52 protein-coding genes and 2 rRNA genes (1 of these 54 running past the window's edge) are annotated in these 57,671 nt (G+C 53.1%); 20 read left to right on the top strand and 34 right to left on the bottom strand.

Annotation, left to right across the window (positions count from 1 at the left end):
* Nucleotides 1-256 carry the beginning of a DUF1007 family protein gene (locus HV477_RS08185; RefSeq protein ID WP_079899154.1) on the bottom strand. It extends 383 nt beyond the left edge of the window, so the window shows 256 of its 639 coding nt (coding positions 1-256); the start codon lies at nt 254-256; the stop codon falls past the left edge of the window.
* A gap of 125 nt (nt 257-381) precedes the next feature.
* On the opposite strand from HV477_RS08185, the gene csiE reads away from it, so the two are divergent.
* Entirely contained in the window at nt 382-1,659 is a 1,278-nt protein-coding gene (gene csiE / locus HV477_RS08180; protein WP_000982966.1) for a stationary phase inducible protein CsiE, read from the top strand.
* Here csiE and HV477_RS08175 read toward each other — a convergent pair.
* Nucleotides 1,654-2,793 carry a 3-phenylpropionate MFS transporter gene (locus HV477_RS08175; protein ID WP_001173729.1) on the bottom strand — a complete coding sequence of 380 codons (1,140 nt, stop codon included), beginning with the start codon at nt 2,791-2,793 and terminating at the stop codon, nt 1,654-1,656. The two genes, csiE and HV477_RS08175, sit on opposite strands and share 6 nt — an antisense overlap.
* Before the next feature lie 195 nt (nt 2,794-2,988).
* On the bottom strand, nt 2,989-4,242 hold the full coding sequence (gene glyA, locus HV477_RS08170) for a serine hydroxymethyltransferase (RefSeq protein ID WP_000919178.1): 1,254 nt from the start codon (nt 4,240-4,242) through the stop codon (nt 2,989-2,991).
* Between the two features lie 324 nt (nt 4,243-4,566).
* Here glyA and hmpA point away from each other — a divergent pair, with 324 nt between their 5' ends.
* From hmpA to HV477_RS08145, 5 genes are all read left to right on the top strand, one after another.
* Nucleotides 4,567-5,757, top strand: coding sequence for an NO-inducible flavohemoprotein (hmpA, locus tag HV477_RS08165; protein WP_000883146.1), 1,191 nt, complete (start codon nt 4,567-4,569; stop codon nt 5,755-5,757).
* A gap of 181 nt (nt 5,758-5,938) precedes the next feature.
* A complete protein-coding gene (cadC, locus tag HV477_RS08160) occupies nt 5,939-7,483 on the top strand; it encodes a lysine decarboxylation/transport transcriptional activator CadC (protein WP_001187144.1) in 1,545 nt (514 codons plus the stop codon).
* A 360-nt stretch (nt 7,484-7,843) separates the two neighbouring features.
* Entirely contained in the window at nt 7,844-9,175 is a 1,332-nt protein-coding gene (gene cadB / locus HV477_RS08155) for a cadaverine/lysine antiporter (protein ID WP_000100008.1), read from the top strand.
* A gap of 82 nt (nt 9,176-9,257) precedes the next feature.
* A complete protein-coding gene (gene cadA / locus HV477_RS08150) occupies nt 9,258-11,402 on the top strand; it encodes a lysine decarboxylase CadA (protein WP_001100652.1) in 2,145 nt (714 codons plus the stop codon).
* Between the two features lie 55 nt (nt 11,403-11,457).
* Complete coding sequence (locus HV477_RS08145; protein ID WP_079899150.1) at nt 11,458-12,918, top strand: oligopeptide:H+ symporter; 1,461 nt, start codon at nt 11,458-11,460, stop codon at nt 12,916-12,918.
* Nucleotides 12,919-12,966: 48 nt separating this feature from the next.
* Here the strand turns inward: HV477_RS08145 and glnB are convergent, their stop codons facing one another.
* From glnB to purL, 5 genes are all read right to left on the bottom strand, one after another.
* Entirely contained in the window at nt 12,967-13,305 is a 339-nt protein-coding gene (gene glnB / locus HV477_RS08140) for a nitrogen regulatory protein P-II (RefSeq protein ID WP_000717694.1), read from the bottom strand.
* Nucleotides 13,306-13,381: 76 nt separating this feature from the next.
* Nucleotides 13,382-14,716: a two-component system response regulator GlrR gene (gene glrR, locus HV477_RS08135; protein ID WP_024131115.1), complete on the bottom strand. Its 1,335-nt coding sequence runs from the start codon at nt 14,714-14,716 to the stop codon at nt 13,382-13,384.
* Nucleotides 14,716-15,480 (bottom strand): two-component system QseEF-associated lipoprotein QseG, encoded by a 765-nt coding sequence (gene qseG, locus HV477_RS08130; protein ID WP_175064948.1) that lies wholly within the window; start codon nt 15,478-15,480, stop codon nt 14,716-14,718. The genes glrR and qseG overlap by 1 nt, the downstream gene beginning before the upstream one ends.
* Before the next feature lies 1 nt (nt 15,481).
* Nucleotides 15,482-16,912, bottom strand: a complete 1,431-nt coding sequence (gene qseE / locus HV477_RS08125; RefSeq protein ID WP_001670672.1) for a two component system sensor histidine kinase QseE/GlrK — start codon at nt 16,910-16,912, stop codon at nt 15,482-15,484.
* A 649-nt stretch (nt 16,913-17,561) separates the two neighbouring features.
* A complete protein-coding gene (gene purL / locus HV477_RS08120) occupies nt 17,562-21,449 on the bottom strand; it encodes a phosphoribosylformylglycinamidine synthase (RefSeq protein WP_079899151.1) in 3,888 nt (1,295 codons plus the stop codon).
* A 21-nt stretch (nt 21,450-21,470) separates the two neighbouring features.
* Between purL and HV477_RS08115 the strand changes: the two genes are divergently transcribed.
* The gene (locus HV477_RS08115) at nt 21,471-21,704 is read left to right on the top strand and encodes a hypothetical protein (RefSeq protein ID WP_078060672.1); all 234 of its coding nucleotides are present in this window, start codon (nt 21,471-21,473) and stop codon (nt 21,702-21,704) included.
* Complete coding sequence (mltF, locus tag HV477_RS08110) at nt 21,705-23,249, top strand: membrane-bound lytic murein transglycosylase MltF (protein ID WP_001650370.1); 1,545 nt, start codon at nt 21,705-21,707, stop codon at nt 23,247-23,249.
* Nucleotides 23,250-23,299: 50 nt separating this feature from the next.
* Here the strand turns inward: mltF and tadA are convergent, their stop codons facing one another.
* Genes tadA through murQ form a run of 4 tightly spaced genes read right to left on the bottom strand, consistent with a single transcriptional unit; the run spans nt 23,300 to nt 26,780 of the window.
* Complete coding sequence (gene tadA / locus HV477_RS08105) at nt 23,300-23,851, bottom strand: tRNA adenosine(34) deaminase TadA (RefSeq protein ID WP_001134563.1); 552 nt, start codon at nt 23,849-23,851, stop codon at nt 23,300-23,302.
* 24 nt (nt 23,852-23,875) lie between these two features.
* Nucleotides 23,876-24,511 (bottom strand): phosphatidylglycerophosphatase C, encoded by a 636-nt coding sequence (gene yfhb / locus HV477_RS08100; RefSeq protein WP_000253558.1) that lies wholly within the window; start codon nt 24,509-24,511, stop codon nt 23,876-23,878.
* A 3-nt stretch (nt 24,512-24,514) separates the two neighbouring features.
* Nucleotides 24,515-25,876, bottom strand: a complete 1,362-nt coding sequence (locus HV477_RS08095; protein WP_000361660.1) for a PTS transporter subunit EIIC — start codon at nt 25,874-25,876, stop codon at nt 24,515-24,517.
* Between the two features lie 10 nt (nt 25,877-25,886).
* Nucleotides 25,887-26,780 carry an N-acetylmuramic acid 6-phosphate etherase gene (gene murQ, locus HV477_RS08090; RefSeq protein WP_001048535.1) on the bottom strand — a complete coding sequence of 298 codons (894 nt, stop codon included), beginning with the start codon at nt 26,778-26,780 and terminating at the stop codon, nt 25,887-25,889.
* 115 nt (nt 26,781-26,895) lie between these two features.
* On the opposite strand from murQ, the gene HV477_RS08085 reads away from it, so the two are divergent.
* Nucleotides 26,896-27,744: a MurR/RpiR family transcriptional regulator gene (locus tag HV477_RS08085; protein ID WP_000995694.1), complete on the top strand. Its 849-nt coding sequence runs from the start codon at nt 26,896-26,898 to the stop codon at nt 27,742-27,744.
* Nucleotides 27,745-27,782: 38 nt separating this feature from the next.
* Here the strand turns inward: HV477_RS08085 and HV477_RS08080 are convergent, their stop codons facing one another.
* Complete coding sequence (locus HV477_RS08080) at nt 27,783-28,700, bottom strand: oxidoreductase (protein ID WP_000684036.1); 918 nt, start codon at nt 28,698-28,700, stop codon at nt 27,783-27,785.
* Nucleotides 28,701-28,721: 21 nt separating this feature from the next.
* Nucleotides 28,722-29,918 carry an OFA family MFS transporter gene (locus HV477_RS08075; RefSeq protein WP_001276364.1) on the bottom strand — a complete coding sequence of 399 codons (1,197 nt, stop codon included), beginning with the start codon at nt 29,916-29,918 and terminating at the stop codon, nt 28,722-28,724.
* Nucleotides 29,919-30,033: 115 nt separating this feature from the next.
* On the opposite strand from HV477_RS08075, the gene HV477_RS08070 reads away from it, so the two are divergent.
* Entirely contained in the window at nt 30,034-30,960 is a 927-nt protein-coding gene (locus HV477_RS08070; RefSeq protein ID WP_023233486.1) for a LysR family transcriptional regulator, read from the top strand.
* A 37-nt stretch (nt 30,961-30,997) separates the two neighbouring features.
* On the top strand, nt 30,998-31,258 hold the full coding sequence (locus HV477_RS08065; protein ID WP_001196290.1) for a YfhL family 4Fe-4S dicluster ferredoxin: 261 nt from the start codon (nt 30,998-31,000) through the stop codon (nt 31,256-31,258).
* A gap of 111 nt (nt 31,259-31,369) precedes the next feature.
* On the opposite strand, the gene acpS is transcribed toward HV477_RS08065, so the two are convergent.
* The 12 genes from acpS to rseD form a co-directional block, all read right to left on the bottom strand.
* Nucleotides 31,370-31,750 carry a holo-ACP synthase gene (gene acpS / locus HV477_RS08060; RefSeq protein ID WP_000986041.1) on the bottom strand — a complete coding sequence of 127 codons (381 nt, stop codon included), beginning with the start codon at nt 31,748-31,750 and terminating at the stop codon, nt 31,370-31,372.
* Nucleotides 31,750-32,481 (bottom strand): pyridoxine 5'-phosphate synthase, encoded by a 732-nt coding sequence (pdxJ, locus tag HV477_RS08055; protein ID WP_000818964.1) that lies wholly within the window; start codon nt 32,479-32,481, stop codon nt 31,750-31,752. Before pdxJ ends, acpS begins: the two co-directional genes overlap by 1 nt.
* 11 nt (nt 32,482-32,492) lie before the next feature.
* Entirely contained in the window at nt 32,493-33,221 is a 729-nt protein-coding gene (gene recO, locus HV477_RS08050) for a DNA repair protein RecO (protein WP_000399380.1), read from the bottom strand.
* An 11-nt stretch (nt 33,222-33,232) separates the two neighbouring features.
* On the bottom strand, nt 33,233-34,138 hold the full coding sequence (era, locus tag HV477_RS08045) for a GTPase Era (RefSeq protein WP_000102231.1): 906 nt from the start codon (nt 34,136-34,138) through the stop codon (nt 33,233-33,235).
* Nucleotides 34,135-34,815, bottom strand: coding sequence for a ribonuclease III (gene rnc, locus HV477_RS08040; RefSeq protein WP_001068341.1), 681 nt, complete (start codon nt 34,813-34,815; stop codon nt 34,135-34,137). The genes era and rnc overlap by 4 nt, the downstream gene beginning before the upstream one ends.
* 273 nt (nt 34,816-35,088) lie before the next feature.
* Complete coding sequence (gene lepB / locus HV477_RS08035) at nt 35,089-36,063, bottom strand: signal peptidase I (protein WP_000002559.1); 975 nt, start codon at nt 36,061-36,063, stop codon at nt 35,089-35,091.
* A 16-nt stretch (nt 36,064-36,079) separates the two neighbouring features.
* Nucleotides 36,080-37,879 carry a translation elongation factor 4 gene (gene lepA, locus HV477_RS08030; RefSeq protein ID WP_000790154.1) on the bottom strand — a complete coding sequence of 600 codons (1,800 nt, stop codon included), beginning with the start codon at nt 37,877-37,879 and terminating at the stop codon, nt 36,080-36,082.
* 251 nt (nt 37,880-38,130) lie between these two features.
* A complete protein-coding gene (gene rseC, locus HV477_RS08025) occupies nt 38,131-38,610 on the bottom strand; it encodes a SoxR-reducing system protein RseC (protein WP_000589088.1) in 480 nt (159 codons plus the stop codon).
* Nucleotides 38,607-39,563: a sigma-E factor regulatory protein RseB gene (rseB, locus tag HV477_RS08020; protein WP_000812017.1), complete on the bottom strand. Its 957-nt coding sequence runs from the start codon at nt 39,561-39,563 to the stop codon at nt 38,607-38,609. Before rseB ends, rseC begins: the two co-directional genes overlap by 4 nt.
* Entirely contained in the window at nt 39,563-40,213 is a 651-nt protein-coding gene (rseA, locus tag HV477_RS08015; protein ID WP_001168374.1) for an anti-sigma-E factor RseA, read from the bottom strand. The genes rseB and rseA overlap by 1 nt, the downstream gene beginning before the upstream one ends.
* Before the next feature lie 31 nt (nt 40,214-40,244).
* Complete coding sequence (rpoE, locus tag HV477_RS08010) at nt 40,245-40,820, bottom strand: RNA polymerase sigma factor RpoE (protein ID WP_000003307.1); 576 nt, start codon at nt 40,818-40,820, stop codon at nt 40,245-40,247.
* Nucleotides 40,817-40,981, bottom strand: coding sequence for a rpoE leader peptide RseD (gene rseD / locus HV477_RS08005; protein WP_014344135.1), 165 nt, complete (start codon nt 40,979-40,981; stop codon nt 40,817-40,819). The genes rpoE and rseD overlap by 4 nt, the downstream gene beginning before the upstream one ends.
* Before the next feature lie 263 nt (nt 40,982-41,244).
* Between rseD and nadB the strand changes: the two genes are divergently transcribed.
* On the top strand, nt 41,245-42,867 hold the full coding sequence (nadB, locus tag HV477_RS08000; protein ID WP_000989181.1) for an L-aspartate oxidase: 1,623 nt from the start codon (nt 41,245-41,247) through the stop codon (nt 42,865-42,867).
* Here nadB and trmN read toward each other — a convergent pair.
* A complete protein-coding gene (gene trmN / locus HV477_RS07995) occupies nt 42,852-43,589 on the bottom strand; it encodes a tRNA(1)(Val) (adenine(37)-N(6))-methyltransferase TrmN (RefSeq protein WP_000083343.1) in 738 nt (245 codons plus the stop codon). The two genes, nadB and trmN, sit on opposite strands and share 16 nt — an antisense overlap.
* A gap of 129 nt (nt 43,590-43,718) precedes the next feature.
* On the opposite strand from trmN, the gene srmB reads away from it, so the two are divergent.
* Nucleotides 43,719-45,053, top strand: a complete 1,335-nt coding sequence (srmB, locus tag HV477_RS07990) for an ATP-dependent RNA helicase SrmB (RefSeq protein ID WP_000219174.1) — start codon at nt 43,719-43,721, stop codon at nt 45,051-45,053.
* Between the two features lie 17 nt (nt 45,054-45,070).
* Here srmB and HV477_RS07985 read toward each other — a convergent pair whose 3' ends face one another.
* Nucleotides 45,071-45,970, bottom strand: a complete 900-nt coding sequence (locus tag HV477_RS07985) for a LysR family transcriptional regulator (protein WP_023245307.1) — start codon at nt 45,968-45,970, stop codon at nt 45,071-45,073.
* A gap of 102 nt (nt 45,971-46,072) precedes the next feature.
* On the opposite strand from HV477_RS07985, the gene eamB reads away from it, so the two are divergent.
* Nucleotides 46,073-46,660: a cysteine/O-acetylserine transporter gene (gene eamB, locus HV477_RS07980; protein ID WP_000188414.1), complete on the top strand. Its 588-nt coding sequence runs from the start codon at nt 46,073-46,075 to the stop codon at nt 46,658-46,660.
* Between the two features lie 61 nt (nt 46,661-46,721).
* Here the strand turns inward: eamB and grcA are convergent, their stop codons facing one another.
* A complete protein-coding gene (gene grcA, locus HV477_RS07975) occupies nt 46,722-47,105 on the bottom strand; it encodes an autonomous glycyl radical cofactor GrcA (protein WP_000627811.1) in 384 nt (127 codons plus the stop codon).
* A gap of 318 nt (nt 47,106-47,423) precedes the next feature.
* On the opposite strand from grcA, the gene ung reads away from it, so the two are divergent.
* Nucleotides 47,424-48,113 carry a uracil-DNA glycosylase gene (gene ung / locus HV477_RS07970; protein ID WP_000179978.1) on the top strand — a complete coding sequence of 230 codons (690 nt, stop codon included), beginning with the start codon at nt 47,424-47,426 and terminating at the stop codon, nt 48,111-48,113.
* A 115-nt stretch (nt 48,114-48,228) separates the two neighbouring features.
* Here the strand turns inward: ung and HV477_RS07965 are convergent, their stop codons facing one another.
* Nucleotides 48,229-49,266: a tRNA/rRNA methyltransferase gene (locus tag HV477_RS07965; RefSeq protein WP_023237211.1), complete on the bottom strand. Its 1,038-nt coding sequence runs from the start codon at nt 49,264-49,266 to the stop codon at nt 48,229-48,231.
* A 203-nt stretch (nt 49,267-49,469) separates the two neighbouring features.
* On the opposite strand from HV477_RS07965, the gene trxC reads away from it, so the two are divergent.
* The 5 genes from trxC to HV477_RS07940 all read left to right on the top strand — a co-directional run bounded on the left by trxC (nt 49,470) and on the right by HV477_RS07940 (nt 55,194).
* Complete coding sequence (gene trxC, locus HV477_RS07960; protein WP_001098732.1) at nt 49,470-49,889, top strand: thioredoxin TrxC; 420 nt, start codon at nt 49,470-49,472, stop codon at nt 49,887-49,889.
* Nucleotides 49,890-49,961: 72 nt separating this feature from the next.
* Nucleotides 49,962-50,642 carry a tRNA-uridine aminocarboxypropyltransferase gene (gene tapT / locus HV477_RS07955; RefSeq protein WP_000183649.1) on the top strand — a complete coding sequence of 227 codons (681 nt, stop codon included), beginning with the start codon at nt 49,962-49,964 and terminating at the stop codon, nt 50,640-50,642.
* A gap of 53 nt (nt 50,643-50,695) precedes the next feature.
* Complete coding sequence (gene pat / locus HV477_RS07950; RefSeq protein WP_079899152.1) at nt 50,696-53,356, top strand: protein lysine acetyltransferase; 2,661 nt, start codon at nt 50,696-50,698, stop codon at nt 53,354-53,356.
* A gap of 114 nt (nt 53,357-53,470) precedes the next feature.
* Nucleotides 53,471-54,826 carry a CDP-diacylglycerol--serine O-phosphatidyltransferase gene (gene pssA, locus HV477_RS07945; RefSeq protein ID WP_000949286.1) on the top strand — a complete coding sequence of 452 codons (1,356 nt, stop codon included), beginning with the start codon at nt 53,471-53,473 and terminating at the stop codon, nt 54,824-54,826.
* A 44-nt stretch (nt 54,827-54,870) separates the two neighbouring features.
* The gene (locus tag HV477_RS07940) at nt 54,871-55,194 is read left to right on the top strand and encodes a YfiM family lipoprotein (RefSeq protein WP_001264473.1); all 324 of its coding nucleotides are present in this window, start codon (nt 54,871-54,873) and stop codon (nt 55,192-55,194) included.
* Here HV477_RS07940 and HV477_RS07935 read toward each other — a convergent pair.
* The 4 genes from HV477_RS07935 to HV477_RS07920 all read right to left on the bottom strand — a co-directional run.
* Nucleotides 55,191-56,492 (bottom strand): MFS transporter, encoded by a 1,302-nt coding sequence (locus HV477_RS07935; RefSeq protein ID WP_079899153.1) that lies wholly within the window; start codon nt 56,490-56,492, stop codon nt 55,191-55,193. The two genes, HV477_RS07940 and HV477_RS07935, sit on opposite strands and share 4 nt — an antisense overlap.
* Nucleotides 56,493-56,595: 103 nt before the next feature.
* Nucleotides 56,596-57,051 carry a DUF4385 domain-containing protein gene (locus tag HV477_RS07930; RefSeq protein WP_023233482.1) on the bottom strand — a complete coding sequence of 152 codons (456 nt, stop codon included), beginning with the start codon at nt 57,049-57,051 and terminating at the stop codon, nt 56,596-56,598.
* 208 nt (nt 57,052-57,259) lie between these two features.
* A 5S ribosomal RNA gene (rrf, locus tag HV477_RS07925) occupies nt 57,260-57,375 on the bottom strand.
* Between the two features lie 197 nt (nt 57,376-57,572).
* Nucleotides 57,573-57,671: ribosomal RNA gene (locus HV477_RS07920) — 23S ribosomal RNA — on the bottom strand; the annotation flags it as partial.

Below are 57,671 nucleotides of genomic sequence, written 5' to 3'. Positions count from 1 at the left end.
GCCCAAGTACGTTAGCCATCACTTCCGCCGCCAACTTTTTCCATATTTCTGACCCCGGCGCCGCGTTTCCGGCGTCATACAGCAGATCTGCGGACGTCAGCGCGTCCATTGTCCAGCGCATTTTTAACGCCACAAATTGCTCATTTTCACTGACCACCTGCGTTTGCAGACGGATGAAGCTGTGCGGATGCGCCGCCGCCACGAAAGATAAAACGGCAAGAAATAGTGTTAAGGCGCTGCGTTTCACTGGCTTCATCTGTTCCTCGCGATAAAAATTCTGTGACACTCCTCAGCATTCCTGGCCTAAAAGCACGCTTATCACATTTTTCACACGCAAACTTTAGCTATCCTTACCAGACAAACTAACGGGAGACCTGACAGATGATGCCGACAATTGCCCCACCATCTGTACTTTCCGCTCCCCAGCGCCGCTGTCAGGTATTGCTGACGCTTTTCCAGCCGGAGCCAATTGCCACGGTGGAAATCTTCAGCGCGCTTAATGGCGTTGATGATGATACTGCCCGTGAGGATATCACTGAGACAAGTCTGGAGATCCAGCGCTATCATCGCCTTGCCATCACAACATGCCAGAACGGTTGCTATCGGATCGAAGGTACAGCACTCGATCAGCGCCTTTGCCTTTTACACTGGCTCAGGCGCGGCCTGCGTTTATGCCCGACCTTCGTCACGCAACAGTTTACCCCGGCCTTAAAAAACGCGCTAAAACAGCGCGGTATCGCGCGTCCGCTGTATGACGATATTAATCTGCACGCGCTCATCAATCTGTGCGCCCGCCGGTTGCAAAAACCATTTGAACATCGCGACGTGCAGTTCCTGCGTCTCTTTTTACAGTATTGTCTGCTACAACACCATGCCGGCATCACCCCGGAGTTCAACCCTGTGCAGCAGATTTGGGCGCAGTCGTGCGCGGAATATCCACTCGCCCAGGAAATTGGTCGTCACTGGCAGCGCCACGTGATGCAGGCCGCACCGCTCAATGAAGCGCTGTTTATGGCGTTACTGTTTTCAATGATTCGCCTCCCCGACCCGATTCGCGACACGCATCAACGGGCGCAGCAACTGCGACTGGAGGTGGCGAGGCTGGTGCTGCGCTTTCGAGAAAAAGGGAACGTACGCTTCAGCGACGAACAAGGGCTTAACGATCAGCTGTATGTCCATCTCGCCCAGGCGCTGAACCGAAGTTTATTCACGATTGGCATCGATAATACGCTTCCGGAAGAGTTTAACCGTCTTTATCCGCGTCTGGTTCGCACCACACGTGAGGCGCTCGCCGGATTTGAAGCCGAATATGGTGTCCACTTTTCCGAGGAAGAGACGGGGCTGGTGGCAGTGATTTTCGGCGCCTGGCTGATGCAGGATAACGATTTGCATGAGAGACAGATCGTATTGTTAGCGGATAAAAATGATGCGCTGGAGACGCATATTGAGCAGCAACTGCGTGAACTGACCCTATTGCCGCTGAATATCAGACGGATATCGCTCCAGGCGTTTCAAAAAGAGGGATGCCCGCGCGGCGTAGCGCTGATTGTTACCCCTTACGCCACGCCGCTACCGCTCTTCTCACCGCCATTAATTCATGCGGATCGCGCCCTCACAGAGCACCAACAGCAGCAGATCCGCAAGATCCTGGAATCATGACGCGGCAACCACTTTGGGCCGAAGGAAGATAGCGGGCAATGCCACCAGCGCCATAATCCAGAATACGCCGCCGCCCAGATGTTGATACAGAAAACCGGCAAATACCGTCATAATCGCGATGCTGCCGCCCATCGCCACAGCGGAATAGACGGCCTGCAAACGAATTACCTCGCTTCCCTGACGCGCAGCGATATAGCGCATGGCGGCCAGATGGCAAACGGTAAACGTGCCACAGTGCAGGATTTGTATCACAATCAGCCACGGCAACGCCGTACTCCAGCCCATCAGTCCCCAGCGTACCACGCCGCACACAGCGGAAAGCAACAGCAAGTCGCGGGCGCTAAACCGGCGGAATAGCTTTTTACTCAGGGCAAAAATGATCACTTCCGCCACCACGCCCAACGACCATAAATAGCCGACCGCCGATGCTGAATAGCCAGCCCCCTGCCAGTAGATGGCGCTAAAACCGTAGTAGGCGGCGTGCGCCCCTTGCAGCAAACAGACGCAGGCGAGAAAACGCCAACTTTGTGCCACCAGCGTACGCCAGGCGGGCCAGCCTGCGCTCTCCTGCTGACGGCTTTCCCCTTGCGGCGGCACGCTGGGACGTAACAACATACCCAGCAACATCGAGGCGACGCCGAGCGTCAGTAGCGCCAGAATCGCCTGGTAATCGTATAAACTCACCAGCTTACCGGTCAGCGCCGACCCTATCACGAAGGCGATGGACCCCCACAGCCGCACCCGACCATAGTCCAGGGTAATTTGCTTTTGCCAGGTATTGGCCAGCGCATCGGTCAGCGGCACCAGTGGTGAAAAGAAGAGGTTAAACCCAACCATCACCACCATTAGCCACGCGACATGCGTTCCTGCCCAAAATGCCAGCGCAAATACCAGCGTCAGCAATGCCAGTACGCGCAGCGCGGAGATCAACCGCGAAGGATCGCTTACGCGAGGCGCAATGAGCAGACTACCGAGAAAACGCGCGACCAGACCCACGCCCAGCAGAAGACCGATGGTTTCCGGCGTTAGCCCAAGACCTTTGAGCCAGACGCTCCAGAAGGGCAGAAAAATACCGTAACTAAAGAAGTAGGTGAAATAACTGAGCGCCAGCCAGCGCGTGGAATGCAATGCCATGATTCCCTCCCGTTTGGAGGCGATAGTCTGGCGGTAAACGGTTGCGCTGGCAAGGGTAACATAAGGTTAACAGGCGGAGGGAGAAGTTCAAACGGCAACGCCGCCGGATAATGACTTCCGGCGGCGTCACGTTATGGCGCATAAGTAATGCCCGACAGACGCAGCGCCATCGGGCCATTTTCACAACACAAGCGCTTATGCGTAAACCGGGAAGCGTGCGCAGATATCCAGCACTTTCGCTTTCACGCGTTCAATGGTGGCTTCATCATTGATGTTGTCCAGCACGTCACACATCCAGCCAGCCAGCTCTTTCACTTCCGCTTCTTTGAAGCCGCGACGAGTAACCGCCGGAGAACCAATACGGATACCGGAGGTCACGAACGGGCTCTTAGGATCGTTCGGCACGCTGTTTTTGTTCACGGTGATGTTAGCACGGCCCAGCGCGGCGTCAGCTTCTTTACCGGTCAGGTTTTTATCCACCAGGTCCAGCAGGAACAGGTGGTTCTCAGTGCCGCCAGACACCACTTTGTAGCCGCGGTTCAGGAACACTTCCACCATCGCTTTGGCGTTTTTCGCCACCTGCTGCTGGTAAACTTTGAACTCCGGCTCCATCGCTTCTTTCAGTGCTACCGCTTTACCCGCGATCACGTGCATCAGCGGGCCGCCCTGCGCGCTTGGGAACACGGCGGAGTTCAGTTTTTTGTACAGCTCTTCATCGCCGCCCTTCGCCAGGATCAGGCCGCCGCGCGGACCCGCCAGGGTTTTGTGGGTGGTGGTGGTGACAACGTGAGCATGGGGAACCGGGTTCGGGTAAACGCCTGCGGCAATCAGGCCCGCCACGTGCGCCATGTCGACAAACAGGTATGCGCCGATGCTGTCAGCGATTTCACGCATTTTTGCCCAGTCAACCACGCCGGAGTAGGCAGAGAAGCCACCGATAATCATCTTCGGCTTGTGCTCTTTGGCCAGCTTCGCCATCTCGTCATAGTCAATTTTACCGGACTCATCGATACCGTAAGGTACGATGTTGTACAGTTTACCGGAGAAGTTAACCGGGGAGCCGTGAGTCAGGTGGCCGCCCTGCGCCAGGTTCATACCCAGAACGGTGTCGCCCGGCTGCAGCAGCGCGGTGTAAACAGCGAAGTTAGCCTGAGAACCGGAGTGCGGCTGCACGTTAGCGTAGTCGGCGCCGAACAGTTCTTTCGCGCGGTCGATAGCCAGTTGCTCAACGACATCAACGTATTCGCAACCGCCGTAGTAGCGCTTGCCCGGATATCCTTCAGCGTATTTGTTGGTCAGCTGAGACCCCTGCGCCTGCATCACGCGCGGGCTGGTGTAGTTTTCGGAGGCGATCAGTTCGATGTGCTCTTCCTGACGTACTTTTTCCTGCTCCATAGCCTGCCACAACTCGGCATCATAATCGGCAATGTTCATTTCACGCTTTAACATCCGCATCTCCTGACTCAGCTAACAATAAAATTTGTGCCTGAAAAGGCAGTCCGTGGGACTTCGGCCAACAGTATAACCGAATCATTCTTCGATAACAGGTCTTGACAAAGGTTTTTACGCAAACGATTACCTATACGTCAGATAAGGGTTTCCTGAACGAGAGCCTGACGAATTTCAACGGATTTCTTTTCAGCTTTGTGATGCAGATTTTTCACGTTGTTACCTCCATAACGTAAAGCAGAGAAGATCCATTTACAATGCAAGGGTATTTTTATAAGATGCATTTTATATACATCATTAGATTTTCACATAAAGGAAGCACGTATGCTTGACGCACAAACCATCGCTACAGTAAAGGCCACCATTCCCCTGCTGGTTGAAACAGGACCGAAACTGACCGCCCACTTCTACGACCGTATGTTTACGCATAACCCGGAGCTCAAAGAAATCTTCAATATGAGCAACCAGCGTAACGGCGATCAGCGTGAAGCCCTGTTTAATGCTATCGCGGCCTACGCCAGCAATATCGAAAATTTACCGGCGTTGCTGCCGGCGGTAGAAAAAATCGCGCAGAAGCACACCAGCTTCCAGATTAAGCCGGAGCAGTACAACATCGTCGGGACGCATTTGCTGGCGACGCTGGACGAAATGTTCAACCCGGGCCAGGAAGTGCTGGACGCGTGGGGCAAAGCCTATGGCGTACTGGCTAACGTCTTTATTCATCGGGAAGCCGAGATTTATCACGAGAACGCCAGCAAAGACGGCGGCTGGGAAGGCACGCGCCCCTTCCGCATCGTTGCAAAAACCCCGCGTAGCGCACTGATCACCAGCTTTGAGTTTGAACCAGTCGACGGCGGTACGGTGGCGGAATACCGTCCCGGGCAGTATCTAGGGGTCTGGCTGAAGCCGGAAGGTTTTGCGCATCAGGAGATCCGCCAATATTCACTGACCCGTAAACCCGATGGCAAAGGGTACCGTATTGCCGTGAAGCGTGAAGACGGCGGCCAGGTATCAAACTGGTTACACCATCACGCCAGCGTAGGCGATGTGGTACATCTGGCTGCGCCGGCAGGTGACTTCTTTATGAATGTCGCCGCTGATACCCCCGTTTCGCTGATTTCCGCTGGCGTCGGCCAGACGCCGATGTTAGCGATGCTCGATACGCTGGCGAAAGAACAGCATACCGCGCAGGTGAACTGGTTCCACGCGGCGGAGAACGGCGACGTCCATGCGTTTGCCGACGAAGTGAGCGAGCTGGGCCGTACACTGCCGCGTTTCACTGCCCATACCTGGTACCGCGAGCCGACTGAGGCCGATCGCGCCCAACGCCTCTTCGACAGCGAAGGGCTGATGGATTTAAGCAAACTGGAAGCCGCGATCAGCGATCCGGCAATGCAGTTCTATCTTTGCGGCCCGGTAGGCTTTATGCAGTTTGCCGCAAAACAACTGGTTTCACTTGGCGTGAATAACGAAAACATTCATTACGAATGCTTCGGCCCGCATAAGGTGCTGTAATTGCAAGAAATCCTCTGAAAAAACGGGCGTTATCGTTAAGGCGAACGCCCGTTTTCCTCCCCGTTCCCCTGCTTATTGCGCTGCTTTTTATGCCTTTCTTTTACAAAAAAGGGGAATAAAAAAAGTCTGTGCAAATCGTGTTATTATTAACGTTTGACTTAGCTCGTTAGGGCATCTTTTTATGCAGCAACCTGTTGTACGCATTGGAGAGTGGCTGGTTACACCTTCTGTTAATCAGATCAGTCGTCAGGGACGCCAGATTACTCTTGAACCACGGCTGATCGATCTTCTGATGTATTTTGCGCATCATCCGGATGAAGTGTTAAGCCGGGATAACATTATTGATCATGTCTGGATGCGCACCATCGTGACCAACCATGTTGTCACCCAAAGCATTTCTGAACTACGCAAATCATTAAGAGATGGCGGAGACAGCAATGCTGAATACATCGTTACCGTACCTAAACGCGGCTATAAGCTGACGGCGCCGGTTATCTGGTGCGAAGAAAATAGCGATGAGATCGATAATTCATCAACGTCGCCGCCGCCGCCGATCGCAGCAACGAATGCAGAACCGACAGAGGGGGCTACTGCCGCTACGCCTGTGCCGCCCGCTTCTTTGCAAACGCCGACTAAAAAGGCGAAAAAGCCGCGTATCGCCGCTTTCTGGACGTGGGTGATGTTCCTGCTCTCGCTGGCGACGCTGGTGGTGTTTATCGTGATGTCGGTGGTAGATCATAATGCCGCGGTAACAAAAACGCGGTTATTACTTAACCCACGAGATATAGATGTTCGTTTTGAAGGCGGCAATTCCTGTAATAACTGGGTCTCGCAGGAGTCCTACGCCATCGGTCTGGGCGGCTTAATCACCGACCTGCTGAACACCTACTCGACTTTTATGGTGCACGATAAAACCAATTACCGGGTCAATGAGCCAAGCAGCTCCGGTAAGACGTTAACCATTCAGTTTGTCAATCAGCGCCACTATCGGGCGCAGCAGTGCTTTATGTCTGTAGTGCTCATTGATAACGCCGATGGTTCAACCATGCTGGATAAGCGTTATTTCGTCACCAATACTAACCAGTTGTCCATCCAGGATGATCTGTTTAATAGCCTGTCTTTCGTTTTAACACAGCCCTGGCCTAATCGTATGCGAGAACAACTGGCCCTGTTCAGAACGCCGCAAAATACCGCGCTGATGCGTTTTTATGAGGCGCGCCAGCTTATTCTGAGCGGCGATGCGCAGGCGCTAGGTAAAGCCAGCGATATTCTGAATGGCATTATTAAGGAAACGCCTGATTTCAACTATGCCTATGAATATAAAGTGCTGGTAGATGTATTACGGCAATCACAACAGCCGTTTGATAAAGAACAAGTGGCTGCGCTGAACGAAGAGTTTAAAAAAATAGATCAAATTCCGGGCGTTGAGAAAACGTCTGTTTATTATAAAATCAAGACCGTTGATCTTTTGGGCAAAGGTGATATCGATGCAGCGTATGAGGAAATCAATAAAAGCATCGAGCTTGAAATGTCGTGGTTTAACTATGTCCTGTTGGGGAAAGTTTACGAAATGAAAGGTGAGAATCGTCTGGCCGCTGATGCCTATCTGACCGCCTTTAATTTACGTCCAGGTGAAAACACGCTGTACTGGATCGAAAATGGCGTATTTCAGACATCCGTTCAGAAAATTGTCCCTTATCTGAATAGTTTTCTGGCAGAAGATTAAATTTAACGCTGAACCATGACAAATAAAAGCGAAAAGATATTAAATTTTTCGCTTTTATTTTGTGAAAAACATGTTGCCAAAAATAGCTTATGTTAATTTTGGCAACATATTCATTGCAAAGATATGTAAATATAACTCTTTGTAATTAAACGATGTTTATCCTTTCATGATATTTTCCATGATATTTATATGTTAATTCAAAAAAATCAATCTATCAGTTTTTTCATGTTTGTGTTTATTTCACTTTTTCTTTAGGACTTATCTCAACCCATTCGTTAATCTTGTCGACAGTTGAACGGGCACGCAGCATATATGAAGCATAAGCCCGGTTCTTAAAAATACAGCTCAGGAGAAATGAACATGAGTTCTGTCAAAAAGATCGGGCTATTTGCCTGTACTGGCGTCGTTGCCGGTAATATGATGGGGAGCGGGATTGCATTATTACCCGCCAACCTTGCCAGTATTGGTGGCATTGCCATCTGGGGCTGGGTAATTTCTATTATTGGGGCAATGTCGCTGGCTTATGTTTATGCGAGGCTGGCAACCAAAAACCCTCAACAGGGTGGCCCTATCGCTTATGCTGGGGAAATATCTCCGGCGTTTGGTTTCCAGACCGGCGTTCTTTATTATCACGCAAACTGGATTGGTAACTTAGCCATCGGCATTACCGCTGTTTCTTATCTTTCTACGTTCTTCCCGGCATTAAATAATCCAATACCGGCAGGTATTGCCTGTATTGCTATCGTCTGGCTGTTCACCTTTATTAATATGCTGGGCGGGGCTTGGGTCAGCCGCTTGACAACGATTGGCCTATTCCTGGTGCTGATCCCGGTAGTCTTGACCGCAGTCGCCGGCTGGCATTGGTTCGATATCGCGACCTATCACGCGAACTGGAACACGTCTACGACGACCGACTCTCACGCCATTGTTAAAAGTATTCTGCTCTGCCTGTGGGCGTTCGTTGGCGTTGAGTCTGCCGCCGTCAGCACCGGCATGGTGAAAAACCCGAAACGCACCGTACCGCTGGCAACCATGCTGGGTACCGCGCTGGCAGGCATCATCTATATCGCCGCGACTCAGGTTATCGCCGGGATGTTCCCAGCTTCCGTTATGGCCTCTTCCGGCGCGCCGTTCGCTATCAGTACCTCCACGATTCTGGGTGGCTGGGCTGCGCCGCTGGTTTCCGCCTTTACCGCTTTCGCCTGCCTGACGTCTCTGGGCTCCTGGATGATGCTGGTCGGCCAGGCTGGGGTTCGCGCCGCCAACGACGGCAACTTCCCGAAAATTTACGGTGAAATGGATAAAAACGGTATTCCGAAAAAAGGTCTGCTGTTGGCTGCGGTGAAAATGACGGCGCTGATGATTCTGATCACCATCATGAACTCCAGCGGCGGTAAAGCGTCCGACCTGTTCGGCGAACTGACCGGGATTGCCGTACTGCTTACCATGCTGCCGTACTTCTACTCCTGTGTTGACCTGATTCGCTTCGAAGGGTTCAACATCCGTAACTCGGTAAGCCTGATTTGTTCTGTACTGGGCTGCGCATTTTGCTTCATCGCACTGATGGGCGCCAGCTCCTTCGAACTCTCCGGCACCTTTATCGTCAGTCTGATCATCCTGATGTTCTACGGTCGCAAAATGCACCAGCGCCAGAACAACGACAGCGACAACAATACGGCTGAAGCGCTTTAACCGCTAACTCCTTTTTCTCAAAGCCCCTTTCGTCACCTGCTATAGCGTAGCGGGAGGGGCCCACTTTACCAGGAACAAGACTATGAACGTTATTGCTATCATGAACCACATGGGCGTCTACTTTAAAGAAGAGCCTATTCGTGAACTGCATCGTGCACTGGAAGGTTTAAATTTCCGTATCGTCTATCCAAACGACCGAGAAGACCTGCTGAAGCTGATTGAAAATAACTCCCGCCTTTGCGGCGTCATTTTCGACTGGGATAAATATAACCTTGAGCTTTGCGAAGAGATTAGCAAGCTGAACGAGTATATGCCGCTGTACGCCTTCGCCAACAGCTACTCTACGCTGGACGTCAGCCTCAACGATCTGAGAATGCAGGTTCGCTTCTTTGAATATGCTTTAGGCGCCGCAGCCGATATCGCGGCGAAAATTCGCCAGAATACCGATGAATACATCGACAATATTCTGCCGCCGCTGACAAAAGCGTTGTTCAAATATGTGCGCGAAGGGAAATATACTTTCTGTACGCCTGGCCACATGGGCGGGACCGCTTTCCAGAAAAGCCCCGTCGGCAGCATCTTTTATGATTTCTTCGGCCCGAACACGATGAAATCCGATATTTCGATTTCCGTTTCTGAACTGGGTTCGCTGCTGGACCACTCCGGCCCGCATAAAGAAGCGGAAGAGTATATCGCCCGCGTCTTTAACGCCGAACGTAGCTACATGGTGACGAACGGCACCTCTACGGCGAACAAAATCGTCGGTATGTACTCCGCGCCGGCAGGCAGCACGGTACTGATTGACCGTAACTGCCATAAATCGCTGACCCATCTGATGATGATGAGCGACATTACGCCGATTTATTTCCGCCCAACCCGTAACGCCTACGGTATTCTTGGCGGTATTCCGCAAAGCGAGTTCCAGCACGCCACTATCGCTAAACGGGTAAAAGAGACGCCTAACGCAACCTGGCCGGTCCATGCTGTTATTACTAACTCAACCTATGACGGTCTGTTGTATAACACTGACTACATCAAGAAAACTCTGGATGTGAAGTCCATTCATTTTGACTCCGCCTGGGTGCCTTATACCAATTTCTCCCCTATTTATCAGGGTAAATGCGGTATGAGCGGCGACCGTGTAGAAGGCAAAATCATTTATGAAACCCAGTCCACGCATAAACTGCTGGCGGCGTTTTCACAGGCATCCATGATTCATGTTAAAGGCGACATTAACGAAGAAACCTTTAACGAAGCCTACATGATGCATACCACCACTTCTCCGCACTACGGTATCGTAGCATCTACTGAAACCGCAGCGGCGATGATGAAAGGTAATGCGGGTAAACGCCTGATTAACGGCTCTATTGAACGTGCGATTAAATTCCGTAAAGAAATTAAACGCCTGAAAAGCGAATCTGACGGCTGGTTCTTTGACGTATGGCAGCCGGAACATATCGATGGAGCTGAGTGCTGGCCGCTGCGTTCAGATAGCGCATGGCATGGCTTCAAAAATATCGATAACGAACACATGTACCTCGACCCGATCAAAGTCACTATCCTGACGCCGGGGATGAAGAAAGACGGTACGATGGATGAGTTCGGTATTCCGGCAAGTCTGGTCGCCAAATATCTCGATGAACGTGGCATCATCGTAGAAAAAACCGGTCCATACAACCTGCTGTTCCTGTTCAGCATTGGTATCGACAAAACCAAAGCACTGAGCCTGCTGCGCGCGCTCACTGAATTTAAACGCGCCTTTGACCTGAACCTGCGCGTCAAAAACATTCTGCCGGCACTGTACCGCGAAGCGCCTGAGTTTTATGAAAATATGCGCATCCAGGAACTGGCGCAGAATATTCATAAACTGGTCGAACATCATAATCTGCCGGACTTAATGTACCGTGCGTTTGAAGTGCTGCCGAAAATGGTGATGACGCCGTATACTGCGTTCCAGAAAGAGCTGCATGGCGAAACGGAAGAGGTGTATCTTGAAGAGATGGTTGGACGCGTCAACGCCAACATGATCCTTCCTTACCCTCCGGGAGTGCCGCTGGTGATGCCTGGTGAAATGATCACCGAGGAAAGCCGTCCGGTACTGGAATTCCTGCAAATGCTGTGCGAAATCGGCGCCCACTATCCGGGCTTCGAAACCGATATCCACGGCGCCTATCGTCAGGCAGACGGACGTTACACCGTTAAAGTGCTGAAAGAAAATACGAAATAAGTACCAAAGGGAAGTGGCTTGCCACTTCCCTTTTTTCACGCAGCAAGGAGACTTTATGAAAACACCCTCACAACCGCGCGCGATTTTTTACATCGTGGCGATTCAAATTTGGGAATACTTCAGCTTTTACGGCATGCGTGCCTTACTCATCCTTTATCTTACCCACCAGCTTGGTTTTAATGACAGCCACGCGATCAACCTCTTCAGCGCCTACGCCTCTTTAGTTTACGTTACCCCTATTCTTGGCGGCTGGCTTGCCGACCGCCTGCTTGGCAACCGCGTGGCGGTTATCACCGGCGCCTTATTGATGACGCTGGGTCATGTGGTATTGGGCTTAGAATCTGATTCAACGCTGAGTTTATATGCGGCGCTGGCCATTATTATCTGCGGCTACGGCTTGTTTAAATCCAATATTAGCTGTCTGCTGGGCGAACTTTACGCCCCTGATGACAACCGCCGCGACGGAGGATTCTCGCTGCTCTACGCCGCCGGAAATATTGGATCGATAGCCGCGCCGATCGCCTGTGGTCTGGCGGCGCAGTGGTATGGCTGGCATGTCGGCTTTGCGCTGGCGGGCGTGGGAATGTTCATCGGCCTGCTCATCTTTTTAAGCGGTCATCGCCACTTTCAGCAAACACGCGGTGTTAATCGCCCCGCGCTGCGGGCGGTTAAATTTGCCCTTCCAACCTGGGGTTGGCTGGTATTAATGCTGTGTATCGCACCGGTATTCTTCACCCTCCTGCTGGAAAATAACTGGTCTGGCTATGTGCTGGCCATTGTCTGCGTCTTCGCGGCGCAACTTATCGCCCGTATTATGGTTAAATTTCCCGAACACCGTCGCGCCTTGTGGCAAATCGTTCTGTTAATGATCACCGGCACTCTCTTTTGGGTTCTGGCGCAGCAGGGCGGAAGTTCGATCAGTTTATTCATCGACCGTTTTGTCAACCGCCACTGGCTGAACATGACCGTCCCCACCGCATTGTTCCAGTCGGTCAATGCGATTGCGGTGATGGCGGCGGGCGTGGTGCTGGCGTGGCTGAGCAGCCCGAAAGAGAGCGCCCGCTCGGTGCTGCGCGTCTGGCTTAAATTTGCCGTGGGGCTGGTATTAATGGGCGGCGGTTTTATGCTGCTGGCGCTAAACGCGCATCAGGCCCGGTTAGACGGGCAGGCATCAATGGGAATGATGATCGCAGGGCTGGCGCTGATGGGCTTTGCAGAGCTGTTTATTGATCCGGTCGCGATGGCGCAAATTACCCGCCTCAATCTGTCTGGCGTCACGGGCGTACTGACCGGTATTTATATGCTGGCGACCGGCGCGGTCGCTAACTGGCTGGCTGGCGTCGTCGCGCAACAAACCACGGAATCGCAAATTAGTGATACGGCGGTAGCCGCCTACGGACACTTTTTCTCGCAAATGGGCGAGTGGACGCTAAGTTGCGTGGCGCTGATCGTCGCCATTGTCGGCCTGAGATGGGTTTGCACCCGGACTACATCGGCGCTACCGCAGGGCGATTAAACGGTGGTTCGCTGCCCACAAGGAGGAGACGGGCAGCGAATCGGCACATCAGATAGCCGCGTCGTCTTCTTCGCCAGTACGGATACGAATAACGCGGGCGACATCAAAGACAAAGATCTTACCGTCGCCGATTTTCCCCGTCTGCGCGGTACGAATGATGGTGTCAACACAGGTATCCACGATGTCGTCAGGCACAACGATTTCAATTTTTACCTTCGGCAGAAAATCCACCATATATTCCGCGCCGCGATACAGCTCGGTGTGGCCTTTTTGACGGCCAAAGCCTTTGACTTCAGTGACCGTCATGCCGGTAATACCTACCTCGGCCAGCGCTTCACGGACATCGTCCAGCTTGAAGGGTTTAATAATCGCATCAATCTTTTTCATGCTATTCCTTGAAAAGGTCGCCTGTGTTTTGATCGGTTAAACGTAACATATTTCGCACTACTTTACGGCATGAAAACTACTCTTTGAAATCATTCGCATCCAGTTCGTGACGGGAGAGTAGCTTATAGAATTCCGTGCGGTTGCGCCCCGCCATCCTTGCCGCGTGCGTCACGTTACCTTTGGTAATTTGCAGTAACTTGCGCAGATAGTTCAGTTCAAATTGGTTTCGCGCTTCGGCAAAAGTTGGCAGCGCGGTGTTTTCGCCTTCCAGCGCCTGCTCGACCAACGCATCGCTGATCACCGGCGAAGAAGTTAACGCCACGCATTGTTCAATGACGTTGACCAGTTGGCGCACGTTGCCCGGCCAGCTTGCCGTCATCAGCCGTTTCATTGCATCAGTAGAAAAGGCGCGAACAAACGGTTTATGCCGCTGTGCCGACTGTCTGAGCAGATGATTAGCCAGCAGCGGAATATCCTCGGTACGCTCCGCCAGCGCCGGAATTTTCAGGCTCACGACATTCAGCCGGTAGTACAAATCTTCACGAAATTCGCCCCGCGCCATCGCCTTCGGCAGATCGCGGTGCGTCGCGGAAATAATTCGCACGTCGATATCAATATCGCGATTGCTGCCCAGCGGCCTGACTTTGCGCTCCTGTAACACCCGCAGCAGCTTCACCTGTAACGGCGCGGGCATATCGCCAATTTCATCCAGAAACAGCGTGCCGCCTTCCGCCGCCTGGAACAACCCTTCACGATTGCTCACTGCGCCGGTAAAGGCGCCGCGCGCATGGCCGAATAATTCGGACTCCAGCAACTGTTCCGGTAACGCGCCGCAGTTGATGGCGACAAACGGCTTGTTACTGCGCGGGCTGGCATTATGAATCGCCTGTGCGAAAATCTCTTTCCCGGTGCCGCTTTGTCCGTTAATCAATACGCTGACATCCGACTGCGCGACCATGCGCGCCTGTTCAAGCAGTCGCAGCATCAGCGGGCTACGGGTAACGATAGCGTTGCGCCAGCTATCGTCCGTCGCGGGAGCGGACTGCTCCAGCGCTTCATCTATCGCTTTATATAACGCGTCTCTGTCGATCGGCTTCGTCAAAAAGCTGAATACGCCTTTCTGGGTAGCGGCCACCGCATCCGGAATAGAACCATGCGCCGTCAGAATGATAACCGGCATTCCCGGCTGTACTTTCTGAATTTCTGTGAACAGTTGCATACCATCCATTTCATCCATGCGCAGGTCGCTTATTACCAGGTCCACTTTTTCCCGATGTAGTACCCGTAGTCCTTCCTGGCCGCTCTCTGCGGTCACGACGCTGTATCCTTCACTGGTCAGGCGCATACCGAGCAATTTCAGTAATCCGGGATCGTCATCGACCAGCAGCAGGTGCGCCGGTTTACGGCTTATCATGGCGTTACCTCATCTTGTGACGGCGACGGCGCCGCGCCATCTTCAGACGTCGCGGGTTTGTCATTCGTATGCGGCGTATCGGCGTTGTAATTCCCTGCCGGTTTTCGTGTCGAAAGCTGGCGCTCAATATCGGTTAAACTCTCCAGCTTACGGGTGGTAAGATCGAGCTGCGTTTGCAAGGCCTGTTGCTGCTGGCGCAGCGCATCCAGCTCACTATCTGACGTTTGCTGGAGCTTGCTATAACGCTGACGTTCGGCAGAAAGCGCTAATTGCAACGCCTGACCGTCATGCCAGATTTGGTAGACGGGCCGTACCTGAGCCGGTATTTGCGCGCTTAACGCCTCCAGACGGGTCACTATGGCGCGCCGCTCCGGCGGCGTAATTTTTGCATCCGCCAGTAAAATCCCGCGCCTGAAGGCATTTTGCCAGTTATCATCCGTCAACGCGCGCGCCTCTGCGCGCGACTGAACCGGCATCAGACGATCGGCGCAGTCAATCGTGCGTAGCCAGTACAGCGGATTCGTCTCCACCACCTGCCCGCGTAGCGACCAGATATCCGCGCACGCCGTCGGGAGATAATCCGCCAGTTGATAATGGGGGAGCGTGTCCTGCGCTGCGCTACCGGGCAGTTGCTGTGAAGCATGGGGAACACATGCGGTCAGCGCCAGACACGATATGCCCACCGGTATTCCCCACCGCAAAAGGCATCGTTTAATAGTTTGGACGAAAACGTGTGACATACGCACCAGGCTTAAATTCATATTAGTGTTTGTCAGATGCAGGCAGCGGCAGCGAGATGCGAAAACAAACTTCCTGCGCGTTGTCATCCACCAGTTGGATCTCTCCCTGCATTCGACGAATACAATCTCTGGCGATACTCAGCCCTAACCCACTGCCTTTTACCGCCCCTTTTCGCTGGTGGCTTCCCTGGAAAAAAGGCTCAAAAATCATTTCTCTTTCGGTTTGCGGAATCGGTTCGCCGCTATTAACCACATCGATATAAACCGTGGAGCCCTGAGAGCGACTACGGATACAAATGTTACCGGATTCAGCGCCATAGTGCACCGCGTTGGAATAGAGATTATCCAGCACGCTCATCAGCAACATGGGCTCTGCTATGCAGCGTTCGGCCTCCAGGTCGACATCGGTATGCATCATTTTAGCGCGGGCAGGCAAACTGTGGGCGGAAACCACCATATCCACAAGCGGCGCGATATCGACCGCTTCCAGCTCTGTGGCACTGTCTACCAGTTTCCGGTTGTAATCAAGCAATTGCTCAATCAATTTTTGTAAATTACGACTGCTGTCATCCAGAATATCGACCACCTCTTTTTGCTCCGGCGTCAGCGGCCCAACCACCTGATCGGCCAGCAGCTCTGTCCCCTCGCGCATACTGGCCAGCGGGGTTTTCAGCTCATGGGACAAGTGACGTAGAAACTGATGGCGCTGGGATTCCAGCCACGCCAGACGCTCACTCAGCCAGATAATGCGCTGCCCCACCGATCGTAATTCACGCGGACCGGTAAAGGTGACGGTATTCCCTAAAGAACGGCCTTCGCCCAGGCGATTAATCATCCGTTCAATTCCTTTCACCGGCCCGATAATCATGCGGGTAAAAAGTAGCACCATCGCCAGGCTCACCAGAAATAGCACCAGCGCCTGCCAGCCGAAAAATTGTCCGCGCTCGGCGATTTCTTGTTGTAACTGCTGCCCGCGCGAGTAAACCACAGTACGCGTCGCCTGCACCATTTCCGTATTCGCGTTGGCAAAGGCCTCCAGGCGCGCGGCCGCTGCCGCTTCCGGGCCGCTATCTTTACACTGCAATTGCGCCAGCGCGTTTAAATCCTGGCGTAACGCCTGATACAACTTATCATCCGGCAAGACGCCGGCATGGGCGTCCAGCATATCGCTATAGCGCTTACGCTGGCTTTGATACACTTTTGCCAGCGTCGGATCGTCAAGCACGCAATACTGTCGGTAGCTTCGCTCCATCTCCAGCGCGACGTTGGTCATCGCCTCGCTGCGCCGGGCGTCAATAAGCGTGCTGCGGTTAGTCACCGCAGCCTGATCGCTTAACGCGTTAAGGCTTTGCCACGCCTGCCAGGCCAGAACCAGCAACGGCAGCAGGATCAGCAAAAAGGCCAGCATGACCAATTGTCGTAAAGAACGGGGGAAAACAGACCAGCGCTTCAACGTGTCGCTCACATAAAAGAAGAATAAAAAAGATGCTAACCGAGGGAAGCGCCAGATACAACAAAGCCGGGCTAAACCCGGCTTTGTTATGGAATAAGGCGGTGCCTAACTCGACGTTTCGCCCGGAGGTTGATAAAGCTACGCTATTATCAGAAGTTGGACGGCAGGCACCTTGTTGTGCGTCATTCGAAGTTTATGTAGCGCGTCCCTAAGGGGCTGACATAAGAAGGTGAATGAGCCACTGGTTATCATTATGCAGTAATTGTGCCAACATTCAAAAGACTTTGTTAACACAATGATAGATATGAAAAATATCGTTATTCATGCTAAAAATGGCTCTGTCTGTTTTTTGCCCTTTCTGTCGCCAATCAGCAACACCTGCAACACCTAAAAATAAAACAATTTAAAATCAAATAGTTAAATGTCTCTTTTTGGCGACAACCTATCCCCCACTCATGTCGGGATTTCCCGACACTTTAATCTTGCGGCATAAGCACTAGTTTATTGCCGGATGACGGCGTAAACGCCTTATCCGGCCTACCGCTTGACGTTCAAGACGGTAGCTTCAACCGCGCTTCCCCGTGGGCCTGATAAGCGCCGTCTACAAAAAAGCCCCTCGTGAAGAGGGGCTTAATGGCTATCGGGCTAATTAACCAAGCTGCTTACGCGCATTACGGAAGATACGCATCCACGGGCTATCCTCGCCCCAGTTTTCCGGGTGCCAGGAGTTGGCGACGGTGCGGAATACGCGTTCCGGATGCGGCATCATAATCGTCACCCGACCATTTTCGGTCGTCACCGCCGTGATGCCGTTCGGCGAACCGTTCGGGTTAGCCGGATAGGTTTCGGTCACCTTACCAAAGTTATCAACGTAGCGCAGGGCGACCAGGCCTTTGCTCTCAAGCGCGGCAAGATGCGCATCGTCCCGCACCTCAACGCGCCCTTCCCCATGGGAAACCGCAATCGGCATCTGTGAGCCTACCATTCCTTGCAGCAGCAGCGATGGGCTTTGCGTCACTTCTACCAGGCTGAAGCGGGCTTCGAAGCGGTCAGAATGGTTACGTACAAAACGCGGCCACAGTTCGCTGCCCGGGATCAGCTCGCGCAGATTCGACATCATCTGGCAACCGTTGCACACCCCAAGCGCCAGCGTCTGCGGACGATGGAAAAAGGTTTCGAATTCGTCGCGCACCCGATGGTTAAACAGAATGGATTTCGCCCAGCCTTCGCCCGCCCCCAGCACGTCGCCGTAGGAAAAGCCGCCGCAAGCCACCAGCGCATGGAAGTTGCCCAGACCGATACGACCGCCCAGCAGGTCGCTCATATGGACGTCAATCGCGTCAAAGCCCGCACGATGGAACGCCGCCGCCATCTCCACGTGAGAGTTCACCCCCTGCTCGCGCAGTACAGCGACTTTCGGTCGTGCGCCTGTCGCAATGTACGGCGCGGCGATATCTTCATTAATATCAAACGACAGCTTCACGTTGAGGCCCGGATCGGCATCATTCGCTTTCGCCTCGTGTTCCTGGTCAGCACATTGCGGATTGTCGCGCAGACGCTGCATCTGCCAGGTGGTTTCCGCCCACCAGACACGCAGCGTAGTGCGGCTTTCGCTGAATACCGTCTGGTCATTAGCGGTAATCACAAAGCGATCGCCAGCCAGGGCCTGACCAAGGTAGTGGACGCAGTCAGCAAGGCCGTACTGCGCCAACAGCGCTTCGACCGCGTCTCTGTCTTCAGCGCGTACCTGAATCACGCCGCCCAGCTCCTCGTTGAACAGTGCGGCCAGATGGTCATCGCCCAGCGCAGTGATATCGACCTGCACGCCGCAGTGGCCGGCAAAGGCCATCTCGGCCAGCGTCACCAGCAGACCGCCGTCGGAACGGTCGTGCCAGGCCAGTAATTTACGCGCAGCGACCAGCGCCTGCATGGCGTCATAGAAGCCTTTCAGTTGCGCGACGTCACGCACGTCCGCGGGTTTGTCGCCAAGCTGACGATAGACCTGCGCCAGCGCCGTTGCGCCCAGCGCGTTGTGGCCCTTGCCAAGATCGATCAGCAGCAAGGCGTTATCTTCCGTTGACAGCTGCGGCGTAAGGGTGTGACGCACGTCTTCCACGCGGGCAAACGCGGAAATCACCAGCGACAGCGGCGAGGTCATTTCGCGCTGTTCGTTACCTTCCTGCCAGCGGGTTTTCATCGACATCGAATCTTTGCCCACCGGAATCGTCAGGCCAAGCTGCGGACAGAGTTCCTCTCCCACCGCTTTAACCGCGTCATACAAACCGGCATCTTCGCCAGGATGACCGGCTGCCGCCATCCAGTTAGCGGAAAGCTTGATGCGCTTGATATCGCCAATCTGCGTCGCGGCAATGTTAGTCAACGCCTCACCGACGGCCAGACGGGCGGAGGCGGCAAAGTCCAGCAGCGCCACCGGCGCGCGCTCGCCAATCGACATCGCTTCGCCGTAGTAGCTGTCGAGGCTGGCGGTAGTGACCGCGCAGTCAGCTACCGGGACCTGCCACGGGCCAACCATCTGGTCACGCGCCACCATACCGGTGACGGTACGGTCGCCAATAGTGACAAGGAAAGTTTTTTCCGCCACGGTCGGCAGATGCAGAACACGATTTACCGCGTCGGCAATTGTGATATCCGCGCGGCTCAGCGCATCGCCTTTCGCCTTCAATGTTTGCACATCGCGGGTCATTTTCGGCGTTTTGCCCAGCAGGACATCCAGCGGTAGATCGATCGGCTGATTGTCGAAATGGCTATCATGCAACGAGAGATGTTGTTCTTCGGTAGCGTCGCCAATGACCGCATACGGCGCGCGTTCGCGCTTACACAGTTCATCGAACAGCGGCAACTGGTCAGCCGCGACCGCCAGCACATAACGCTCCTGGGATTCGTTACACCAGATTTCCAGCGGGCTCATGCCCGGCTCGTCGCTAAGAATGTCGCGCAGTTCGAATTTCCCGCCGCGCCCGCCGTCGCTCACCAGCTCCGGCATCGCATTGGAGAGACCGCCCGCGCCCACATCATGGATAAACAGGATTGGGTTAGCGTCGCCCAACTGCCAGCAGCGGTCGATCACTTCCTGGCAGCGGCGTTCCATTTCCGGGTTGTCGCGCTGAACAGAGGCAAAATCGAGATCCGCATCAGACTGGCCGGAAGCCATTGACGATGCCGCGCCGCCGCCGAGGCCGATATTCATCGCCGGGCCGCCAAGGACGATCAGCTTCGCGCCGACGACGATCTCGCCTTTCTGCACGTGATCGGCGCGGATATTACCGATCCCGCCCGCCAGCATGATCGGCTTGTGATAGCCGCGCAGCTCTTCGCCATTGTGGCTGTTCACTTTCTCTTCATAAGTACGGAAGTAGCCGGTCAGCGCCGGGCGACCAAATTCGTTGTTAAACGCCGCGCCGCCCAGCGGACCTTCGGTCATGATATCCAGCGCGGTGACAATACGTTCCGGCTTGCCAAAATCCTCTTCCCACGGCTGTTCAAAGCCCGGAATACGCAGGTTGGAAACGGAGAAGCCCACCAGCCCGGCTTTTGGTTTCGCGCCACGCCCGGTGGCGCCTTCATCACGAATTTCGCCGCCGGAACCGGTCGCCGCCCCCGGCCACGGAGAGATAGCGGTTGGGTGGTTATGCGTTTCGACCTTCATCAGAATGTGCGCGGGCTCCTGATGAAAATCGTAACGGCCAGTATTGTGATCGGCGAAGTAGCGCCCCACCGCAGATCCTTCCATCACCGCGGCATTGTCTTTATAGGCAGAGAGCACATAGTCCGGCGTGGTTTCGAAGGTGTTTTTAATCATTTTAAACAGCGACTTCGGCTGCGGTTTACCGTCGATAATCCAGTCGGCGTTAAAAATCTTGTGGCGGCAGTGCTCGGAGTTCGCCTGGGCGAACATGTACAGTTCGATATCGTTCGGGTTGCGCCCCAGTTTGGTAAACGCCTCCTGCAAATAGTCGATTTCATCTTCCGCCAGCGCCAGACCAAGACGCAGGTTGGCGTCAATTAACGCCTGACGGCCTTCTCCCAGCAGATCGACACTGGAAACCGGCGCAGGCTGATGGTGGATAAACAGTTTTTCCGCATCGGTTAAAGAAGAGAACACCGTCTCCATCATACGGTCGTGCAGCTCTGCGGCCACTTGTCGCCACTGTTCCGCCGTCAACGTCGAAGCCTCGATATAGTACGCTACGCCGCGCTCCAGACGATCAACCTGTTGCAGGCCGCAGTTGTGGGCGATATCCGTTGCTTTTGAAGACCAGGGGGAGATGGTACCAGGACGCGGTGTGACCAACAGGAGTTTACCCGCCGGCGTATGGCTGCTAAGCGCCGGGCCGTATTGCAGCAGACGGGTAAGCTGCGCCTGCTCGCTATCATTTAACGGGGCGTTCAGGTCAGCAAAATGGACATACTCAGCGTATATATTGTGGACCTGGAGGTTGGCAGCCTGAAAGCGCGCCAGCAGTTTATTGATACGGAATGCAGACAGTGCAGGCGAACCACGCAGAATTTCCATCATAAGTCTCTCGTCTTCTAAGCTTTGGTGTGCGCAAGGGGGGAAACGGCCGTCATTATAAAGAATCTGACGCGCCGACGAAACCGTTTGCGTAGAAATAAAATCACCGCTTTTTCTTGTCATACGGTGCGGCTATCGTTGCGAATAAGTTGCCAACTGGCGCATTGTTACGCAAAATGCCGCTCATTAATGACTTATCTATTGCAGCAAAACATCATTTTCAGCCTGAGGCAACGCACGATCCAGAGAATTAACTAATTGAAAAAATTAAAGATTAATTATCTGTTCATCGGCATATTGACGCTGCTGCTGGCAGCAGCCCTTTGGCCCTCAATCCCCTGGTTCGGTAAAACCGAAAACCATATCGCCGCGATTCAAGCCCGGGGGATACTGCGCGTCAGTACGATCGACTCGCCATTAACCTATTCCGTTATCAACGGTAAAAAATATGGTCTGGACTATGAACTGGCGCAGCAGTTCGCCAACTATCTCGGCGTGAAGCTGAAAGTGACGGTGCGCCAGAATATCAGCCAGTTGTTTGACGATCTGGATAACGGCAATGCCGACCTGCTCGCGGCTGGGCTGGTCTACGACAGCGCACGCGTTAAAAACTATCAGCCCGGTCCCATGTATTACTCGGTTTCGCAACAGCTCGTCTACCGGGTCGGACAATATCGCCCACGTTCGCTGGCGACCGTTAACGAGAATCAGCTTACCATTGCGCCAGGGCACGTCGTAGTCAATGACTTACAGCGTTTAAAAGAGACAAAGTTTCCCGACCTGAGCTGGAAAGTGGATGATAAAAAAGGCTCGACGACGCTGCTGGAAGAGGTCATCAGCGGCAAACTGGATTACACCATTGCCGATTCAGTGGCGATCAGTCTGTTTCAGCGCGTTCATCCCGAGCTGGCCGTGGCGCTGGATGTCACGGATGAACAGCCCGTGACCTGGTTTAGCCGACTGGACGACGATAATACGCTCTCCGCCGCGCTGCTCGATTTTTTCAATTCGATCAATGAAGACGGGTCGTTGGCGCGGATCGAAGAGAAATATCTGGGGCATGGCGATGATTTCGACTACGTTGATACCCGCTCTTTCCTGCGAGCGGTGGATAACGTCCTGCCGGAGCTGGAGCCGTTATTTAAAAAATATGCCAAAGAGATAGACTGGCGCCTGCTGGCGGCGATTTCTTATCAGGAATCACACTGGGACCCGCTGGCGACCTCGCCAACCGGCGTGCGCGGCCTGATGATGCTGACTAAAAATACCGCCCAAAGTCTGGGGCTGACCGACCGTACCGATGCGGAGCAAAGCATCAGCGGCGGCGCTCGCTATCTTGAAGATATGATGGCTAAAGTTCCCGAAACCGTTCCGGAAGACGAGCGTATCTGGTTTGCCTTAGCCGCCTACAATATGGGTTATGCGCACATGCTCGATGCCAGATCGCTGACGGTAAAAACCAAAGGCAATCCGGATAGCTGGACCGATGTGAAGCAGCGTTTGCCTCTGTTAAGCCAAAAACCGTATTACAGTAAGCTAACCTACGGTTACGCGCGTGGACATGAGGCTTATGCTTATGTGGAAAATATCCGTAAATACCAGATAAGTTTAGTGGGGTATTTGCAGGAAAAAGAAAAGCAGGAAGCGGAAGCCATGAAACTGGCGCAGGATTACCCGGCGGTGTCGCCGGAGGAGCTGAATAAAGCGCCCTTCCCCCTCCTGTCGTTTTTATCGCAGTCATCAGGCTACCTGACGCATTCGCCGTCTTTACTGTTTACGCCGCAGAAGAAAGAAGAAAAATAGCGCGATGGTCTTATCGGATGGCGACGCGCAACGTCTTATCCGGCATTGCGCTATACTGCCGGCCCCGCGCCTTCCGCACGGTCGGCTTTCTTCAGGGCTTTAATTTCCTGACGACGCATACGGAAAAAATCACTGAGCAGCGTCGCACATTCATCGCGCAGCACCCCTTCAATAATGTCGACCCGGTGATTCATTCCCGGATGGTGCAGCACGTCAATTAGCGATCCGGCCGCGCCGGTTTTTGCATCGCGCGCGCCAAAGACAACGCGTCCAATGCGGCTATGCACCATAGCGCCTGCGCACATTACACAGGGCTCCAGCGTGACATACAGCGTGGTATCCAGTAACCGATAATTCTGCAATACCAGGCCGCCCTGACGCAGCGCCATTATTTCAGCATGCGCAGTAGGATCGTGGCGGCCAATGGGTCGGTTCCAGCCTTCGCCAATGACGCGATGGTTATGCACCAATACCGCGCCAACCGGAACCTCGCGTTCGTCCCAGGCGCGTTTCGCCAGCGTCAGCGCGTGGCGCATCCAGTATTCGTGATCTAATTCGACATCAGACAAAGAGGTAACTCCGGTAATGAAAGCGGGCGGCATTATACACAGACGCTATGCGTTTCACTATTCGAGCTGCTGCAACTCGCCGTGCGGCGTCACCCGCCAGCGATGCTGGCAAAAATAAAGCAGCGGGTTATCCTGTTTGCTGTCGCTGTAGCCGCTATAAAGACGCAACGGCGTACCGATTTTACGTTCCAGTTGCGCGACTTTTTCATGGCCCAGGCAGCGCACGGTTAATACCCAGCCGCCATACCGTCGCGCCATCTGGCTGGCGATAAGGTTAACGCGCGGCAGCCACGGCGTATCAAAATAGACTTGCTCTACCAATGATTGTGGAGAACCGGTAATAAGCCAGATATCCGCGTCAGAGCTCAATAGATAGGTGGTCAGACGCTCCTGTACAACCGGAAACGCCGTGACGTTAGCGCGAAACCAACGGACAAAATCCGCCTGATGCGCCTGCAAACGCGTTTCGCTATGGCCAAAAGTACAGCCCCACAACAACAGACTCATCGGCCAGCGGGCCGCACGCCCTTTTACCAGTAAACCGATACCGATAATGGGTAACAACGGCAGTACGAGCAGCGCATTTAGCGGCTGACGGCGCAGCAAATAACGCAGAAAACTGCCGAACATATCCTGTTGATGTAACGTTCCATCCAAATCAAAAAAGACGACACGACGCTCGTGGCTGACCAAACCTTACTCCTCTGGATCATTGAACCCCAGCAGCCAGGTAAAAATAAACCCGGCAATTACCGCTATTAAATAGCCTAACAGATAGAACAGGACTTTTCCGGCAACAATTGTTAATGCCAGCGGCAAACCGGAAATACCAAAGGTAATTACCGTCGCCACTTTCCAGTAGCTGATCAACGCCCCGCCTACCGCGCCGCCGAGGCAAGCGCCAATAAATGGCTTACCCAATGGCAGCGTGACGCCAAAAATCAGCGGCTCGCCAATCCCCAGCAGTCCGACAGGAAGCGCGCCTTTAATCACCTTTTTGAGTCGCGCATTGCGGGTTTTCATCAGTACGGCAATGGCCGCGCCTATCTGACCAACGCCCGCCATCGCCAGGATGGGAAACAGCGCGTTATAGCCGTGCGCTTGCACCAGCTCCACATGAATAGGCACCAGCCCCTGATGCAGCCCGGTCAGTACCAACGGCAGGAAGGTTCCGGCTAACACCGCGCCCACCAGAAAACCGCCGCGATCGATAGCCCAGGACGCGCCGTGAGCGATAGCGTCTGAAATCCAGCCGCCAAGCGGTTGCAGAGCGACAATCGCTACCGCGCCGGTGATAACAGTCGTCAATAAAGGGTTAAGAATTAACTCTAGCGACCCCGGCAGCAGCTTACGGAACTGGCGCTCAATCCAGCACATTAACGCTACCACCAGCAGGACGGCGATGACGCCGCCCCGTCCCGGCTGAAGCGCCTCGCCAAAGAGCGTAATCTGCGCCAGTTGCGGGCTGGAAAGGATCCCTGCCATCACGCCGCCTAACGCCTGCGATCCGCCAAAGACTTTCGCGGTATTGACGCCAACCAGAATGTTCATGATAGCGAACACCGCGCTACCAAATATCCCCATCAGGCCCAGCAGGTTAGGATAGTGGACGGCAACATCGCCAACGATATCCGGACGTTTAAGAATGTTGATAATGCCGGTAATCAAGCCGGATGCGATAAAGGCGGGGATAAGCGGAATAAAAACATTCGCCAGCTTACGCAAAGCATCGCTCATCGGCGCTTTATACTTCGCTTTCGCCTCGGATTTGGTACGCGCCATAGCGTCGTCCGGCTTTACACCACCTGCGGCAATCTGCACGCGCATCGCATCAACCACCTGCGCAGCCTTCCCCGGCCCAACGATCAGCTGATGTTGCTCCCCTTGCTTTACGTATCCACTAACGCCAGGCAACGCTTTTAAGCGCGGAATATCCAGTTGGCTGTCGTCCTGTACCTCCACTCTGACTCGCGTCATACAGTTTTCCAGGCGCAGAATATTTTGCTCTCCGCCGATACCACGTAAAATGTCGCTGGCGAGCGCTGCCGTCTTATCCATACACACCTCTTTAGTGTTCTAACGCCGCCCTTAAAAAGCCCTGATGAGCAGCGAGTTTTTCCCTGGCGGCTGCAGCATCCAGCCCCGTAAGCGCCATCAAAATGGCGGGCTTAACCTCAAAATCGGTCTGTTTCAGCAACGTTTCCGCCTCTTCACGACCTATCCCGGTCGCTTCAACGACCATCCGACACGCGCGATCGACCAGTTTGACGTTGGTGGCTTTCATATCCACCATCAGGTTTTGATAGACCTTGCCGAACTTCACCATCGCGCCGGTAGAAATCATATTGAGCACCATTTTCTGCGCGGTGCCGGATTTCAGCCGCGTGGAGCCGGTAAGCGCTTCCGGCCCGACAACGGGCGAAATAGCGATATTAGCCTCCCGCGCAATAGGCGAATCTGGATTACAGGAGACGGCAACAGTGGTACAACCGGACTGTCGCGCATAGCGCAGGCCGCCAATCACATAGGGTGTACGACCCGACGCCGCGAGCCCCACGACCAGATCCTGTTCTTGCAGATTTAGTGCGACAAGATCGTCTTCGCCTGCCTGTTGGCTGTCTTCCGCGCCTTCGACCGCTTTCAACAACGCGCCCGGCCCGCCGGCAATCAGTCCGACGACCAGACCGTGCGGAACGCCAAACGTCGGGGGGCATTCTGAGGCATCCAGTACGCCAAGCCGACCACTGGTGCCCGCGCCCATATAGATGATACGTCCGCCAGACTTCAGCGCCGCCGCAGCGGCATCCACCGCACGCGCAACGTCAGGCAGAGTGGCTTTTACCGCTTCCGCTACCCGCGTATCCTGTTCATTAAAACGCTTAACTAATTCAGGAGTAGGCAACGCATCCAGATCCATCGTTTGCGGGTTACGGGTTTCAGACACTAAGGTACCAAGATTCATTTTTGTCCCTCTGGAATTTTTAATTCATAATAAGCGTCCATGATGGAATAGAATATTCCCCCAGGCGAGTGAAATTTCGTTTTGTCGTCGCCATCACGTTTCGCAGGAGCTGCCCATGAACTGTTTGATTCGTATTCGCCAGCGTTATCCGGATCTCGCGCAAAGCGACAGGAAACTGGCGGATTATCTGCTCGCGCAACCGGATACGGCGCGACATCTGAGCTCGCAGCAACTGGCGGCCGAAGCGGGCGTCAGCCAATCCAGCGTAGTCAAGTTCGCGCAAAAACTGGGGTTTAAAGGGTTTCCGGCGTTGAAACTGGCTATCAGCGAAGCGTTGGCCAGCAATCCTAATCCGCATTCCGTTCCCGTTCATAACCAGATTCGCGGCGACGATCCGATGCGCCTGGTCGGGGAAAAATTAATTAAAGAGAATGTGGCGGCGATGCACGCCACGCTGGACGTTAACAGTGAAGAAAAGCTGTTAGAAAGCGTCACGATGCTGCGCCACGCCCGCCGTATTGTGATCACCGGGATTGGCGCCTCTGGGCTGGTGGCGCAAAATTTTGCCTGGAAGCTACTGAAGATTGGCATTAACGCGGTGGTTGAGCGCGATATGCACGCCCTGCTGGCGACGGTGCAGGCGCTGGCGCCGGAGGATCTGCTGCTGGCGATCTCTTATTCCGGGGAGCGGCGCGAGCTGAACCTGGCGGCGGACGAAACATTACGCGCAGGCGCGAAAATCCTGGCCATTACCGGTTTTTCTCCCAACGCCTTGCAGCAGCGCGCCACCCGCTGTCTGTATACGATTGCTGAAGAGCAGGCGACGCGCAGCGCCGCTATCTCCTCGACACATGCGCAAATGATGTTGACCGACTTACTGTTTATGGCGCTGGTACAACAGGATTTAGAGCGGGCGCCGGAGCGTATTCGCCATAGCGAGGCGCTGGTAAAAAAACTGGTTTGAAAATGGCTCTTCCGCCTCATGCAGAAGAGCCATCAAGTTTATTGCGCTTCTTTAGCGTGAATCAATTGCGTCAGGAGTGTGTTAACCGGTACGGCAATATTGTTCTGAGCGCCGATTCGCGCAATCGCACCATTTAAATAGTCGATTTCAGTCAGTCGGCCTTTATGTAAATCCTGATGCATAGAAGGATAGTGGTGGCCGCTCTCACGCGGATCGAACACTTTCTTCACCGTATTCATCACCATTTGCTCAGTCAACGGAATATTCTGGCTGGCAGCAACCAATACAAACTCATCAACTACCGCTTGCGCTAAATCTAAAGCACCAGGCCGCTGACCAAATCCGCCGACATTACAATCCAGTAGCGCGCAATAGGTGTTCATTACGCTATTAAAGGCTGCTTTCTTCCAGATCGATAATAATACGTCAGGGCTTATTTCAGCATTCAATCCCGCGCTATTAAGGGTGGCAATGACCTTAGCCTCTTGAGCCGAATCCTGGCTGGCAATCGGCTGCAGTTCAATCGTTCCGGTACCGGTGGCCATAATATGCCCAGCCCCCTCCAGTTCGCTGGACCATAACGTCACACCCGCATAGATTTTCTGCCGATCGACATATTTCTCCAGCGTTTCGATATTTCCCAAGCCGTTAGATAAAATCATCACGACCTTCGCGGCTGGCAGTAATGGCTTGATACGCTGTAACATGCTATCCAGCTGCATGGCTTTGGTAAACAGAATAACCAGCTCAAACTCCCCCTGGGATTCATCGGCCAACATAGCAGGGATGGGGTAATACTTCTGAGTCGTTTCCGTTTCGACAAACAACCCCTTGCTACGAATAGCGTCGACATGCTCCTGCCAGCTATCGATAAGCGTCACGTCGTGCCCGGCCTCCAGCAGCATATAGCCAAAACGACATCCCATAGCGCCTGCACCTGCGATTGCAATTTTCATTTTTATTTCCTTATTATCTGATTAATGAATTTTGGCTAAAACCGTTGCGACATATTTTTTCGTTATCAGGGTCAACACGACTCCAATAAGCAATAGCACCGTTGTCAAAATAAATACTGTATTGTAGCTTCCGGTATATTTTGCAATGGCGGACGTGACGTAAGGAGCAATAACCGCACCGACGGCAAAACCAAAATACATAAAGCCGTAGTTTAGTCCCTGGTTGCGCATGCCAAAATTCTGGCTGGTCAAGCCAGGGAAGATAACTAATATACCGGCATAAGCAAAGCCCACGCCCAGAGCGCTGAAATAAAATACCGAAGTATTGCCATTGAAGAAAAATAACAGCAGCATACACAAGCAAGTAAAGAGGTAAACAATAACCAGCGTATTATAGCCGCCTAATTTATCGGTTAACCCTCCCCAGAACAGACGACCAATTGAGTTAAATATCGAGACCAGGCTAACGACTAATGCACCGGACAGTAAACCGTACTGCGTCATACCAATTTGCGCAGAGCTTGAGCTAATTACCATCCCAGAGAACACGCCCAGCGCCAGAATCATAAACAGCAGCCAGAAGCGCAAATCTTTCAGCATGTGCCGATAGTCTTTATCCAGTGGCGACGCTTTAATTCCTCCGCTATCTTTTGCTGGCGCGCTACGAATAAAGAACTGGACGATAAAAATAACCACCAGATAAACAATACCAAGATATAACAACGCCCGACTAACATCATGAGTTTGCGCCATAAAATATTCGGCCAGGCGGGTGCAAAGTAGCGTCCCGACGCCAACACCCGCCAGTACGATACCGCTGGCAAGACCGCGACGGTCAGGGAAAAATTTCAGAATATTATTAAGATTACCCGTAAAAGCCAGGCCCGATCCCAACCCGGCAATGACGCCGTAGGTTAAAAACAGCATGGGCAAATTATCCACAAACCCGGACAAGATAAAACCTAAAGAAAACAGGATACCGCCGATAACTATCGCCTGCTTTCCTTTACCATTGTCGATCATTCTCCCGCCCCAAATCATCGGTAAAGGAATGATCCCCATGTTGATAGAGAATGCTAACGCCAGCGTAGCCGGATCCCAGTGATATTGCGCCATGAGTGGTGTTTTGAAATAGCTAAATGCGTAAACGCCCCCGAGCACAAAATTGATGCACACGTGAGCGGCAAGCATTCCCCAGCGGTTGATTGATGCCGACATAATTTTCCCTTTTTAAAATGCACTGATCACAGTTTAAAAAAAGCAAAATAGGCAAACAATTTGGTATTTTTTATAATCGTTATAACAAAACCCAATCGATTGGCATTAAATTTTAATGAATATCAAACAACTACACTCCTTCCTGATATTGTGTGATGAATTACATTATGGTCGGGCGGCCAGTCGCCTGTTTATCACTCAGCCATCATTAAGTCAGCAAATCAAACAACTTGAGTCATCACTTAAAACAATATTATTTAAGCGAAAAGGCAGAGGAATTAAATTAACAAAAGCAGGCATTATTTTGCAACGACACGCTAACAAAATAATGCTGGATTTAAAAAATGCCGAAAATGAACTTCTTCCCTATCAGGATCAACAGCGCGATACTATTTCAATCGGGGTGTCAGGCAGCTACCTGGTTCTGCCCGCTTTTCGCAGCTTTATGGCGCACCATCCGGAAATATCTTTAAATGTTAAAGAGTTCTCAACTGAGCAAACCATTAAAAAGCTGACGGATAGCGTCGTTGATATTGGCATTGTTTATCGAACAGCGCTCCCTGCCCAGCTAAGCTCGACCATGCTGTTTGAAGATGAAATTATCGCTGCAATCCCACTTTCTCATCCTCTGGCGACACGCGAACGTCTGCATCTAAAAGATTTAAACGACCAGCCCATTATCGTACTTAATGACTCTCTGCTATTAAGGGGGATCATCACCACTGAATTTAATAACCGCAAAGTCGTCCCTAACGTCATCTGCGAACTGGATAACCACTACTCATGCCTTGAGTATGCCGAAGCGCAGATTGGCATCGCATTTATTACCCGCTCGCTAACCCATTTATCGACACCCAAAAATGTTCGCCTGGTTTCACTGGGCATCCCCGCATTCTTTATTCCTGTCATGCTGGTGCACAGTAATGACCTTTCACTGGATAACGCAACCATCTGCCTGCTCAAGCAGATCAAAAATTTTTACACGGTAGATAACAAATCAGCGCCAGAAAAGAGCTGGCCCGAGCAGAAAATAGGCGTATAATGCCCGCCCGATTTATGTTGTTTCTGAGAATTTCCTGATGGCGCTGTTAATCACCAAAAAATGTATCAACTGCGATATGTGCGAGCCAGAGTGCCCGAATGAGGCGATTTCAATGGGCGACAGCATTTATGAAATTAACAGCGATAAATGCACCGAGTGTGTAGGCCATTACGAAACGCCGACCTGTCAGAAAGTCTGCCCGATCCCCAATACGATTTTGCAGGATCCCGCCCATGTCGAAAGCGAAGAACAGTTGTGGGATAAGTTTGTTCTGATGCATCACGCAGATAAACTGTAAGCGGGTTAACGCACTTCCAACGCAACAATGCCTGATGGCGCTATGCTTATCAGGCCGACAATATATCGGCCTGTAGGTCAGATAACGTGTTTACGCCGCCATCCGGCAAATCTAACTCTCCAGAATGACCGTAGCGCAGGCGTAATGGCGTTCATCGGCCAACGTGACATGCATGTGCGCCACACCGAGTTTTTCCGCCAGCGTTAACGCCTCGCCCCACAGCCGCAAACGTGGTTTTCCCAGCTCATCGTTAAACACTTCGAACTGATTAAACGCCAGACCGTTGCGGATGCCGGTGCCAAAAGCTTTCGCTGCCGCCTCTTTGACCGCAAAACGCTTGGCGAGAAAACGCACCGGCTGCTGATGCGACTCCCAGATAGCCCACTCGTTGTCACTGAGCACACGCCTTGCCAGACGTTCGCCGGAACGGGAGATCACTGCCTCAATGCGGGCAATCTCTACAATGTCCGTTCCCAGGCCGAGAATCGCCATTAGCCGCGCGCTTCCAGCATCAAACGTTTCATTTCAGCCACCGCCTCTTTCAGCCCCGTCATCACCGCCCGACCAATAATGGCATGACCGATATTGAGCTCGTGCATTTCCGGCAGCGCGGCAATAGCTTTGACGTTATGGTAGGTCAGGCCATGACCCGCATTTACTTTTAGCCCCAGACGGGCCGCCAGGGTCGCGGCGCTGGCAATACGCGCCAGCTCTTTTGCCTGTTCCGCATCGGTTTCCGCGTTGGCGTAGCAGCCGGTATGGATTTCGATAAACGGCGCGCCGACTTCCGCCGCCGCGTTGATTTGCGCTTCATCGGCATCGATAAAGAGCGAAACCTGGATGCCAGCCGCCGCCAGGCGCGCACAGGCATCACGCATTTTATCGCGCTGTCCGGCCACATCCAGGCCGCCTTCGGTGGTGACTTCCTGGCGTTTTTCCGGCACCAGACAACAGAAATGCGGCCTGGTTTCTACGGCGATCGCCAGCATCTCTTCGGTCACCGCCATCTCCAGATTCATACGCGTATGCAGCGTCTGACGCAGAATGCGCACATCGCGATCGGTAATGTGGCGACGATCTTCGCGCAGGTGTACGGTAATGCCGTCCGCGCCTGCCTGTTCAGCAATAAACGCCGCCTGTACCGGATCCGGATAGTCGGTGCCGCGCGCATTACGTAACGTGGCAATGTGGTCAATATTGACGCCTAACAGTAATTCAGCCATGACAATCCTCGTTAATCTTTCTTCGTTTTTACTGTGCGTTTGGGCATAAATTGCCGGAACAGCTCCCGGCTTTTTAACGGTTTTCCCCCAAGATACGGCTTTAATGCCATACGGGTAAAGCGTTTAGCGGCACGCAGGGTATCTACATCCGGAAATTCCCGCGCCTCCAGCGCTTTCAGGTGCCGTCCGGTAAAGGTGTTGTTATCGATGACGACGCTGGCGAAAAAACCTTTTTCTTCGCGGTAACGGTAGGTCATGGTGTCATCCACCCGTTCGCCGCTGCCTGCACAGTGGGTGAAATTGACGCCATACCCCAGATGCCCCAGCAACGCCAGTTCGAAACGTCGCAACGCCGGTTCAGGCGAGCCGGTGGTTCCCGCCAGCGCCTGAATACAGTTCAGATAATCAAAAAAGAGTTCGGAGAAGCGCGTTTCATATTCCAGTACGCGAGAGAGGAGTTCGTTGATGTACAGGCCGCTATAGAGCGTAATACCGCTTAACGGCAGCGCCAGAGAAACTGCCTCGGCGCTGCGCAGGGTTTTCACCTCGCCGCGTCCGCTGTAGCGTAGCAATAACGGCGTAAAAGGCTGTAACGCGCCTTTCAGATTGGAACGTTTAGATCGCGCGCCTTTGGCGACAAGGCGCACGCGCCCCGATTCTTCCGTGAAGACGTCCAGCATCAGGCTGGTTTCGCTCCAGGGGCGACTGTGCAGGACAAATGCGCGCTGCCACCCTTCCACGCTGTGTTAACTCACAGATCGTCTACGTAACCGAGACTGCGCAGAGCGCGTTCGTCATCGGCCCAGCCGGATTTCACTTTCACCCACAGTTCCAGGTGTACCGGCGCTTCAAACATCTCCTGCATGTCTTTACGCGCTTCAATACCAATGGTTTTGATTTTGGCGCCTTTGTTGCCAATCACCATCTTCTTCTGCCCTTCGCGCTCGACGAGGATCAGCCCGTTGATATCATAGCCGCCGCGTTCGTTGGTAACAAAACGTTCAATCTCAACGGTAACGGAATACGGCAGCTCGGCGCCGAGAAAACGCATCAGCTTTTCACGAATGATTTCAGACGCCATAAAGCGCTGAGAGCGATCGGTGATATAATCTTCCGGGAAGTGGTGAATCGCTTCCGGTAAATGTTTACGCACGATACTGGCAATGGTATCGACGTTCATACCCGTTTCAGCAGAGATGGGTACGATATCAAGAAAGTTCATCTGGCTTGCCAGGAACTGGAGGTGCGGCAGCAAATCGGCTTTTTCCTGCACGTTATCCACCTTGTTAACGGCGAGAATAACCGGCGCTTTGCCATCGCGCAGTTTGTTCAGGACCATTTCGTCGTCCGGCGTCCAACGGGTGCCTTCTACAACGAAAATCACCAGCTCAACGTCGCCAATCGAACTGCTCGCCGCCTTATTCATCAAACGGTTAATGGCGCGCTTTTCTTCCATATGCAGTCCCGGGGTATCGACATAGATTGCCTGATACGGGCCTTCGGTATGAATACCGACAATGCGGTGGCGCGTGGTCTGCGCTTTACGGGAAGTGATCGAAATCTTCTGCCCGAGCAGTTTGTTCAGCAAGGTGGATTTGCCAACGTTCGGACGTCCGACGATGGCAATAAATCCGCAGTAAGTTTTGTCGGTGCTCATTCCAACTCCAGTTTTTTCAGCGCCTGTTCGGCGGCAGCCTGCTCCGCCTTACGACGGCTGGAACCCGTGCCAACCACCGGTTCGCTCAGGCCGCTGACCTGGCAGTGGATAGTAAATTCCTGATCGTGCGCCTCGCCGCGTACCTGCACAACCAGGTAAGATGGCAGCGGCAGATGGCGACCCTGCAAATATTCCTGCAAGCGCGTTTTAGGATCTTTTTGTTTATCGCCCGGACTTATCTCATCCAGACGGGTTTTATACCAGTTAAGGATTAACTGCTCGACGGTCTGGATATTGCTATCGAGAAATACTCCGCCGATTAACGCTTCCACGGTGTCCGCCAGAATGGACTCTCGGCGGAATCCGCCGCTTTTTAATTCGCCCGGCCCTAAACGCAGGCACTCGCCTAAATCAAATTCACGGGCTAATTCCGCCAGCGTATTACCACGTACCAACGTGGCGCGCATACGGCTCATATCTCCCTCATCCACCCGTGGAAAACGGTGATAAAGCGCGTTAGCGATAACGAAGCTCAGGATTGAATCGCCTAAAAATTCCAGGCGTTCGTTATGTTTACTGCTGGCGCTGCGGTGAGTTAATGCCTGCTGCAACAGCTCCTGATGATTAAAAGTGTAGCCCAGCTTCCGTTGAAGCCGATTAATTACGATGGGGTTCATGCGATACCAATAAATGAATGCGTCAACAATCCAGCACACGAAACAGACCTGATACACGTCATCTGTCCTGCCGCATCGCTGCAGCGGAAAGAAGGTTGTCTATAACCAACGCTGTTTCGTGTGCCGTGGCGACCAAACGGCGCCAACCTAAAACTTCGGGGGAATATTCTATACACAACGACAGGGGATGTCGTTAGTCTGAGGGAATTTATCCAGGAAATAATTCACGCTGCCGCTAAAAAGACGGCAGCGTGAACGATCATCTCGTCACAGTTAGTGAATACCGCCGATACGACTCAGGCGTACGCCTGTCGGCCACTCCCCTTCCTGCTTGTCAAAGCTCATCCAGATAGCGACCGCTTTACCGACCAGATTCGCTTCCGGAACAAATCCCCAGTAACGGCTATCCGCGCTGTTATCGCGGTTGTCGCCCATCATGAAATATTGTCCCGGCGGTACAACCCAGGTCGCCAGCGGTTGTCCTGGCTGTTGGTAATACATGCCCAACTGATCCTGGGCTATCGGCACCATCAGGATGCGGTGGGTTACATCGCCTAACGTCTCTTTACGTTCGGTCAGGCGAATGCCGTTTTCTTTTGTCTCGTTTAGCGGAACTTCAAAGAAACCGCTGGTCGCTTCTCCGCCGTTACGGCGGGCAAAGGTCTGTACAAAATCGCTCGGCTCAACGTTAGAGTAGGTAACCGGCAGCGCATTTTCGCACGCCTGACCGGAGCTACAGCCAGGCTGAATCGTCACCTCTTTCGCAACCGGATCATAAGTGATTTTATCGCCCGGCAAACCGACGGCGCGTTTGATGTAATCTAACTTAGGATCTTCCGGATATTTAAATACCACAATATCCCCGCGCTTTGGATGACCGGTCTCAATCAGGGTTTTCTGGTAGATCGGATCTTTAATGCCGTAGGCAAATTTTTCCACCAGAATAAAATCGCCGATAAGCAGTGTCGGCATCATTGAGCCTGACGGGATCTGAAAGGGTTCATAAAGAAATGAACGAACGATCAGAACGATCGCCAGAACCGGGAAAACCGACGCCCCGGTCTCCAGCCAGCCTGGCTTAGGCGCCACTTTATTGAGCGTAGCGTTATCCAGCGCATCTCCCGACGCCGTTTGCGCGGCAGCCTGGCGCGCCCGACGTTTTGGCGCGAAAACAAACTTATCAACGCACCATAAAATGCCCGTCACCAGTGTGGCTATCACCAGAATCAGGGCAAACATGTTCGCCATGCCAACTCCTTAGGGATTATTTATTGTCTTTACCGACATGCAGAATGGCGAGGAACGCTTCCTGGGGCAGCTCGACGTTACCGATCTGCTTCATGCGTTTCTTACCTTCTTTCTGTTTCTGCAGCAGTTTTTTCTTACGACTGATATCGCCGCCGTAGCACTTCGCCAGCACGTTTTTACGTAACTGTTTTACCGTCGAACGGGCAATAATATGCGTACCAATCGCCGCCTGAATCGCGATATCAAACTGCTGGCGTGGAATCAAATCTTTCATCTTCTCCACCAGCTCGCGACCACGGCTTTGCGAGTTATCACGGTGCGTGATCAGCGCCAGCGCATCGACACGCTCGTTGTTGATTAACACATCAACACGCACCATATCGGAAGCCTGGAAGCGCTTGAAGTTATAATCCAGAGACGCATAGCCGCGCGACGTTGATTTCAGACGGTCAAAGAAGTCGAGCACCACTTCCGCCATCGGGATTTCATAGGTCAACGCGACCTGGTTACCGTGATACACCATGTTAGTTTGTACGCCGCGTTTCTCAATACACAGCGTAATAACGTTACCTAAATAGGCTTGTGGTAACAGCATATGACACTCGGCGATAGGCTCGCGCAGTTCATAAATGTTATTCAACGGCGGCAGCTTGGAGGGGCTATCAACATAGATAGTCTCTTTCGCCGTTGTTTCTACTTCATACACCACGGTCGGCGCAGTGGTGATCAGATCCAGATCGTATTCGCGTTCCAGACGCTCCTGAATGATCTCCATGTGCAACAGGCCGAGGAAGCCGCAGCGGAAGCCAAAGCCCAGCGCCGAGGAGCTTTCCGGTTCATAAAACAGTGAGGCATCATTCAGGCTCAGCTTGCCGAGCGCGTCGCGGAAACTTTCATAATCGTCGGAGCTGACCGGGAACAGACCTGCATAGACCTGCGGTTTCACCTTCTTAAAGCCCGGCAACGCTTTTTCCGCTGGGTTACGCGCTGAGGTTAAAGTATCGCCAACCGGCGCGCCGAGGATATCTTTAATGGCGCAGACCAGCCAGCCTACTTCGCCGCACTTCAGCTCGGTACGATCAACCTGTTTCGGCGTGAAGATCCCCAGGCGGTCAGCGTTGTAGGTCTGCCCGGTGCTCATCACTTTAATTTTGTCGCCTTTACGCATGGTGCCGTTTTTAATACGCACCAGCGATACCACGCCCAGGTAGTTATCGAACCAGGAGTCAATAATCAGCGCCTGCAGCGGGCCGTCCGGATCGCCTTGCGGCGGCGGGATATCGCGCACCAGGCGTTCCAGAACATCCGTCACGCCGACACCCGTTTTGGCGGAGCAGCGTACCGCGTCCGTCGCATCGATACCGACAATGTCTTCGATTTCTTCCGCCACACGCTCCGGATCGGCGGCCGGCAGGTCAATCTTGTTAAGCACCGGCACCACTTCAAGATCCATTTCCATCGCGGTGTAGCAGTTCGCCAACGTTTGCGCTTCTACGCCCTGGCCGGCATCCACCACCAGCAGCGCGCCCTCGCAGGCGGCTAACGAACGGGAAACTTCATAGGAAAAGTCAACGTGTCCCGGCGTGTCGATAAAGTTCAGTTGATAAGTTTCACCATCAGACGCTTTAAAATCCAGCGTCACACTCTGGGCTTTAATAGTAATGCCGCGCTCACGCTCAAGATCCATCGAATCAAGTACCTGAGCTTCCATTTCACGGTCAGACAGGCCACCGCAGATTTGGATAATACGGTCAGACAGCGTCGATTTACCGTGGTCAATGTGAGCAATGATCGAAAAGTTACGTATGTTCTTCATAGAGATAAATTATTATGCCTTACGCCTGGTTGACCAGACTTTAGAGGTCGCTGTTCTGAGCTTAACGTCTGTTTTAACTGAAACGCCGCATTCTACACTACAACGCTAAGGCGAGGAAATGTTCATAGTGTAAGGAGAGCGGGAACTGGAAAACGCCTCGCTTTTTTCCTGTAAAACACCGCAACGCAGGAAAAGCGCATGCTTATCGGGACAACAACCCAACGCGGCAGGTGCACCGTTGGGCAAAACGTTTACTGGCGCGTTTCGATTGAGGTAGTTTCGACGCGGACAAGGTTCGGCGGGAGGGCAACGTTTAAAATCACCGGCTGCCAGGCGTCACGCTCCGCCAGTTTTCGGGAATAGCCGCGGGCAACCAGAAAACCGCCCACGCCGCCCAGCACGGCCCCGCTTAATGCGGCAAGGTCAGATCCAAACAGCATCTGAAAAAGCGCCGCACAAAGAAATAGCCCCGCTAAAGGCGACATATAGACCAGCAACGCCGAACCTAAAAGGCTTTTTTCGGCGATGCCCAACTCGACTTTCTGCCCCGGCGCCAGCGGCTCCGCGCTTGGCACAACAATGGTATGCGTGGTTTGCGGCCCTAATTTATTCAGCACGCGACTGCCGCATCCCGCACGGGAGGCGCAGCTGCTGCATGACGCTTTAACGTCGCAGCTCACCACCGCCTGACCATTCTGCCAGGAGACAACGGTTGCCCACTCTTTAATCATTGTACTGCCCTGAATTTGATACTGTCGGCAATGCGCTTCGCCGTTTGCGGCGGAAGCTCGCCGACAATGGTGATTTCCGCGTTGTCGCGAACGCTGCTATAAACCGTTCGGCGCCCGGTGCGCAGCATCTGATCGCTGCTGTTTTGCGTCGCCCGGTTCACATTGACGGAAAAGCTAAACAGACCGTCAGAATAAAGCCGCGATTCGATAGGCAGGTTATCCATCGTCGGCAACGGACGACGGCTGCTGGAAACTTCGCTAAAGCCTTGCGGCACCCAGGATGGACTCCAGTTAAATTTCGTTTTTTCGCCACCGGGAACAGAAAGCAGCGGCGGCAGATTCGCCTTCGCCAGCGCCTGCATGTTGCTGCCGATATCCTGACTCACCGTGAACGCAATAACGCGGAACTGCTCCAGCGTCTCGCCATCGCGATCCAGAAGATCAACGCGCATCGGTAGTTTGGTGTCCATGTCCATCCAGACGATATAGCTGTAACGCGTACCATCGCGCGCCACAACGCGGATAACTTCGCACAATCTGTCTGCGATACGGGTGCGTCCGACAGAAATAAAGTCGTAGTATGGCGCCAGGCGCTTGAAGTCGGTGTAAATCAGGGAAGGCAGAGAATCGACAATATAATCACCGTTCAGGGTGAACGGCTCAAGGCCCGGTTCAAAATAACTGATTTCATTACCACGCTGTACGACCTCCCGGCGGGGACCGTCCAACTGTAGCAATTGCGCAAGCGGGCGACCATCCAGGCGTGCGTGTCGATAACGCAGAGATTCAACGCCTTGTTTCGTGATGCTGACGAATGACAGCTCGTAATTCAGTGACTGACTGGCGATGTTCATCTGCTGCAATAACGCCCCGGACGCAGGGTCGGCCGAGGCGTTTGCTGAGAAGAACAGGCTAGCCGCCACAAGGGACATGGCAAACCAAAGTTGCTTCATTACTGCGATTGCGTTCCTAAAGTTTGGATTCCTGGCACCTGTACCGCGGCTTGCTGGGTTTGCGCCTGCTCAAACTGAAGCTGTTCGGAGTGCAGTCGGCGCTGCAGTTCATAGTCCTGCAACATGGCATTAATGCGACGACGCTGCTCCTGTACCTGCTGTTGCTGACTGCCGACAGGCGCTGCTTCAGAAGGCACTCCCAGACTTACCGGGCTGGCTTTCCCCATCATAGGCAGGGTATTGAAAACCGGCGTTTCAGGTTGTTGGGATGTTTCAGATTGCCCATTATAGTGCTGGACACCGACGATAACTGCAAGTGAAACGCACGCCGCCACGCCCATTTGGGTAAGCTGCGCCGCCCACGGACGCACTTTTTTCCAGAACGGCATTTTCTGCCATTGCTGCGGAGCGGGTTGGGCCTCAGGGATTAATGGCGACACCTGACGTACTGGCTCGTTTTCAATAGCGGCCATCACGCGAGCGGATATATCGAAATGGAGAACGTCAGGCGTATCCCCCCGCATTGAATCGCGGATCAGGTGATAACTCTCCCAGGTTTTCTGCATTTCCGGGTCGTGCGTAAGCGCTTTGAGCAGCTCACTATCCAACGTTTCGCCATCCATCAAAGCGGAAAGTTTTTCTTTCTGCATGCCTAATACCTTTTCCAGTATCCCGCTATCGTCAACGCCTGATAAGCGGTTGAACTTTATTATCAATAGCTTCCCGCGCCCGGAAGATACGTGAACGCACCGTCCCCACCGGACAATCCATGATAGCCGCTATCTCTTCATAGCTCAGGCCATCCAGCTCCCGTAAGGTGATTGCCATACGTAAATCTTCCGGGAGGGACTCAATAGTTCGGAAAACTATCTGTCTCAGTTCTTCTGACAACATTAAGTTCTCAGGGTTCGAAATTTCTTTCAGCGCGCCGCCGCTTTCAAAGTTTTCTGCTTCAATCGCGTCTACATCACTGGAAGGCGGACGACGCCCCTGCGCAACCAGGTAGTTCTTCGCGGTATTGACCGCAATGCGATACAACCAGGTATAAAAAGCGCTATCCCCCCGGAAAGAATCCAGCGCGCGATAGGCCTTAATAAATGATTCCTGTACGACATCGGGAACGTCGCCCGATGGCACATAGCGGGAAACCAGACTCGCCACTTTATGCTGGTAGCGCACTACCAGTAAGTTAAAGGCTTTCTGATCTCCCTTCTGGACCCGTTCAACCAGGACCTGGTCCGTTAACTGCTCGCTCATCCGAGGTAATGTCTCCCCAAACCAAATTTCCACGCGCTTTCGAAACGCCACTCCATAAGCCGCACTATGAGCAAGCAACAGGTTAGAGTGTCTATGTTTCGTAAAGTTCCGTTACGCATTTGTTTTTGTTTGTCATGTTGTAGACAGGTCTTATCTTCCATTATAAGTCTACAGATGCTGAACAACGCACTATCTGTACAGAAATGCCCATTTCGTCGTTTGCAGAGTAACCTAACAGCATCTTTATTTCACTACAAAATCCGACGCTAACACCCTGCCCTATAAAATATTTTTTGCCGTTTATCTCTCGCCGTATTTTTATTTTATGTTTAATAAGCACAACACCAGCGAAATCATTACGTGCTTTTTAGCGCCATATAGTGCTAATCTGCCGCAACCATGTTTAGTAAATTAAACAAAAACCATGATGACAACTCCTGAACTGTCCTGTGATGTGTTAATTATCGGCAGCGGCGCGGCCGGACTCTCGCTGGCGCTGCGTCTGGCTGAAAAGCATAAGGTTATCGTCCTGAGTAAAGGGCCTGTGAGCGAGGGCTCCACGTTTTATGCGCAGGGCGGTATTGCCGCCGTGTTTGATGAAACCGACAGTATTGCGTCGCATGTCGAAGATACGCTGATTGCCGGTGCCGGAATTTGCGATCGCCACGCGGTGGAGTTTGTCGCCAGCAACGCCCGTACCTGCGTGCAGTGGCTTATCGATCAGGGCGTCCTGTTTGATACGCATGTCCAGCCAAACGGCAAGGAGAGCTATCATCTCACGCGTGAAGGCGGCCATAGTCATCGCCGTATCCTTCATGCCGCCGACGCTACCGGAAAGGAAGTCGAAACCACGTTGGTCAGTCGGGCGCAAAATCATCCTAATATTCAGGTGCTGGAACGCAGCAACGCCGTTGATTTAATTATCTCCGATAAAATGGGTCTGCCGGGGCCTCGCCGGGTCGTCGGCGCCTGGATCTGGAATCGCAATAAAGAGTGGGTTGAAACCTGTCATGCGAAGTCGGTGGTGCTGGCGACCGGCGGCGCCTCAAAGGTTTATCAATATACCACTAACCCGGATATTTCCTCCGGTGACGGTATCGCGATGGCCTGGCGCGCAGGCTGTCGGGTCGCTAATCTGGAATTTAACCAGTTTCATCCCACCGCCCTTTATCACCCGCAGGCGCGTAATTTTCTCCTTACCGAAGCGCTGCGCGGCGAAGGCGCATACCTTAAACGTCCGGACGGTTCACGGTTTATGCCGGACGTTGACGAACGCGGGGAACTGGCGCCGCGCGATATTGTCGCCCGCGCTATTGACCATGAGATGAAACGACTCGGCGCAGACTGTATGTTTCTCGATATCAGCCACAAGCCTGACGATTTTGTCCGCCAGCACTTCCCGATGATCTATGCGAAACTGCTCGATTTGGGGATGGATTTAACCAAAGAACCGATTCCCATTGTTCCTGCCGCGCACTATACCTGCGGCGGCGTGGTCGTCGATGATTATGGTCGTACCGATGTAGACGGCTTATATGCCATTGGCGAAGTCAGTTACACCGGCCTGCACGGCGCTAACCGTATGGCGTCCAACTCGTTGCTGGAATGCTTAGTGTACGGCTGGTCCGCAGCAATGGATATCGACAGGCGAATGCCTTCTGTCCACAGCGTTGACGCCCTTCCCGCCTGGGATGAAAGCCGCGTGGAAAACGCCGATGAGCGGGTGGTGATTCAGCATAACTGGCATGAACTGCGCCTGCTGATGTGGGACTATGTGGGGATTGTGCGCACGACGAAACGGCTGGAGCGCGCCCTACGGCGTATTACCATGTTGCAACAAGAGATTGACGAGTATTACGCCAACTTTCGCGTCTCGAATAATTTACTGGAGCTGCGCAATCTGGTGCAAGTGGCCGAACTGATTGTGCGTTGCGCGATGATGCGTAAAGAGAGCCGGGGGCTGCACTTTACGCTGGATTATCCGCAACAACTGGCTGAATCAGGCCCATCGATCCTTTCGCCGTTAACGCCTCACATAAACAGATAAAATGCCTGGGTCAGCGCCGTATAACTTTCAGAATAATGCTGGTCTGACCCGCGAATCACTAATCTGTCGCTAAAGCACTCCCCGGCTTGCGGGGAGAATGCAAGCAAAACCCGGTGCGGCAAGCGCGCTTCGTTTTCCGCAACGTCAGTACGTAATCGCAAATGCCATCCCATGTTGAGCGCTTGCTGCGTAAAAGCGTTACCTATTTGTTCCGGCAAGACTACGCAAAAAAAGCCATCTTCGGTAATACAATCCGCCGCAATAGCCAATAACGTCTGGTGATCCAGCGTAGCGGTGTAACGCGCCTGCTCCCGCTGCGGCGTGGCGCATTCCACACCGGGTTCGTAATAAGGCGGGTTGCTGATAATAAGATCAAAGCGTACCGTCTGGCGAGGCGCCCAACGCTGAATATCGTCAGTATGCACCGTTATTCGATGCGGCCAGGGAGAGTGAGCCACGTTTTCCTGCGCTTGCATGGCAGCCCCGGCATCCAGTTCCACGGCGTCAATAGGCACATTGTCATCCGTCCGCTGCGCCAGCATTAACGCCAGCAGACCGCTTCCAGTACCGATATCCAGAATTCGCTTTACATCCGCGACCGGCGCCCACGCCCCGAGTAAAATACCGTCAGTTCCCACTTTCATCGCACACCGATCGTGTGCGACAAAAAACTGTTTAAACGTAAATCCGTTACGACGAAGAACGGAGCCAGACTGAGACATGTAAAAACAACCTTGCAAAAAACGGCGACAGCGCCGGGTGAAAACAATACCTGAGAAGGGATATCCATACAAACAGATGAAGATTGCGGCCGTAACGTCTATAATCAGCGCCCCACACAGAGGTAGAACATGACTGTAACGACTTTTTCCGAACTTGAACTCGACGAAAGCCTGCTGGATGCCCTCCAGGATAAAGGTTTCACTCGCCCGACCGCCATTCAGGCTGCCGCCATTCCGCCTGCGCTCGATGGCCGTGATGTACTCGGTTCTGCGCCGACAGGCACCGGTAAAACGGCGGCATATCTGCTGCCGGCGTTGCAGCACCTGCTCGACTTTCCGCGTAAAAAATCGGGGCCGCCGCGCATTCTGATCCTGACGCCAACCCGCGAACTGGCAATGCAGGTTGCCGATCACGCTCGTGAACTGGCTAAGCATACTCATCTGGATATCGCCACGATTACCGGCGGCGTGGCCTATATGAACCATGCTGAAGTGTTTAGCGAAAACCAGGATATCGTGGTCGCCACGACGGGCCGTCTGCTGCAATATATAAAAGAAGAGAACTTTGACTGCCGGGCGGTTGAAACACTGATCCTTGACGAAGCTGACCGGATGCTCGACATGGGCTTCGCTCAGGACATTGAACATATCGCTGGTGAGACCCGCTGGCGTAAACAGACGATGCTGTTCTCCGCCACGCTGGAAGGCGATGCGATTAAAGATTTTGCCGAGCGCCTGCTGGAAGACCCGGTTGAGGTTTCCGCCAATCCGTCAACCCGCGAGCGCAAGAAAATTCACCAGTGGTACTACCGTGCCGACAATTTCGAACATAAAGTTGCGCTGTTGAAGCACCTGCTAAAACAAGACGATGCAACCCGTTCTATCGTGTTTGTACGTAAACGTGAACGCGTCCATGAACTGGCTGAAACGCTGCGTCTGGCAGGGATCAACAATTGCTATCTTGAAGGTGAGATGGCGCAGATCAAACGTAACGAAGGTATTAAGCGTCTCACCGACGGTCGCGTTAACGTGCTGGTCGCGACCGACGTCGCGGCACGCGGGATTGATATTCCTGACGTTAGCCACGTCATTAACTTCGACATGCCGCGCAGTGGCGATACCTATCTGCATCGCATTGGTCGTACAGGCCGTGCGGGTCGCAAAGGCACTGCAATCTCGCTGGTAGAAGCCCACGACCATCTGTTGCTGCTGAAAATCGGTCGCTACATCGAAGAGCCGCTAAAAGCGCGCGTCATTGATGAGCTTCGCCCGACCACGCGTGCGCCAAGCGAAAAGCTGACCGGCAAACCGTCGAAAAAAGTGCTGGCGAAACGCGCCGAGAAGAAAAAAGAGAAAGAAAAAGAGAAGCCGCGCGTGAAGAAACGTCACCGCGATACAAAAAATATCGGTAAGCGCCGCAAGCCAAGCGGTACGAAAATGCAGGAGCAATCCAGCGAAGAGTGATGATAATGCCGGGTTCGTTAACCCGGCATTTTTTTATCTTCCACGGTAAAACACGCCTCCATACACTGCATAAATATCTGCATTGCCGGGCTGACCGCTTTCCCGGCATGATGGGCGCACAGCGCCATGATCGATAGCGACGGCGCGCCAAACGGCAGCTCTTTCAACTGACCGGTACTAAGTTCTCGTTCAACGGTAAAACGTGGTAAAAAGCTGATGCCCAGGTTAGCAGCCACACACTGTTTAATGCTTTCAATACTCCACAGTTCAATGGTGTTTTCCAGCGTAATCCGCCTCTGCCGTAGCGTACTTTCAAACAGCTGGCGGAAGACACATTGCGGTTCATTGATGATGAAGCTACAGGGAATATGCTGATCTGGCTGCGTAAAATCAGCATCCTGTAGCAGTGGAGAGGCCACCAGCGCCAGCGACTGCTCCCCCAGTTGCTGCATCGTGAGCGCGTCATCATTACCTACGCGATAAAAAACGCCCAGATCGACCTCGTCATTCAGCAACGCATCACGTATCACATAGCAATTCAGCGACTGTAGCGACAATTTGACATTCGGCGCTCGCAGCTTAAAACGTTGTAAAACCTGCGGCATTTTGTACGCCAGTAAGGTTTCACCTGTCGCCACGCGCAGCTCTCCGCCGGGTTCCGCATCCTGCCTTGCGGCTTCACGAATCAACTCCATCACACGCGTCAGTTCATGGATATGCGGCATCAGCTTTTTCCCCTCATTGGTCAGGCACATTCGGCGCCCTATTTTCTCGAACAGTTGCAGGGAAAACTCACGTTCAAGCTGTTGAATATGAAAAGTTACCGTCGACTGAGTACAGCACAGCTTTTGCGAAGCCCGCAGAAACGAGCCCTCTTCCACTACCGTTTTCAGCGTAATAAACCGACGCAGATCCATAACCACCAACCTATCGAAAATCTCGAATTCAGAATTAAAAAACATTCATTTTTTTAAATATTTCATATCGGGTACTGTCTGCTAAAACAGAGGAGATGACAAGTGACACCGATGCTTTTAAGCGCTTTCTGGACTTATACATTAATCACCGCCCTTACCCCCGGCCCTAACAATATTCTCGCGCTTAGCGCAGCAACTGCACATGGTTTTCGGCAGAGTATTCGTGTACTGGCAGGTATGAGTCTGGGATTTTTGGTCGTTATGCTGCTGTGCGCCGGGATCGCGTTTTCCCTTGCGGTTATCGATCCGGCAATCATTCATTTACTCAGTTGGGTGGGGGCTGCGTATATCCTGTGGCTGGCGTGGAAAATTGCCACCAGTCCAGCGGCGGATGAGAACGCCAGACCAAAACCGGTTGGCTTTTGGGTAAGCTTTGGCCTGCAGTTTGTGAACGTCAAAATTATTCTTTACGGCATTACCGCTCTGTCTACATTTGTTTTACCGCAAACGCAGGCGCTGAACTGGGTCATCGGCGTCAGTATATTGCTGGCATTGATCGGCACGTTCGGTAATGTGTGTTGGGCGCTGGCGGGACATCTGTTTCAGCGGGCGTTTCGCCATTATGGTCGCCAGTTAAATATCATTCTGGCGTTACTGCTGGTGTACTGCGCGGTGCGGATTTTTTACTGACCCAAATAAAACAAAAGCGGAAAAGGCCCGGCCTCTTCCGCTTGTTATTACCGGATAAGCCTTACAGGCTTTCGGTAAAGGTACGAGCGATAACGTCGCGCTGCTGTTCCGGCGTCAGGGAGTTAAAACGCACCGCATAACCAGAAACACGAATAGTCAGCTGCGGGTATTTTTCCGGATGCTTAACCGCATCTTCCAGTGTTTCACGACGCAGAACGTTAACGTTCAGATGCTGACCGCCTTCAACGCGTACTTCCGGTTTAACTTCCATCGGAATTTCACGGTATTCAATCTCGCCCAGTTTGCTGACAGCCACAACTTCATCTTCAGCAAAGCCGGATTTTGCAACGATGCAGCGCGCTTCGCCTTTTTCGCTGTCCAGCAGCCAGAAGGAATTCAGCAGGTCGTCGTTAGCGGCTTTAGTAATCTGGATACCTGTAATCATGTGATGCCTCCCCAGGCAAAATTATTTGATTTCGGTCGGCCTAATCCCGGCCAATTGGTAAAACCATTGTTGCTTGAGTGTATATATACCCTTCGATCACCCTTCATTCTTTGATTTAAATCAATAAAAACCACACCACAAAAAGGGTGATGAAGGGAATTTATTGTTTTACATCAACTTACACCATTCAGACCTATAAACTTTTTACATAAATTTTCAACTATCTTTTGTAGGTAACCGTTTTTGTAGCACGCAGGATTTTGCACTGCAGAAAGAAGCAGTTAAGCTAAGGGAACTGGAAATTCGCAGGAGAGCGAGATGGCGACTGAGTTAACCTGGCACGATGTGCTGGCTGATGAGAAACAGCAACCTTACTTTATCAATACGCTTCACACTGTTGCTGGCGAGCGTCAGTCGGGTATCACGGTCTACCCGCCGCAAAAAGATGTGTTTAACGCCTTTCGCTTTACGGAACTGGGCGACGTTAAGGTGGTGATCCTGGGACAAGATCCTTACCACGGCCCCGGCCAGGCACATGGTCTGGCGTTTTCCGTGCGTCCTGGGATCGCTCCCCCGCCGTCATTAGTGAATATGTACAAAGAGCTGGAAGCCTCCATTCCCGGCTTTGTTCGCCCCGCGCACGGTTATCTGGAAAGCTGGGCGCGCCAGGGCGTACTGTTACTGAATACGGTGCTCACGGTACGGGCAGGCCAGGCGCACTCTCATGCCAGCCTGGGGTGGGAAACCTTTACGGATAAAGTGATAAGCCTGATTAACCAACACCGCGAAGGGGTCGTCTTCCTGCTGTGGGGCTCGCACGCCCAGAAGAAAGGCGCGATTATTGATCCACAGCGCCACCATATTCTGAAAGCCCCGCATCCCTCGCCACTCTCTGCGCACCGTGGATTTTTTGGCTGTAACCATTTTGCGCTAACGAACCAATGGCTGGAACAACACGGCGAGAAAACTATCGACTGGACGCCAGTATTACCGGCTGAGAGTGAATAACGTTGGCGGCTCGCCGTTTTATCGCCCGGATAACGGCGCGAAAGCGCCTTGTCTGACCGGGCGGCAGGAAGTACATCATTGGCCCGGCGCGCGTTGCGTCACCGGGCTGCAGCCCTTACGCTTTATTCTGTCGCCACCACTCGGCGAGCAGCACGCCTGTCGCAACCGACACATTCAGGCTTTCCACGTTCCCGGTGCCGTTAATTTTCACGCACAGATCGTCGGGTTCGCGCGCCGCTTCCGGCAGGTAGTCATATTCACGGCCTAAGACCAGCACCATCTTTTCCGGCAGGGTCGTACTAAAGAGCGCCTGACCGCGATCGCTGGACGTCGTCACCACGGTGTACCCCGCCTGACGAAAATCATCCAGTACGTCAACAATGCTTTCACCAGTGATTGGCTGGACATGCTCCGCCCCGCCTTCCGCGGTACGAATCGCCGCGCCGGACTCCAGCAACGCCGCATCCTGTACCACCACGCCTTTCACGCCGAAGTGCGCGCAGCTACGCATCATGCCGCCCAGATTATGCGGGTTAGCGACATCTTCCAACGCCAGCACGCAGTCTTGATCCGACGCCTGCTTTACCCATTGCTTAACGGTCGTACCGTTACGCTTTTTAATCAGGAAACACACGCCACCGTGGTGCTCAGTCCCGGAAGCTTTTGCCAGTTCGGCTTCATCCACCACATGGTAGGCTTTACGATTCGCCGCCATCCAGCGCAGTGCTTCTTTAAAGCGCGGGGTCACGCTTTGGATAAACCAGGCGCGAACGATAGCATCCGGGCGGCTCTGAAATAACGCCTGACAGGCATTTTCGCCGTAGACGCGCGTCTCTTCCGCACGCTGGCGACGCAAAACTTCAGGGTCGATAAAACTTTTACCGCTAATACCACCATGATCGACTTTCTCAGGCGTTTCATCGCCTGGCGCGCGGGACACGGTGCGCCACGGCGAAGTTTCATGTTTACGGTCACGGCTCTGATTATTTCGCTCATCACGGGCGGGGCGACGTCCACCGTCAGTGCGAGACTTTGCTGGGCGGCCTCCCCCTTTCCCGGTACGCGGGTTATGGGTGCGTTTATCAGAGTCATCATCACTACGGACATACATCACTTTGACTTTGCCGCTTTTGTTTTTTAATTCATCGTTCATGCTTTTCTCCACCAGCGCTGCGCGAAGCGCGAAGATTACCCGATGTGCATCCGGTTAGCCATGATTTCGTTTAAAAGCTTGCGACTATTGTACTCATTGAATAAAACACATTGTTGTTTAGCACAGACTCCTCGATAATATGTAACATTATAGAAACATCCCGCGCGTAGCGGGACGTCTTCCGACGTATTCAGAGGTTAGCTATGAACACCGTTTGTACCCATTGTCAGGCCATTAACCGCATCCCCGACGATCGGCTTCAGGACGCGGCAAAATGTGGACGCTGCGGTCATGAGTTGTTTGACGGAGAAGTCATTAATGCGACCGGCGAAACGCTGGACAAACTGTTGAAGGACGATCTTCCAGTGGTGATCGACTTCTGGGCCCCCTGGTGCGGCCCTTGCCGTAACTTTGCGCCAATCTTCGAGGATGTCGCAGAAGAGCGCAGCGGTAAAGTCCGTTTCGTCAAAGTGAATACCGAGGCGGAACGGGAACTCAGCGCCCGTTTCGGTATCCGCAGCATCCCGACGATTATGATTTTTAAACATGGACAGGTGGTCGATATGCTTAATGGCGCAGTGCCTAAAGCGCCTTTCGACAGCTGGCTGAACGAAGCGCTGTAAACGCCACGGGGCGCATCTTGTGCCCCGTTTTCACCTCTGCCACAATAGCGTTTTTCTCCGCAAACGCTTTCTATGACCAATAACGCTGTCCTTCAGTTACGCGCCGAACGGCTTGCGCGCGCTACACGCCCTTTTCTTGCCAGAGGCAATCGGGTTCGCCGCTGTCAACGCTGCCTGCTGCCGCTAAAATCTTGCCTGTGTGATACGTTAACGCCTTCTCAGGCGAAAAGCCGTTTTTGTCTGGTCATGTTTGACACTGAACCGATGAAACCCAGCAATACCGGCCGACTGATAGCCGATATTTTGCCTGATACCACGGCGTTTCAGTGGTCGCGTACCGAGCCGCCGCAGGCGTTGCTGGAGCTGGTACGGCATCCGGATTATCAGCCGATAGTGGTCTTTCCTGCGTCCTACGCCGGCGAAGCGCGCGAGGTCATTTCCACCCCGCCCGCCGGGAAACCGCCGCTGTTTATCATGCTGGACGGCACCTGGCCCGAAGCACGTAAAATGTTTCGTAAAAGCCCTTATCTGGATCATCTGCCGGTCATTTCCGTCGATTTATCGCGTCTTTCAGCTTATCGTCTGCGTGAAATCCATGCCGAAGGGCAATATTGTACCGCCGAAGTCGCCATAGCGTTGTTAGATCTGGCGGGAGATACCGAGGCGGCAACCAGTTTAGGTGAACATTTTACCCGTTTTAAAACGCGCTATCTGGCAGGAAAAACGCAACATCCGGGAAACGTCACAGCATAAAATAGCGAAAGCGTTTAAAATTATCCGGTCACTTCTGTGTAAGGGAAACCGGTATGAGCCAGCAAGGACTGGAAGCGCTACTGCGGCCAAAATCGATCGCGGTGATTGGCGCATCAATGAAGCCCCACCGCGCGGGTTACCTGATGATGCGTAACTTGTTGGCGGGCGGATTCAATGGCCCCGTCCTTCCCGTGACGCCCGCCTGGAAAGCCGTTTTAGGCGTCATGGCCTGGCCGGATATCGCCAGTCTTCCTTTCACCCCCGATCTGGCTATTTTATGCACTAACGCCAGCCGTAACCTGGCGTTACTGGACGCGCTTGGCGCGAAAGGGTGTAAAACGTGCATTATCCTGTCTGCTCCCACGTCGCAACATGAAGAACTTCTTGCCTGTGCCCGGCATTATAAAATGCGTCTGCTGGGTCCAAACAGTCTTGGGCTCCTCGCGCCGTGGCAAGGGCTGAATGCCAGCTTTTCTCCCGTCCCGATTAAACAGGGCAAGCTCGCTTTTATTTCCCAGTCTGCCGCCGTGTCCAATACTATTCTTGACTGGGCGCAACAGCGTGAAATGGGCTTTTCCTACTTTATCGCGCTGGGCGATAGCCTGGATATTGATGTCGATGAACTACTGGACTATCTGGCGCGCGACAGCAAGACCAGCGCGATTTTGCTCTATCTGGAACAGTTAAGCGACGCCCGCCGTTTTGTTTCCGCCGCCCGTAGCGCTTCACGTAACAAACCGATTCTGGTGATTAAAAGCGGCCGAAGCCCGGCAGCCCAGCGTTTACTTAATACCAGCGCGGGAATGGACCCTGCGTGGGATGCAGCCATCCAGCGCGCAGGCCTGCTGCGAGTCCAGGATACGCACGAGCTTTTTTCCGCCGTCGAAACACTTAGCCATATGCGTCCTCTACGCGGCGACAGACTGATGATCATCAGCAATGGCGCCGCGCCTGCCGCGCTGGCGTTAGATGAGTTGTGGTCGCGTAACGGCAAGCTGGCGACGTTGAGCGAAGAGACCTGCCTGCAACTACGGCAGGCGCTTCCCGCGCACATAGATATTGCCAATCCGCTGGATCTGTGTGATGACGCCAGCAGCGAACATTACATCAAAACGCTGGATATCCTGCTCGCCAGTCAGGATTTTGACGCGCTTATGGTTATCCACTCTCCCAGCGCTGCCGCGCCGGGTACGGAAAGCGCCCATGCTCTGATCGAGACGATCAAGCGCCACCCCAGAGGCAAGTTTGTTACGCTGCTGACAAACTGGTGCGGCGAGTTCTCGTCTCAGGAAGCAAGACGGCTATTCAGCGAAGCCGGGTTACCAACCTACCGCACGCCGGAAGGCACGATTACCGCGTTTATGCATATGGTGGAATACCGGCGTAACCAGAAGCAACTGCGAGAAACGCCAGCGTTGCCGAGTAACCTGACGTCCAATACCGCTGAGGCGCATAATCTGTTACAGCGGGCGATTGCGGAAGGCGCCGCCTCACTGGATACCCATGAAGTACAGCCGATTTTACACGCCTATGGGCTGCACACGCTCCCGACCTGGATTGCCAGCGACAGCGCTGAAGCGGTGCATATCGCCGAACAGATAGGCTATCCGGTAGCTCTCAAGCTGCGCTCGCCCGACATTCCGCATAAATCTGAAGTTCAGGGGGTCATGCTTTACCTGCGGACCGCAAGCGAGGTACAACAGGCCGCGAACGCCATTTTTGATCGTGTAAAGATGGCCTGGCCGCAAGCGCGGATTCACGGTTTGCTGGTACAAAGCATGGCTAACCGCGCCGGCGCGCAGGAGCTTCGTGTGGTGGTCGAGCACGATCCGGTGTTTGGTCCTTTGATTATGTTGGGTGAAGGCGGCGTAGAGTGGCGTCCGGAAGAGCAGGCTGTCGTCGCGCTGCCGCCGCTCAACATGAATCTGGCGCGCTATCTGGTGATTCAGGGCATTAAACAGCGGAAAATTCGCGCCCGTAGCGCGCTGCGTCCGCTGGATATTGTCGGTTTAAGCCAATTGCTGGTCCAGGTTTCAAACCTGATTGTCGACTGCCCGGAAATTCAGCGTCTGGATATCCATCCGCTGCTGGCTTCCGCCAGTGAGTTTACCGCGCTGGATGTGACGCTGGATATTGCCCCGTTTGATGGCGATAACGAAAGTCGACTTGCGGTACGCCCCTATCCCCACCAGCTTGAAGAGTGGGTGGAGATGAAAAATGGCGATCGCTGCCTGTTCCGTCCTATCCTGCCGGAAGATGAGCCCCAACTGCGACAATTCATCGCACAGGTCACCAAAGAGGATCTTTACTACCGTTATTTCAGCGAGATCAACGAATTCACCCATGAAGATTTAGCCAACATGACGCAGATCGACTACGATCGAGAAATGGCCTTTGTGGCCGTGAGGCGGATGGACAATGCTGAAGAGATCCTCGGCGTAACGCGCGCGATCTCCGATCCTGACAACGTAGATGCCGAATTTGCCGTATTGGTGCGTTCAGATCTCAAAGGGTTGGGTTTAGGACGCCGTTTAATGGAGAAATTGATTGCCTATACTCGCGATCACGGATTGAAGCGGCTGAACGGTATTACGATGCCGAACAATCGCGGCATGGTCGCGCTGGCCAGAAAACTGGGATTTCAGGTCGATATTCAGCTCGACGAGGGCATCGTGGGATTGACGCTGAATCTGGCCAAATGTGATGAATCGTGAGTAATGTACTGGAAATGTTGACCACTTTAACGGGTACTGATGTTATTATTGCTCGCTTATGTCGTCTGCATAGCACAGAGGACCCTTCAATGAACAGAGAAGAAATGCACTGTGATGTTGTCAAAATTTAAGCGTAATAAACATCAACAACACCTTGCCCAACTCCCTAAGATTTCTCAGTCAGTTGATGATGTAGATTTCTTTTATACTCCTGCTACTTTTCGGGAGACACTGCTGGAGAAAATCGCCAGCGCGACGCAGCGTATTTGTATCGTTGCCCTGTATCTGGAACAGGACGATGGGGGTAAAGGTATACTCGACGCGCTCTATGCGGCTAAACGGCAGCGTCCTGAACTGGACGTGAGGGTGCTGGTCGACTGGCATCGCGCGCAACGCGGGCGCATTGGCGCAGCGGCCTCGAATACCAATGCAGACTGGTATTGCCGACTGGCGCAGGAAAACCCCGGCATTGATGTCCCGGTTTACGGCGTACCGATTAATACGCGAGAAGCGCTTGGCGTACTGCATTTTAAAGGCTTTATCATTGATGATAGCGTCCTGTACAGCGGCGCCAGCCTGAACGATGTCTATCTCCATCAGCATGACAAATATCGCTACGATCGCTACCAGCTGATTCGCAATCGGCAAATGGCAGACATCATGTTTGACTGGGTGACGCAAAATCTGATGAATGGCCGTGGTGTGAATCGTCTGGATAATACCCAGCGGCCGAAAAGCCCGGAGATTAAAAACGATATCCGCTTATACCGTCAGGAGCTGCGTGATGCGTCATATCATTTTCAGGGTGACGCTAATGACGAGCAGCTCTCCGTTACGCCGCTGGTCGGGCTTGGAAAATCCAGTCTGCTGAACAAAACCATTTTCCATCTCATGCCCTGTGCGGAGCATAAGCTCACCATTTGTACCCCTTACTTCAATCTACCAGCGGTACTGGTGCGGAATATTATTCAGCTACTGCGCGACGGAAAGAAAGTCGAAATCATAGTTGGCGATAAAACCGCGAATGATTTTTACATTCCGGAAGATGAACCGTTCAAGATCATTGGCGCGCTGCCCTATCTCTATGAGATTAACCTGCGCCGCTTCCTGAGCCGTTTACAGTATTACGTCAATACCGATCAGCTTGTGGTGCGTCTGTGGAAAGATGACGACAATACCTATCATCTGAAAGGGATGTGGGTAGATGATAAATGGATGCTACTCACCGGCAACAATCTGAATCCCCGCGCCTGGCGTCTGGATCTGGAAAACGCCATTCTAATCCACGATCCTAAGCAGGAGCTTGCCCCTCAGCGGGAAAAAGAGCTGGAACTTATCCGAACGCACACAACCATCGTAAAACATTATCGTGACCTGCAGAGCATTGCCGACTATCCGATAAAAGTGCGTAAATTGATTCGCCGTCTGCGCCGGATCCGCATCGACAGATTAATTAGCCGTATCCTGTAATCGAAGCCCCGTCCTGTACGGGGTTTTCTCTTAGGAGTGAACTGGTGCGCGTGTTGATTCCTTTTACGGTGTTGTTTCTCTCCGGGTGCAGCCATCTGGCTAACGACCACTGGAGCGGTCAGGATAAAGCCCAGCATTTTATGGCATCAGCGATGCTATCGGCAGCCGGTAATGAGTATGCGCGTCACCAGGGAGTAAGCCCTGACCGCAGCGCAGCGATAGGGCTGATGTTTTCTTTGAGTCTCGGAGCCTCAAAAGAACTCTGGGACAGCCGCCCGGAAGGCAGCGGCTGGAGCTGGAAAGATTTTGTCTGGGATGTCGCTGGCGCGACAACCGGTTACGCTATCTGGCAAATGGCGCGATACTAAAGGCGTAAGCCCTTTCCTTTACGGTGCAACATCAACGAAACCAGGAAAGCCAGAACGGCCATCGCGGTAACATACCAGAAGAACGAACTCTCCATACCGACAGATTTTAGCGACAGCGCGACATATTCCGCAGAGCCGCCAAATAACGCGTTTGCTACCGCGTAAGATAAACCGACGCCCAGGGCGCGAACCTGCGCCGGAAACATCTCCGCTTTCAGGATCCCGCTAATCGAGGTATAGAAACTCACAATCAATAGCGCGCACATCACTAAAGCAAATGCGGCATAAGGCGACGTCACATTCTGCAACGCGGAGAGAATTGGAACGGTGAAAAGCGTCGCGAGTGCGCCAAAACATAGCATAGAGGTGCGCCTGCCAATCTTATCGGATAACGCGCCGAATAACGGCTGCACCAACATGAAAACACACAGCGCAGCCGTCATAATGCCGCTGGCGACATTGGCATGCATACCTGCTGTATTTACCAGATATTTCTGCATATAGGTGGTGAAGGTATAAAAGCACAGCGAGCCTGCCGCGGTGAAACCAAGCACCATCAAAAAGGCTTTGCGATTACGCCACAAACCTTTCAACGAACCGGCTTCTTTTAATGCGCGAGTCTCATGCTTCGAGGTTTCATCCAGCTGGCGACGTAGCCATAACGCCACAACCGCCAGCACGGCGCCCAGCGCAAAGGGAATACGCCATCCCCAGGCACGAAGCTCAGCATCCTCCAGAACCTGCTGCAAAAGCACAACGACCAGCAATGCCAGTAGTTGGCCGCCGATAAGCGTAACGTACTGAAACGACGCGAAAAATCCCTTACGACCTTCAAGCGCAACTTCACTCATATATGTCGCGCTGGTCCCATACTCTCCCCCTACCGAGAGCCCCTGAAATAACCTTGCAATAAGTAGCAGCGCCGGTGCCCAGGTGCCGATGGTATCGTAACCAGGTAAGCAGGCAATCACCAGCGACCCCATGCACATCATGCACACCGAAATCAACATTGAGGCTTTGCGCCCGCGTCGATCTGCAATGCGTCCAAACAGCCAACCACCGATAGGCCGCATTAAAAAACCGGCGGCAAAGACGCCTGCCGTTTGCAAAAGCTGAGTGGTGGTATTACCAGAAGGAAAGAAGATATGTGCAAAATAGAGCGAGCAGAAAGAGTAGACGTAGAAATCAAACCATTCCACTAAGTTTCCGGAAGAGGCCCCCACGATAGCCCATATGCGTCGCCGCATCTCCGGAGCCTCAGCGTTGTTTTTATCTATACGCTGAATAATTTCTGCCATACTGTTCTCCTTGTTGCCAGGCTTAATCGGCCTTTTATTTTGGAGATTCAGATTACGCGAGACCCAAAAGTAAATAAAGTGTTAATTATTTGTTTGCTAATTTTTATCCCCACCGTGCCTGATGCTGGCGTTTCCGTTTCATATAGTCTTCGTCCTGACGGATTTTATCCCACCAACCTTTGAAAACCGTTGCCGCCGCGGCCTTAATAGGATCATTACCCCGTGTATTCAGGCTGCCGTCTTCTGCATACTTTTTACCGCCTTTATAGTTAGCGTATCGCCTGGCGCGGGTATATCCCATCTGAATAAATTTACGCGCCATGTCCATACCAACGAAATCATCCTGCTGCCGGTAAGCTTCGAACAACTGGTAGATCTGTTCTGCGGATTTCATCGCCGATGCTTCATCTTTATAGCGCCAGAAAGGAAGAATTTCGCTTTTGTAGGGTTCAACCAGTAGTACCCCCTGCTCGCCTCGTCCAACCTGATACAATTCAGGCTGCTGGCGGAAGTCAATGCTGGAAAAGTCTTGCTGGTAGTTAAAAGGTTTGATAGCCAATGAAAATCCTCACTGCTTATATAAGCACGTGTAAAGGATAGTTCATCGTTAACGATTGGGTGGGTTGTGCTCTTATCAGTTCTACAAGAGCACCAGCTTCGTAGGCGGGATAATTCCTGTAGGCCGGATAAGGCGGAGCCGCCATCCGGCAGAAACAGACAAAAACAAAAGGCCCTGTCTTCCGACAGGGCCCTTCGTTTTATTTGATGCCTGGCAGTTCCCTACTCTCGCATGGGGAGACCCCACACTACCATCGGCGCTACGGCGTTTCACTTCTGAGTTCGGCATGGGGTCAGGTGGGACCACCGCGCTAGTGCCGCCAGGCAAATTCTTTGTGCTCTGTACGCAATTCTTTATCGCATCAGCGGCGTTGCCTGCGCTCGTAAAGTCAGTCACATACTTCTGTATGCTCCTTCCTTTCCTTCGCTTGCCGCCTTGCTGCTGCGCAAATTATTGCGTACTCAACTCTGAATCACTGCTGAAAATCGTCTTCTCATCCGCCAAAACAGCTTCGGCGTTGTAAGGTTAAGCCTCACGGTTCATTAGTACCGGTTAGCTCAACGCATCGCTGCGCTTACACACCCGGCCTATCAACGTCGTCGTCTTCAACGTTCCTTCAG

The sequence above is a fragment of the Salmonella sp. SG203 genome, from assembly GCF_013350575.1.
Lineage (GTDB): Bacteria > Pseudomonadota > Gammaproteobacteria > Enterobacterales > Enterobacteriaceae > Salmonella > Salmonella enterica.
This window is presented reverse-complemented; position numbering and strand designations above follow the sequence as displayed.

Bases quoted from the DNA above. Each gene is read 5' to 3' on its own strand.
- glyA (WP_000919178.1), bottom strand. From the start codon at position 4,242: ATGTTAAAGCGTGAAATGAACATTGCCGATTATGATGCCGAGTTGTGG.
- rseC (WP_000589088.1), bottom strand. From the start codon at position 38,610: ATGATTAAAGAGTGGGCAACCGTTGTCTCCTGGCAGAATGGTCAGGCG.
- HV477_RS08095 (WP_000361660.1), bottom strand. From the start codon at position 25,876: ATGGATAAGACGGCAGCGCTCGCCAGCGACATTTTACGTGGTATCGGC.
- HV477_RS08070 (WP_023233486.1), top strand. From the start codon at position 30,034: ATGAATATCAAACAACTACACTCCTTCCTGATATTGTGTGATGAATTA.
- cadA (WP_001100652.1), top strand. From the start codon at position 9,258: ATGAACGTTATTGCTATCATGAACCACATGGGCGTCTACTTTAAAGAA.
- trxC (WP_001098732.1), top strand. From the start codon at position 49,470: ATGAACACCGTTTGTACCCATTGTCAGGCCATTAACCGCATCCCCGAC.
- pdxJ (WP_000818964.1), bottom strand. From the start codon at position 32,481: ATGGCTGAATTACTGTTAGGCGTCAATATTGACCACATTGCCACGTTA.
- era (WP_000102231.1), bottom strand. From the start codon at position 34,138: ATGAGCACCGACAAAACTTACTGCGGATTTATTGCCATCGTCGGACGT.
- HV477_RS08065 (WP_001196290.1), top strand. From the start codon at position 30,998: ATGGCGCTGTTAATCACCAAAAAATGTATCAACTGCGATATGTGCGAG.
- csiE (WP_000982966.1), top strand. From the start codon at position 382: ATGATGCCGACAATTGCCCCACCATCTGTACTTTCCGCTCCCCAGCGC.
- trmN (WP_000083343.1), bottom strand. From the start codon at position 43,589: ATGTCTCAGTCTGGCTCCGTTCTTCGTCGTAACGGATTTACGTTTAAA.
- rseD (WP_014344135.1), bottom strand. From the start codon at position 40,981: ATGGAAGATAAGACCTGTCTACAACATGACAAACAAAAACAAATGCGT.
- glnB (WP_000717694.1), bottom strand. From the start codon at position 13,305: ATGAAAAAGATTGATGCGATTATTAAACCCTTCAAGCTGGACGATGTC.
- rseB (WP_000812017.1), bottom strand. From the start codon at position 39,563: ATGAAGCAACTTTGGTTTGCCATGTCCCTTGTGGCGGCTAGCCTGTTC.
- purL (WP_079899151.1), bottom strand. From the start codon at position 21,449: ATGATGGAAATTCTGCGTGGTTCGCCTGCACTGTCTGCATTCCGTATC.
- HV477_RS08075 (WP_001276364.1), bottom strand. From the start codon at position 29,918: ATGTCGGCATCAATCAACCGCTGGGGAATGCTTGCCGCTCACGTGTGC.
- lepB (WP_000002559.1), bottom strand. From the start codon at position 36,063: ATGGCGAACATGTTTGCCCTGATTCTGGTGATAGCCACACTGGTGACG.
- pssA (WP_000949286.1), top strand. From the start codon at position 53,471: ATGTTGTCAAAATTTAAGCGTAATAAACATCAACAACACCTTGCCCAA.
- HV477_RS08175 (WP_001173729.1), bottom strand. From the start codon at position 2,793: ATGGCATTGCATTCCACGCGCTGGCTGGCGCTCAGTTATTTCACCTAC.
- rseA (WP_001168374.1), bottom strand. From the start codon at position 40,213: ATGCAGAAAGAAAAACTTTCCGCTTTGATGGATGGCGAAACGTTGGAT.
- hmpA (WP_000883146.1), top strand. From the start codon at position 4,567: ATGCTTGACGCACAAACCATCGCTACAGTAAAGGCCACCATTCCCCTG.
- acpS (WP_000986041.1), bottom strand. From the start codon at position 31,750: ATGGCGATTCTCGGCCTGGGAACGGACATTGTAGAGATTGCCCGCATT.
- ung (WP_000179978.1), top strand. From the start codon at position 47,424: ATGGCGACTGAGTTAACCTGGCACGATGTGCTGGCTGATGAGAAACAG.
- murQ (WP_001048535.1), bottom strand. From the start codon at position 26,780: ATGAATCTTGGTACCTTAGTGTCTGAAACCCGTAACCCGCAAACGATG.
- HV477_RS07985 (WP_023245307.1), bottom strand. From the start codon at position 45,970: ATGGATCTGCGTCGGTTTATTACGCTGAAAACGGTAGTGGAAGAGGGC.
- rnc (WP_001068341.1), bottom strand. From the start codon at position 34,815: ATGAACCCCATCGTAATTAATCGGCTTCAACGGAAGCTGGGCTACACT.
- HV477_RS08145 (WP_079899150.1), top strand. From the start codon at position 11,458: ATGAAAACACCCTCACAACCGCGCGCGATTTTTTACATCGTGGCGATT.
- HV477_RS08080 (WP_000684036.1), bottom strand. From the start codon at position 28,700: ATGAAAATTGCAATCGCAGGTGCAGGCGCTATGGGATGTCGTTTTGGC.
- HV477_RS07965 (WP_023237211.1), bottom strand. From the start codon at position 49,266: ATGAACGATGAATTAAAAAACAAAAGCGGCAAAGTCAAAGTGATGTAT.
- nadB (WP_000989181.1), top strand. From the start codon at position 41,245: ATGATGACAACTCCTGAACTGTCCTGTGATGTGTTAATTATCGGCAGC.
- tapT (WP_000183649.1), top strand. From the start codon at position 49,962: ATGACCAATAACGCTGTCCTTCAGTTACGCGCCGAACGGCTTGCGCGC.
- grcA (WP_000627811.1), bottom strand. From the start codon at position 47,105: ATGATTACAGGTATCCAGATTACTAAAGCCGCTAACGACGACCTGCTG.
- cadB (WP_000100008.1), top strand. From the start codon at position 7,844: ATGAGTTCTGTCAAAAAGATCGGGCTATTTGCCTGTACTGGCGTCGTT.
- qseG (WP_175064948.1), bottom strand. From the start codon at position 15,480: ATGAATTTAAGCCTGGTGCGTATGTCACACGTTTTCGTCCAAACTATT.
- srmB (WP_000219174.1), top strand. From the start codon at position 43,719: ATGACTGTAACGACTTTTTCCGAACTTGAACTCGACGAAAGCCTGCTG.
- HV477_RS08085 (WP_000995694.1), top strand. From the start codon at position 26,896: ATGAACTGTTTGATTCGTATTCGCCAGCGTTATCCGGATCTCGCGCAA.
- cadC (WP_001187144.1), top strand. From the start codon at position 5,939: ATGCAGCAACCTGTTGTACGCATTGGAGAGTGGCTGGTTACACCTTCT.
- HV477_RS07935 (WP_079899153.1), bottom strand. From the start codon at position 56,492: ATGGCAGAAATTATTCAGCGTATAGATAAAAACAACGCTGAGGCTCCG.
- tadA (WP_001134563.1), bottom strand. From the start codon at position 23,851: ATGCCGCCCGCTTTCATTACCGGAGTTACCTCTTTGTCTGATGTCGAA.
- pat (WP_079899152.1), top strand. From the start codon at position 50,696: ATGAGCCAGCAAGGACTGGAAGCGCTACTGCGGCCAAAATCGATCGCG.
- rpoE (WP_000003307.1), bottom strand. From the start codon at position 40,820: ATGAGCGAGCAGTTAACGGACCAGGTCCTGGTTGAACGGGTCCAGAAG.
- lepA (WP_000790154.1), bottom strand. From the start codon at position 37,879: ATGAAGAACATACGTAACTTTTCGATCATTGCTCACATTGACCACGGT.